Origin of the sequence: Microseira sp. BLCC-F43, from assembly GCF_041929235.1 — a bacterium.
Lineage (GTDB): Bacteria > Cyanobacteriota > Cyanobacteriia > Cyanobacteriales > Aerosakkonemataceae > Microseira.
In genome coordinates this window covers 1-54,467 of record NZ_JBHFNP010000234.1, presented here as the reverse complement: position 1 = coordinate 54,467, position 54,467 = coordinate 1, and the positions used below count along the sequence as shown (strand labels likewise).

Here is a 54,467-nt window from a genome sequence, read left to right as displayed (position 1 = left end):
GCCGCGCCGAAAATATCAAGCGTTGTCTTGATGCCGAGTTTTACTTCTACTCCCGCCTGTTTGGGTTTGAACCAGCAGAAGCGATCGCCCCAGTAGCAATTGCCAATCTCACCTGATAGCGGTGGGGAAACCTAACCCCCCTACCCCCCTTCTCTACCAGGGAAGGGGAGACCAATGATACCCCTCTCCTTGCAGGAGAGGGGCAAGGGGGAGAGGTCAACCCCTTGTTAAATAACGATTATGCAGAAATTAGTAATTTTATCGAGATTTATAAAATTTCAGTAAAATTTATTTTAATTTTGTGCGTATTTTCACTGAAACGAGAGTAAACCAGAGACAATAGTTTTCATTAAACTGCATCTACCGCCAAGGAGCAAATCGATGGCTAGCATACGAAGGCGAGTACTCGCCACAGGATTTTTTGTCTTATCAGTTCTGTTTCCGGTTAAAACTTTTGCAGCCACCTTCAGCGGCATCTACGTCTTTGGAGACAGTTTATCCGATCCGGGGAACGTCTACAATGTCAGCAAAAAACTTAATAGTGTCGATCCGGCAAGTCCCATCGTTCCCCCAAGTCCACCTTACTTTAACGGACGTTTGTCCAATGGCCCAAACTGGGTGGACTATCTCTCGGAGGATTTGGGATTAAACCCTACTGCATTCACCAGTTTATCAAGCGGCGGCAACCAGGCTCAAGGTATTAATTTTGCCTTTGGGGGTGCGACAACGGGAACGGCTAACACGATAGATCCTCGCTTATTGGGTTTACAGAAGCAAGTAGAGGAATTTACATCGCTTCTGGCAATGACTACTAAGAAGGCTGACCCGAACGCACTTTATATTGTATGGGCTGGCGCCAACGATTACTTACCTACTACGAGTCATTTTCAGCCTTATGACAAGCCAGATATACCACTGGCTAATATATCGGCAGCGGTGACAACCCTTGCCGGAGTCGGGGCTAAAAATATCATGGTGGTAAATTTAGGAAATATGGGCCAAATTCCCCTGACCCTGAAAACGCCATTTTCTCAACCTCTCAACGCTTTGACTCAAGCGCATAACGCGGGTTTGTCTCAAACTCTCAATCTTTTGGGCCAAAATTTGGGTTCTGGCGTTAACCTGATTCCCCTCGATGTTAATACTCTAGGCGATCAAATCAGAGCTAATCCCGCCCAATTCGGTTTGACAAACGTTACTGACGCTTGTCTGCCAGATATTTTTGCGACGACTCCTTGTCCTAACCCGGACGAGTATTTATTCTGGGATACCTTCCATCTGACTACTGGCCCTAATAGGTTAGTGGCAAATTTAGCATTTTCCGCACTAACGTCCAAACCATCAGAAACAGTTCCCGAACCAAGTTCGGCGGTGGCGATATTCGCCTTCGGGGTTTTGGGAACGGTTTCGCTGTTAAAGCACAAACGCCAAAAAGCTAACTTGGTTACCCGGTCAGCATAACCCGATAGTTTGGGCGATCGCATCTGACCAAAGAGGACGGGGAGACGGGGAGACGCGGCGACGCGGGGAATCTGTTCCACGAATTCTCCGCGTCAGAGAGTCTCCCATTCGACCGGACTGACGCAAAAAAACAAAGGTGATGCGACAAATCTTGGGTTTAGACGCGCGAGATTGACGCATCACCTTTGTTTTTGGCGCCGCGTGCGTAAGTCCTGAAGGACTTGCTCGCTTTCCTTGCTACCTTGGAAGCAGATCGAAATCACTCACCCAGAGGCACACACATGAGCAGCGAGGATGGATCTGCGATCGCCCGCGAATTGAAAACCCACGTCACCATCTTAGGTAGCATTATCGCCGTGATGTGGTTGGTGGAAATTGTCGATACTTCTCTTAGAGGAGCGCTCAATATTTATGGCATTATCCCCCACGAGGAGATCGGACTGCGCGGCATTTTGTTTGCACCTTTTCTGCACGGCGACTTTGTTCACCTAGCCGCAAATACTATCCCTTTTCTCACCCTTGGCTGGTTAATTATGCTACGAGAAACCAGCGATTTTTTTGTCGTCAGCGCCATAACAATGCTCGTCAGCGGTGCAGGTGTCTGGCTGACTGGCGAACCTGGTTCGATCCATATCGGTGCCAGTGGTGTTATTTTCGGTTATCTGGGTTTTCTACTGTTTCGCGGCTATTTTGAACGCAGTACAGTTTCGCTATTTGTATCGTTATTTGTCGGCTTTGCTTACGGCAGCATGATCTGGGGCATCTTGCCGACGCTGCCGGGGGTATCTTGGCAGGGACACTTGTTTGGTTTTATTGGGGGTGCGATCGCTGCACGCTTTTTGGCACAACAAAAACATAGGGGCTAGGGACTAGGAGCGCTAAAGCGCCAAAAACAGCGCTAAAGCGCTTACTACAAACCCAATGACTCAAAGCGAAACGCTGCTCAGCGGATTCTTTCAGAAATTCAGGAAAGATGGAATAACCGTATTGTGAAAAACTCTTGGCATTTGATGGGGGTTGCAGGAGCAGTTGAGTATCTGGAAAACTATGGTCGTGGGATTGGTGTTAGCAAAGTTGTCAGCTTGGCGATATGTGCTGAATCTGAAGGATATCCTGAAATAGCGCTAGGGTTTTGGCAGAAGGCATTTGAATTAGAGACAGGGGAAAAAACGCCAACAAAACCAGTCAAACAATCGTCAGCAAAAAGCGTTTCCCCAAAAACTGCAACTGCTTCTTTGACCGCATCTGCAACAAACCTGAAAGCACCAACTCTTGTGGCTGATTTACCACCCCATTTGCACCCAGGAAGCATGGTCACAATGCAGCCAGTCGATGCATCAATGGATCGTTCTTATTATATTGACTCACTTGACTATTGGGGACAGCCAAAACGGGATGGTAGTAGAAGAGTTATGGTTGCGACAAAAGAGAAAATTTACTATCAATCGCCTTCAACAAAACCGAAGGGAAAACCGACGACAGAAATTAACCAGGCGTTACTCCAAGCAGCAAATCAACTAGGAACGTTTGTTTTAGATGGCGAAGTCTATTACCGTTCCGTCACGGGTAGCGAACATCGTACAGCACCCCAAGCAGCAACTGCGAATGCGGTTGCGGGAGCAGAAAATACTCCGGTTGTAACAGTTTACGCCATTTTCAAAGCTTTATATTATTCAGGGCGCGATCTGACTACTGCAACAGAAGCTGAAAGGATAGAAGCTGGGGAACAGATTGGTCAATATTTACCCCATGAGTTGTTTGAGGTTTTGCCGACTGCAAGGACTAGAGAGGAAAAACTAGCATTAGCTACAAAACAGCAATCTGAAGACAGAGAAGGGGAAATTTGGCTGTTACACAATTGTACTTATATCGGTGATAAGGATATCCGCAAGCAGACCATTGTCAGGACAAAATATGCCTTGGAATTAGACTTGTTCATTGTAGGTTTATCTTTCACCAAAACGGATGGCAGACCCTTTGGCGCGATCGCAGTAGCGCCAGAGATTAACGGTAAATTAGTCACAATCGGAGCAGTGGGAAGCGGATTTTCGCAAGCAGATATGGCAGAAATTACCCGTCGCCATCAGATGAATCCCGGCGGGGTGAAAATTACAGTTCGCTGCCAAGGATTAACAGAAACTGGTAAGTTGTGGCATGGTCGATTTGTTGGTTTGTGCGGTGAAAGTTAACAGTTACAGCGGTTTCTGCTGTTATGAGGTACAGTAGCAGCCATTAGCGAACCAATGTCTTATGATATTTCATCGTTGATTGATTGTACCGCATAGGAGCGGGAACCGCTGTATATCATGTTCGGTTGCATCGGAATTATTCAAAGCGCTCAGGGCAATTACCAATTACCTATTACCAATTACCAAGAAAGCTAATAATTACGATGCAACCGGATTCGATATTAGAATGTCTCAAGGACTTTTTGTTTCTACATTAACTGTTGGAGGTGTTTTTATAGAAGGGTCAAGAACACCTTGTGGTCTTAATAGCCAAAATATCAGAGCAATTACTGGAAGCGCTATCAATAAAGTCCATGAGAGAGCTTTAATCTCGTAAAACTTCGGTGAATAGTTTTTTGTTTCTTTAGGCGTATCAACAATTTCAACAACGAGCTTAGTAGGTATGGTTACCTCATCGGCAGTTGGATTTATACTTTGATTTACCGATGGAAAACGATCGTACACATCCTCGCACCAGTAGCACTTGCCGTAGGTATTACTGTAAAAATGATTTGGTTCCTTGTCGCAAGTTTTCAAATCGGCGATCGCCTTTTCCAAAGCAAAAAACCAATCCCTTGCCGTCGGACGCAAACTAGGTTCTTTATATCCATCATCAAAACATCTATAAAAACAATCCTGAACTGCTGGGTGGACAACTTCTATGGGAATTATATCTTTTGGATGTCTTAGCTTGTTATTATTTCTCCCATGTAACCAATACCCTTTACTGATATATTCTTCCACCGAACTGACTTCATCATCATCGAAAGGCCACCCACCATGAAATGGATTATAACCAAATAACAATCTATGAATTATTACTGCCAGGGAAAAGCGATCGTGTATTTCAGTTTTATTTATTGATGCGGTATCTTCAAGATTTTGCAATTCAGGTGGCATATATTCTAGCGTGCCTAAAACTAAACTTGGATAGATTTTTTTGGCATCGCCATCAACAATCTGAAACGAATCTGTATCTATTATAGAAATATAAGCATTGGTAGGATTTACCAGCAAATTTTTATCGCTTATATCGCACAGAACGTGACCTTTGCTATGAATTGCCCAAACAATCGATGCTAAATTTTGGGCTGTCCCGTGCAAGCACCGCCAGTTAAATCCAGGATAATTGTTTTGTCTATATCTAAGATTATAAATTCTCGGAATAGTAACGCTTGGCTTGATATATGGCATCAAAAAGCCTACAGTATTACCCTCGTCGTCTTCAAGCAGTCGTTTAGGCCAAGCAATTGAAACGTGATTCTCTTCATTTGTTGGGTCATCGGGTGGATTTCTCACCATCGCTTTTAGCTTCTCACATTGATAGCTAGAGGGTAATTCATGGTAAAGTTTTGCCACATAATCTCTATTTGGGCTTATTTCCCAAATCGCTCCCTCAAAACCGCGTTCAATCTGTTTGACTAAGCGAACAGCCCCACCTGTTTCGCTACAAGTTAATACTTGGTGTTCGTTAAACATTTGATTCTTCATCATAAAAGCATAAAAGTAATGTTTTATCGTCATTAGTACGGCGGTTTACTTGTTCTGAATTAAGGAAATCTTCGATATCAGTTTCTTGTTCTGGGTCGGGAATAATTTCCATATATTCCTCAAAAGGTTGAAAAAATGGTTTGTAAGGTTGAAAATCTCGAAAGCGGATTGAAACAAGCTCTAGTCCATCTGTGGAAACACAAATAAACTTGTGCTTTCCAGGAAAAGTCTGCACTTTCATCTCAGCTTTAACATTATCTGAAGTTACGAAAACTGCTACTTCATTAATAAATTCCCCTTTTTGAGGTTGAAAAAGAAGCTGATAATTATTATTAGGTTGTCGCACAACAATAAATCCATCTCCTATCTGCATGGCAGCTATCCAGTCAGGGGTGGCAATGAAAGCTAACAAAGTACAAGCAAATTCATCAATCGAACACTGTCGCTTGACTGCTTGCTGTTGTAATGATAACCTCACTTGCTCTAAAGCTAAGTTAAAAATTTCTCTAGTTTTAGAGTCGCTAATTTCTCCTAGAGATCGAACTTTCTTGGGATTTTTGAATCCAAATAGGGAAAAAAACCAACGACACAGTTTACTGACAAAAAGCAAGGGTTGATGACGGTATCGAACTAGACTTCTGGCATCAACTAAAACGGGATTTAGTTGCTCGAACGATCGCTTTATACTGGAAATTGCTGTTTTGACAGCTATTTCTGCACCTTGTGCAGCGTATTTTGCACAGCCAGCACCGTCAGAAACTACACCAGCGATCGCATAATCTTTCAAAAGCTCCCAAGCTGCATAATCTTGACACTCAATATTGCGCTTTTGGTGCTTAGTTCCCGTACAAAAGCGTGCTATTGCTTTCCATGCCATAAAATACAAATGCAATCTAGCTGTTTGAACTTAAAGCAGATGTGGGAGTAAATCTTGCCTGTGTCCCCAGACGAGCTGCTTGTCCAACCGACTCAGCGATCCATTGAAACAGTTCGGTAAAATTTAAACCGTTTAACTTTTGTACCCTATCCATTATTTCACCCGGACGTTTGGCAGGCGTAATCTGTCTTAAAATAGACATATTTGCCCCCTGAACTGCAATTGAGAAAAAGGTAAGTTTAGGTTTACTGCCTCTGCCATTGTCCAAGCTCTTCAATCGTTGCGAAACTAAAAGTGCTTTCTCCAAAGCAGCATCTTGACCACCTTCAGTATATCCATAACCAGGTTGACCGTCTGTAATCATGAATATCAAAGGCTGATAGTAGGGTATTAATTGTTCGCGATAGAATGCTTTTTGCTTTTCTGCCAAGTCTATAGCGAACTCAATCGCTTCTCCCATAGGACTCACATCGCTTGCTTGAAGCTGTGGCGGCGTGAACCGATCAATTGTGACAAAGTTTTGGCATAATTCCACCGGGCCGAATGTAACAATTGCAACGTCAACCCGCATTGCCAGAATGTCATCCGCTTGTACTGCCTTTTTAAAGACAGCTAGCCCTTTATTTAACTCTTCTATTGGTACTTTACCCGTTCGAGTTGCCCATGCCATAGATGCGGATCTGTCTAGCAGCAATATTACCGGGCAACGCTGCTCTTGATCGAGCAAGCCAACCTGTTTTAACCCCATCGGACGCTCCCGATCTGAAAAAACATCCTTGTTATATAGTTTACAAAAAATAACGGCTTACTGAAATCCCCCCTTTTTTGCTTCCTGCTAGTATTAAACCGAGGGTTGTTGTTAATAAGTTTATATACCTAACACAAAGCCGGATCATCGTTTCGTGACAGCTTGCGGTATTTTACAGTCTGCGTTCAATCAGCCAGTTTTGAAAGTGGAAAACCTGGTTAAAATCAACAGTAATTAAGCAAAAAACCCGGTTTATATGGAAATTCCTGCGTTTAACAACTAAATATATTTGAATAAACCGGGTTTCTACCCCCGTGCTGCGTAAGTCCTAATCCACCAACAAAAGTTATACCAAGGTCTGGGAAAATTTAGTATAATTTAATACATGTTAATGCTAGAGATTCTCTGCCCCTAGGGATCTACAAAATTAATTTTGATGGGTTTTATCTGCCAAGAAACCCGGTTTTTTAGAGAATACCTTCGCCAAATTTGAGGTTAGCACGCACCCAGGGTTTGCCCCTTCCACGCCACCTGACGCGAAAACCCCTCAAATTTCGGTTCTGATCTTTCTTGGCGATTGGGGACGGCAGGGAGTTCCCCAGCAAACCTGTCCTGCGGGTAAACTGCGGAAAACGCTGCTGCGCGCGCCTATAACAGTATTAGCGCCAATTTGCACGCCGGGGCCAATAAAACAATCGGTTGCTACCCAAGCGCCGTTACCGATGGCGATGGGAGCGACTTTCAAGGCAAAAGCTGGGTCAGAGGCGTCGTGACTGCCGGTACAGAGGTAGCTTTTTTGGGAAATCACGCAGTGCTTGCCAATCTGAATGCGATCGAGGCTATAAAAAACCACGTCATCGCCGATCCAACTGTAATCGCCGATTTCGACTTTCCAGGGATAGGTAAAACGGGCGGTGGGACGAATGACGACGCCCTTGCCAATTTTTGCTCCAAATAGGCGCAGCAAAGCGCAGCGGGGGGCGTGTAATTGGTGGGGAGTGAGGGGGAAAGCGATCGCTTGCACGAACCACCAGAGCAAAACATACCATCCTGAACGCCCGCGATCGTAGCCCGATTGGTCGTACTTTCGCAGATCGATCCAAGGTTCGGCATCCAAAACGGGTGCTTGCTCTGGTGGATGAACAAAAGATTTAATCGCATCAGCTGGTTCTGGAGCTGACGGAGTCATAGGCAGTAGAATCCTTTGCAGAGGAAGAATCGGAAGACGGCGATGCCTTAGCGGGGGTAACCGATGGGGTGGAAACGTTTAAATGACCGCCAAAACGCTGTAACTCGTAGAGTTTCACGCCGATTTGATATTCGTATTGACTCAGCAGTCGGGCGTAGATGTATCCCGGTTTTCCATCCAAAAAGCCGAGTTGAAAAATATAACTGATAATAAACCGCAGAGTGGGTTTAAAAGGCATTCGCACCCACATTTTTTTCAGAAAGCGCTTGCGCTGGACTGCATCTCCCAAGAGGTTAGCACCAATTGTGCCCGAGTCACCCTTTCCGGTAAGGATATTCTGGTAAACGCGAGCTTCCCAGTTAGAATAGCGATTGTGGCGCGCCAGCCATTCAAAGATATCCCGAAAATCGATATGGAGCATATCCTCTTTGAGATATCCCACCTTGCCGTTTAAAACAACGTGTTCGTGGACTTCGTTGTCGCCGGTATTGCGAATTTCTTCTGTCCCCAAGTTTTCGTAGCGACCTTTTTGGTGTTTTAACAGGCGTAGGTTCCAATCGGGATATCTACCCCCGTGACGAATCCACTTACCGAGGAAGAACACGCGACGGTTGAGGTAGTAGCCATCGTACTCTGGATTTTGAATTGCCGCGGCGATTTCGTCCCACAGTTCGGGGGTAATGCGTTCGTCGCAATCGACGATCAAAACCCATTCGTTGCGGAAAGGCAGGTTTTCCAAAGACCAGTTTTTCTTCTTGGGCCAACGACCGTTAAAGTAAAACTGGACAACGTTAGCGCCGTACTTTTCGCATATTTCCACCGAGCGATCGCTGCTTTGGGAATCGACCACAAATACTTCATCTGCCCTTGCTACACTTTCTAAGCACGCAGGCAAATTAGCTTCTTCGTTTTTGGCGGGGATGAGGACGGACACTGGAATTTTAGCGGGTGTGGAAGTCATTTTGGCGGTGAGAAGAAGGGTTTAAATCGAGATTAGCAAGGGTTAAAGACACCTTGGTGAGGGACACGCACCCATTAAAGCTTAACGTAGTCGGGCCCAATTCCCCACCCTACGGGAGCGGTGGGGATGGATAGCCGGGGCAACTACGAGGTACACCCCTTGCGGGTGTCCGAGTAGTTGCCATCTTTGCCAGACGGTAGTCGATCGATCCAGTCTTCAATCAGATGAGTCATTGTTTTCTCTTTGTGAGCTGCGTACAGCTTTAGCTTGTTATAGCGATTTTCTGACAACCTAAATCGCAATGATTTTTCTTTCATTTTGGTGTACACAATGTCCTGGCACTATGCTACCGTAAAGATGGTTGATCGCCCGCCCGACTGTATGGAACAGACAGGTTGATTCCGAAGTAGAGTTATGACTCTTACCGCAGCAACATCAGAGATCGGGGAAGATGCTTGCCCTTGCTGGTCGGCTACTGCCATAAATCTAAGGTGAGCATGTCGTAAAGATATAACCTTGCGGAAGGCGAGGTTCTGCCTGTGGACGCCGTGTAAGACCATCATCGGATTGGGTTCCGAATATCCCTGTGATATTCCCAACGTGGCAACGACGGATGAAGCGGGAAACTCCTTTCGACGAATAAGACCGTCCCTGAGTTCAACGATGTTGGAAGCCCCAACCGAGCGCGAAGCAGGTTGGGGTACTTCACCTACATCTTCAAAGCCATTGCGACGGAGGCAGGAATCTTGTAAGCATTTGTACGTGCTGCCAACTCAGGATTGGTCGCTGTTGGCTATCCGGCAATATTCACAGCAGATGCACCCAAAAGTCTGGAAAATGATAACTGGGACCCGTTCATAGCTTTTGCAAATGCCCTTGTACTAAGATCAGCATTTCAGCTAGTTCGTTCAACCGATGTTCCAACTCCTGCTTGCGAGTCAAAAATTGTTTTAGTTTTTGATATCGGGCGATCCCTAAACTCACCTCTGGTAGCTGCTGGGGTGTAATTGAACGCGACCAAAGCTTGCCATCCCCATCCACCCCGCAGAGGCGATAACCCCGGAAGAATGGGTTGGGAGAAGCATTCACCCCTGCTTCAGATTGGGGTTTTCCTTCTTCTGCGGACTCGACCCAGCCTTCGATCACCGGGCCTTCCTGATAAACCGCTTGAATTTGTTGCAAAATTTGCTTTAGTTCTGCCTGCCAACCTGCTAGTGTTGCTTCGATTTCTTTGAGCAAAGTCATCGGCAGGTTTGGGTTAATCCCGTGGCGGTGACTGCTAAACGAAGGCTGTTTGAGCTTGGGAAGCGCTGGCGACTTGGTTTGGGCGGGTACAACCGCTGACTGGGATCCCAGCTTTAATTCCGATAGGGGGTCGCGCAGTACCTTTTTTGCCGCCTGGGCATCGCTCTTGCCCGTTGCGGCACTTGACAGATGCTCTTTTGTCTGCTCTTTTTGCGACGCGGATGGCTGTTCTCCAGTGGCAGCGTTTTGCGCGGCTATTTGTTGTAGCGTCGCTTCAATTTGTTTTAATTCCAGTCTCATAAAGATACCCTCTTGCGCCTGGAATCATAACCTGTTCCAGTTATTATTTCTATGCGTCAACTTCTCTCGTGGGACAATGAACCCAATAGCCGCAGCCAAAAGTCGATTAATCTTAGTTACCGGCCCAGCCAGATCCGGTAAAAGCGAATGGGCAGAAACCCTAGCTAAGCAAACCTGCAAGTCGGTCATCTACGTAGCAACCGCTACAGTTGACCCGACGGATCGAGAGTGGGTTGAACGCATTGAACAACACCGACGCAGGCGTCCGGCTGATTGGACGACTGTGCAACAGCCAATCGATCTGGCTGCTACTATTTTGGCATCTCCTCCATCCTCCTGCCTGTTGGTTGATTCCTTGGGAACTTGGGTCGCCAACTTGTTGGAGCAAGAAGATGTCTCTTGGGAGAAAACCCTGGGACGGTTACTTGACAGTTTAGCCGTTGCGAAGTCCGATACAATTTTAGTCGCCGAGGAGACGGGTTGGGGAGTGGTTCCGGCTTATCCTGCTGGTCGGACGTTCCGCGATCGCTTGGGTACTCTTGTCCGCCTTCTTGGTGCGAAGTCCGATGCGGTTTATCTGGTTACCGGCGGCTACGTACTTAACCTTACCGAGATCGGTTTTCCCCTACCGCCCAACAGTTTGTAATCGTCGGTTCAAATTTCCAACCAAGGGTTAGCATATATCTTAGCGGTTCAAACTTGAGCAATTAGCAGTATTTGGGGTAATTCTTAATTCATTGCCTATCTGAAAGCTATTTTTTCAGAATTTTAACTGTTTTCTTCACCCAGATTGACGTTGATGAATTATTATATCCAATTCCCCAAAAGTACATTTTTGGGATAAATTCTAAACTAGAATATTATAACTTCTGTCTTGTTTTGTAGCCAAAGACTATAGTCAGAAAGAAATAGAGCCAAATTTATTGCCAAAATACGATGCATTTCCCCCATAGAGCAATGGGATCGGTTTCCCTCATTCTCTTCCCTCTCCCTCTCCCCCATGACCGATGACTTATCCTTAATCGATCGCAAGGATTGAAGAAAGAGATTCACTCACTCCAACTTAAACCTCAAAATCATTGGAAAAGATGGCATCTCAACAGCAGGTTAGACAATATCTTGCCTATTGGTTTCAGTTGGGCAAGAAAGTTTTGATTAAGAGCGGTCAAGTGGCGTTGCTACCACAACCAGTTATTTCTGGCGATCGCTATAGCGAGGAATTTGAAGCGGTATGGCAGCAAATTCTCTCCCACGACTCTGGCGACTGTTACCTAGAAGCAACCAACGAAACAATTGCCCAATTGCTAACACCTGCATGGGAATTGAATCCTTGCGCCCGTTGTTCTATGCCCGTACCAATGCGGAGTGCCGGGATGCCGCCTCTGGTTTGTCCCTGCAATGACTTATCGGATTGGCCCAACACCAGCGTACCGTTACCGCGCGCGCCCGTTGACTCCCAAACTCATCTCAAAGATATCCGCGACCGACTGAGCAAATTAAAGATGAGTTAGCCGAAACTATCCAAAGAAACCGGGTTGCTCCGAAAAATCGTCGCTTTGGAACTATATAGCGGCTTGCAAGCGAGTGAGGTACACCTTCGTTTGTCAAGCGCGCAGCCATTTTTGCTGCGCGCTTGACAAACGAAGCGAAAACGCTGTACCTCATACGGCTGCAATCCGCTGTATCTCTGCAAATAAACCCGGTTTCTGGCCTCCTCGTGCGTCAGTCCTGTAAAACTATCATTCCTCATTCATCCTGCGGCGCGGCACTTCATGGGAGAAGAAGTCATAAGCCATCTGAGTATGGGGGAAAATAGCGCGGGCTTCTTTGAGCAAATCATCAAGCTGGAGGTCGTTTCCAGGGGCGTAGCGCGGGCTAAAATGGGTCATGATTAACTGCTTGACACCCGCAGCCAAAGCCACCTGTGCCGCCATTGTCGAAGTCGAGTGCAACCTCTCGAAGGCAAGATCGGCATCTTGGTGGGCAAAGGTGGCTTCGTGAATCAATACATCCGCATCTTGCGCCAGATCTACAGCACCATCGCAATAGATCGTGTCGGTACAATAGGCAATTTTGCGACCGATTTCCGTTGCGCCGCATAGATCGGCGCCGTTAATTGTACGACCATCGGGTAAAGTGGCTTTTTCCCCGCGTTTGAGTTGACCGTAAATTGGGCCGGGAGGAATTCCCATCTGGGCGGCTTTTTCCACATTAAACCGTCCGGGTCGGTCTTTTTCTACGATGCGATACCCGAAGGCGGTGACGCGGTGTTTTAGGTTACCGCAGATGACCGTATATTCCTCATCTTCGTAAACTACCCCAGGTCGAACCGTATACACCTTAAGCGGGTAGGAAAGATGGGTATAGGAATAGCGCTGACAAGCTTGCAGGTATTCGTTTAGACCTGGTGGCCCGTAAATATCGATACGGTTGGGATTGCCAGCTAAACCATAGCTTGCCAACAGTCCCATCAAACCAAAAATATGGTCGCCATGCAGGTGAGTGATAAAAATGCGACGTAGCTGGCTAATTTTGAGGTCGCTGCGGAGGATTTGATGCTGAGTGCCTTCGCCGCAATCAAACAGCCAAAATTCTGCCCGCTGGGGTAGGCGCAAACCGACAGCGGAAACATTCCGCGATCGCGTCGGTACACCGGAGCTTGTGCCTAAAAACGTTATCTGCACTGCGCTAGCTCAACCTCAATCTCTCTATTGACATTTTGACATACTGGTGTTCCATTTGTTAGCAATAGTTCATCGATTGCGAATTTAGCAGCGATCGCGCAGCTCTCCCCAAATTTCGATCGGGATTTAAACCTAGTTCATCGAGTTGATATTTTTTTCGGAATGCAGAAAGGGATTCTCCAAAACTAAGCTCTGAGTTTTTCATCTGTTTGCGATGCTGAATGTATTCACGCAATGCAATATCAACTAAAGTTTCTAGTGCCGTTTCACCTGTTAGTTCGAGTGCCTCTTGCAGTAGTGCCGTATCCACATTCAGGCTAGTTACCATTGGCTTTTTTCTCCTAACTGCTTTGCTATTATAATTTTCCAGCTTGAAATGTTGTTGGTGACGAAAAGGCTCAAGCGAGCGCCAGTTCTGTGAAAGGATTAATTAACTCGTGCTCTAAGACTAGAAAATCTTCTATTTTTAAGATTGCCATTGCATATTCACAACCTTCAGAGTCAGAAAACTCAATCAAATAGGAGAGTTGATCCTCTGATGAATATACTTCTACAATCGTTCCAACTAGACCAATCGGTAAAGCATCAAATTTAACGAATTCAGCTTCAATTAACTTCAGTTGCTCGGTGGGAATGGGTTTAAGAAGGGCGATTTGATCGAATAGTTTGGCTGGATTCATATGCGTTTGATAAATGCGATCGCGAGACTCTGATTTTTTCCATCGTAGTATACGCGATCGCTCCCCTACACCAATTCCCAAAATATTTGTCACAATAAACACATCACCACCGAGTTAAAAAAAGCATGACCATTATTAACGTTCAGAGTACTCCTGGAGTATGTGGAGGAAATGCGCGGATTCGCAACACCCGCATACCTGTGTGGACGTTGGTTTCTTTTCGCCAACAAGGGGCTGATGAGGCTGAGTTACTGAGAAATTTTCCAGGTTTGTCTCGTGAAGATCTAGAGAATGCTTGGAGTTATTACGATCGCTATCGCCAAGAGATAGATCGGGTTATCGCTTCTCATCAAACCGATGAAGATTGAAACTGTGAGGCTGTATTCTAACTAAAATTTCTCCCTCGCAATGGTTGAGAGATTGCGGGATCTAGGTTGTGATGTTTTAACTTCCTATGATGCTGGTCAAGCAAATAAAGGAATTCCCGATCGGGAAGTTCTGCGTTTTGCAACTGAACAAAACCGGGCGGTAATTACTTTCAATCGCGATGATTTTGTGGCGCTGCATCGTGGCGGTCACTACCACGCAGGAATTATTGTCTGTAAAGACGATCGAGATTACCTGGGACAAGTTGCCTTTCTTCATGCCTATTTGCAGGAGGTTGATTCCCTCCTCAATCGCTTAATTCGGATCAAAAAGCAGAATCAGCCTGGATTAAGTCATCCGGTTTTTGTGGTTCAAGAGTACAAACGATAATTATTTTCCCATCACCCGTTTTCCTCTGTCACAATAGACACAACACCACCGAGATACAAAGAGCATGACGCGAGAGGAGTTGCTGCGGTTAATCGACCAGGCGGCGGATGAAGGCTGGACAGAACTGGATTTGGCAGGATTGGGTTTGGAAGAGTTGCCAGGAGAAATTGGCAAGTGTACGCAGCTTGAGACGCTGGTTTTGGGGAAGTTGGATCGAAAGACATACAAATGGGTGGGGAATCAGCTAACTGAGTTTCCTGATGCAGTGCTTCAATTAACAAACTTAAAAATACTTTCCCTTGCTAGCAATCAGATAACAGAAATACCGGAAGCGATCGCCAAATTATCCAATTTGACAGGACTTGACCTCAGTCGCAATCAGATAACAGAAATACCGGAGGCGATCGCCAAATTATCCAATTTGACAGGACTTGACCTCAGTCGCAATCAGATAATAGAAATACCGGATGGGATTCGCAGCATGGAAAAGCTGGAAAAACTAGACTTGCGGGGTAATCCGATTCCAATTCCTCCCGAAATTCTGGGTGAAAAGGAATTCTATAAAGATCCGGGCGATTTGCGTACCATTCTCGACTTCTACTTCCAAACCCGCGACCCCAACGCTACCGAAGAACTCAACGAAGCCAAACTTTTGATTGTCGGCGAAGGCGAAGCGGGAAAAACCACCCTAGCAAACAAACTCCTCAACCCCGACTACGAACTAAAACAACAAGAACCCGCCACCGAAGGCATCGATGTGATGCGCTGGGAATTCCTACAACCCAACGGCAAACCTTTCCGCGTCCACCTCTGGGACTTTGGCGGACAAGAAATCTACCATGCCACACACTAATTCTTCCTCACCGAACGTTCCCTTTATATCCTCCTGGTCGATAACCGCCGCGAAAACCCCAACCTCTGCTACTGGCTAAATATAATCGAACTCCTCAGCAACGCCAGTCCCGTCTTCCTGATCCAGAACGAAAAACAAGACCGTCGCTGCGAAATCAACCTTTCCCAACTGCGCGGTGACTTTGCCAACCTAGAAAAATCCCTCCCCACCAACCTCGCCACCAATCGCGGACTAGAACCACTCCAACGCGCCCTGCAAAACCGCATCACCACCCTCGACCACGTTGGTACGCCCATCCCCAAACGCTGGGCAAACGTCCGCCACGTCTTAGAAAACTACTCCCAACGCAAAACCCGCATCGAAGTCTCGGAATTCTACAACATCTGCGCTGCCCAAGGTTTCAACAAGTCAGACAAACCCGCCATGCTGAGTTTGAGCAAATATCTGCACGACTTGGGCATTATCCTCCACTTCCAAAAAGACCCCATCCTCAAACACCTGGTCATCCTGCGTCCCGAATGGGCAACCAACGCCGTCTACAAAGTCACCGATAACAAACAAGTCATTACCAACTGTGGATACTTCACCCAAGAAAACCTCAGCGAAATCTGGCGCGACCGAGAATACAACGACTTGCACGACGAGTTACTCCAGTTGATGAAAAACTTCAAACTCTGTTACGAAATCCCCTGCCAACCCGGACAATACATCGCCCCGCAACGCCTCCCCCTAGAACCGCCCAAATATGACTGGGACGACAACAATAACCTGATTGTGCGCTACGAATACGAATTTATGCCCAAAGGCATCATCACCCGCCTAATCGTAGAAATGCACCCATTAATTTACCGCCCGGATGACGATCCCCCTAAATCCCCCTTGCCAAGGGGGACTTTTGAAGATGCCTCTCAATCCCTCTTGCCCAGTGAGACTGTGGACGATCCCCCTAAATCCCCCTTGCCAAGGGGGACTTTTGAAGATGCCTCTCCATCTCTCTTGCCAAGGGAGACTTTGGACGATCCCCCTAAATCCCCCTTGCCAAGGGGGACTTTTGAAGATGCCTCTCCATCTCTCTTGCCAAGGGGGACTGTGGACGATCCCCCTAAATCCCCCTTGCCAAGGGGGACTTTTGAATCTGAAACTCCGGTCCCCCCCTTATTAAGGGGGGCTAGGGGGGATCTAGTCTGGCGCGATGAAGTCATCGCCTCTCAATCTCTTTTGCCAAGGGGGACTTTTGAATCGGAAACTCCAGTCCCCCCCTTAATAAGGGGGGCTAGGGGGGATCTAGTCTGGCGCGAAGGAGTCATCTTCACCGACAACTACGCCAAAGCCGAAGTCATCGAGAATTACCACCAAAGAGAAATCCGCATTCGAGTTTCCGGCAATCAGAAAAAATCCCTTTTAGACCGCATCCGCCACGAAGCTTGGAAAATTCATGCCGCTTACGACAATCGCCTAAAATACAAAGAATTCATCCCCTGCAATTGTCCCCAATGTAAAGGTAGCCAAGACCCTCACCTCTATGATTTTGATGCGCTGCGTCGCCGTTTAGACAACCGCCGCTACGAAGTCGAATGCGAAAAAACTTATCAAATGGTCAACGTGCGGGGCTTAATGGACGATTTCCCCGACTATTCCCGCCAAGCGGAAAATCCACGAATTTCTGGAATAGATAAACCTAATTATGTAGATCCTCCCAATCCTCACCAAATTATTTACCACGTCAACCTCGGTGCTAACAAAATGACTCAAGACTCTTCCCAAACCAACAACTTCCAAGGTGCAAATCTTTCTGGCAATGGCTTTATCGTCAGTCAACTTAAAGATAATTCCCAAATTAGCAATAACTCATTTATCCAAAACAATAACGCCAACACAGCCGAACTTTTATAACTAATCTCATCAATGCGTCAAACCGCCGCCCAGTTTCCCCCAGACGTGCGCGATGAAATAATTGTCGATATTGAAGATGTAGAAGCCGAAATCCAAAAACCGGAAAGCGATCGCAACAAAACCCGCTTAAAGAAACGCTTATCCGCAATTTTGGCAATCGCTACTGCAACCGGAATTGCGATCGCAGGCATGACCGATTTTGCCAACAATGCGATCGATCTGGGCAACAAACTGGGCATCGAAGTCTCGCTACCATCAGGACGGTAAAATATTCAAGATTCTGGTAGGGGCACGGCATCAATCAGCTTTGTTGCTAACGAGAAGGTTTTCTGCTGCCGTGCCCCTACAACCAGTTGCGATCGTTTATCTGCAACCGGAAACGATATAAAATTACCTTTGGAGTTATAGCGATCGCTTGCTCCATAACACACCATAACCTATTTGTCAACCGTTTAAACTAGGAAAAGTAAGGTTGCAGAACAACTTCAACATCATTCCAGAGGTTTGGTAAAAGATGGTAGCCGCACGTTTGTTATTCTCGCTTTTATCCACAAGAAGGCAGCAATCGATGCCGGGAACAGGAGGAAAGCTAGCGATTGCTTTCCTGTTCTGGATGGCATTGATCGCCCCCGCAAAGGCAGAGTTGGAATTGCGCGTCGCGATTAAAGAGGGCGTCAACCAAGTCCAAGTCGGCAGTTCCACCAAAGCCATCATCCGCGATGGGGTGGGTAGACCCTTGGGAGAAATTGCGGGAATGAATTCGTTCAACGCCTCGTACAACGGTGGTGGCGTTGCTATCGATAGATGGCGTTCGGGGGCGGTTTGGATCGAACCGACGAATAGCGGCTATGTTTGGATAGGCGATAAATGGTATCGAGGCCGCACCCTGGTAGTCCCCACCAGTAATGGCTTAACCGCCGTCAACTATGTGAATTTAGAACAATACCTCTACAGCGTGTTGGGCGGAGAAGTATACCACAGTTGGCCTGCTGAAACCCTCAAAGCTCAAGCCGTTGCTGCCCGTACCTACGCCCTGTACCAGCGCCAAACCAGGGGCAACACGATTTACGATTTGGGCAATACGATCGCTTGGCAAGTTTACAAGGGCATCGAAGATGAAGCCCCAACGCTGTACGCCCCCGTAAATGCAACGGCGGGTCAAGTAATGGCGCACAACGGCAGGTTAATTCTGGCAGCTTTCCACGCTTCCTCTGGCGGACATACAGAAAATGTGGAAAACGTCTGGTCAGAACCTCGACCCTACCTGCGGGCGGTGCCCGACTTCGACCAAGGAACGCCGAATTTTCAGTGGGTAGAAAGATTTTCGCCTCAAGAAATGGGTCGCCGCATCGCCGGGGTGGGTAATGTGGTATCAGTGCTACCAGAGCGCATCTCCCCGTTTGGGCGCGTATTGAGTATGAAAGTAGTCGGCACAAGCGGCAGTCGGGTGGTGACTGGGGCAGCTTTACGCCAAACTCTGGGACTCAAAAGCACTTGGTTCAGCATCGCCCCCGAAGGGTCAACCTCGACACCCACAGCATTTCGCATCGACGGGCGCGGTTTTGGTCACGGACTCGGTTTGAGTCAGTGGGGCGCTTACAATATGGGGCGTTCTGGCGCTAACTACCAGCAAATTTTGCAGCACTATTACCAGGGGGCGAATTTAGCCAAGATCAAAGTCCGGTAAAAATAGCTTCGTTGCAAACTTCGTAGCGGGTAGTGGGTATTGTGTATTTAGAAACAAAGACCCACGAATACCTGCGACCTGCCCTATGAGCGAAACTACAACTGCCCTTGCGATCGCCCTGCCAAAGTGGGAGTACTGCTTTGTGCGGTTAAACGACTTTGCGGGTGATTTCCGTCCCCAAAGTATCAACGGCGAAGAGTTGCGAGATAAACCCCTACCTAATTTGCACGAGTTCACCAATCAATTAGGAGATCAAGGCTGGGAATTGGTAGGTGTAAACTATACCCCCGGTTACGGATATGGCTTCTTGATTTTTAAGCGCCCTAAAGTTATTCTCGAAAACTAAGTGGGTCATCGGTGAGGATGACCCATGACCTATGACCCAGACTGATTCAGACGTCGCTGCCATTCCGCATCAATTTGCTTAGATTGCTCCAGTTCCTGCTCTATTAAGTCAGTTTCGGTCGTATAAGCTAGATCTTCGCGGTTGATGACCGTTTCCGCAGCAAATTGGCGGGCGTAGGCGATTTTCTTTTGCAAGTCGGCGTCGGCTTGATTGAGCAACATCGCTCGTTGCTGGCGTTGGTCGTTGCGTTTGGCAATTTTGCTATTGCGCCACCCAATCCAGAAATAGCGAATTAAAGGTACAGCTAAGAAAGCCGTGCCGTAGCCGAGTAAAAGCCAGTAAATTGATTGCACGAAGGCAACGAAGCCACCCAATTGTGCCGCGACGATGCCATCTGCTAATAGATTACCCAAAACTAAAGCACCGACAAAGTTAAGCACGCCCAAGCCGACTGAAAGCATAATTTGTCCTGAAGTCGCTTGAGAGAAGCGCCAGGGCAATTCTTTGAGGTAAGATTGCACTGGCTGGGGTTTTTGCGTCCGCGCCGTTACCTGCAATTCTGGGAAGCGATAGACGATCTGCCCTTCAAGACTGACTTCGGGATAGCCGTTGAATCTACTCAAGACCGGCAGCATGTAATCAGAGTACTCTTTAGCATAGCCAGAGCCGAGATTGTCTAAATAGGGTGCAATTTGTTCGGCGACGACAGCGCCCCCGTTGTTGCGAATCACCGTAGCAATTTCTTGCCAGCGGCGTGCTTCTAGGTTGGCATTGGGGTTACCATCGCCAAATAGGAACGAGAAAACCGCCAAGAGGAAATTCAACTGGGGTTTTTCGCGACGGCGGTCGTCATACCTGGGGCTATCGTAGTCGGGATAGAAAATCCAAAACCAATCTGGACCAAACCAGAAGTTAGGCAGAAAGACAATGCCGCCGCCAGAGTCGCCAGAGTCGTCGCTGTCTCGAGTCGAGTTGACGGCAATTAGGATGAGAGCGATCGCTACAAAAATCAGGACAATAGAAACCAGTAAAGCGATCCCGAAGCATATGCGGATCAGGTAGAACAAGACCCGCCAAATCTTCTCCCACCACTGTTGCAACTGCAACCGCAAAAACTTGCTGCGGAGGATTCCCCGGAAATTCCGCGGAAATTGGTAGGCAATTTCTCCCGCCTGGGAGACTTGTAAATGTCCCCCCGCATCGGATGCCAACACCAATAATCCTTGCTGCGCCGAATTGAGGTCTAATCCAGTTTGTGCCGCAATGTCAGCGACGGTAACGCGGTAGCCCAGATGTTCCACCGCTTTCATAATGGAGGGATTAAAAGCCATTTGCTGCGCCCTCACTTAGAGTTGCCCTGCTACTCCCAGTATAGATTTATCTCAATTCCGCCTTCAGATAGATTCGAGACGCCCGATGACCCATGCCCATTTTTAATGATTTTTCGATGGAATTTCGCTACAATAATAATAGGTATATACCCGAGGCATAGATTGTTAAAATCTTGCCGGGGAAACAGCTGCTAATGGAGTTCAACCGAGGTAATTGACCGTAACGAGCGGTGTGAGTAAAGTTTTTAATGTAGGCGATAATTCATGCAAGGTAATCCATTAGCCCTAAACAAGAAGCTTGCTAACGAAGGTTAATTAAAGTATACAGGTATGGAAGCTGTGCGGATTATTCAGTCTGTCCACCTGAAAGCTAGGGGGTCTTGGGAGTGATAGCTATTTCACCGCGTCCAACTGGGCGCACTTGGAACACAATTAGCTTTGCCTCTACCCTCTACCTTTGCCCAATTCTCGATCTGCTGGTGGCGGAAATTCCCGACGCCTTGAGGGCAGAAATTAGATTGGGATTACAGGAAGCTCTAGTCAATGCTGCCAGACACGGCAATAACTTAGATCCCAGTAAAACAGTAGTCGTTCGCTTCTGGGCTGTCGCAGATCGCTACTGGTGGGTGATCTCAGACCAAGGATCTGGCTTCTCACCCGCCTGTTGTTGCAATGTCGATCCCGATCAACACCTGCCAGAGGAAGAGTCAGAATGCGGTAGAGGGTTGTATATTCTCTACAAAGTCTTCGATCGGGTTCATTGGAACCCCCAAGGGACCGAGTTGAGCCTATGCAAGCAAGTCAAACGCCGCCTGACTTTACCCAGGTTCGCTGTTAACCACAATTGTCCGTCACCGCAGCTTGGTTGACGTTTGGGGGCGGGTTTAGTTCAATTGTCGGCTCCGGACTGGCGATAGGTGAAACCCGCCCCTACAGAACCTGCTGACGTTTGGGGGCGGGTTTAGTTCAATTGTCGGCGGCGGACATTGGCGATAGGTGATATCACTTCCGTTTAGGTAGTCATATTATTAAAGATTGTGCAAACAATCTGGCAAAAGCTGCTCACCTGCCCACCTGCCCACCTGCGGTTTTAGTGTGAGTATGTAAACGGAAGCGATATGAAACCCGCCCCTACAGATCTCGCCTACTCGCCTGCTGACTTATGACCGTGAGTGGGGCAAGGGGGAGCGGAAATCGACCGATCTAGCCAGCCTGTGGCTTGCTGGAACCGCGGAAGTGCTTCTTCTGGTTGATCTTTGAGCAAAAAGACGAGTGCGGCGGCGGCTTGCTCGCTGGCACGGGCTTTGCGGTTAGATTTTAATCGGTGCCAGTCGTTGGGAGTAATTTTGAGCCGATCCATTAGCACTTGCGCGAGTTCTAAAGTGCTGAGTTCACTCAGGGTATCGGTTTTGGGAAGCTGTGTGGTTTCAGGCATACTGAAAGGCTAAGTTCGCATATATCCTTACTCTACTGCAACGACAATGAAGTCACCTGAAGAACCATCCCAGTCAAATCGATCCCCATCGGATCCGGGCACCCGCAAGACGCAAGAGGAAGAACAAGAGTTTGGGCGCAGTCTGGAAGAAGTCGATCGATCCCTGCAAGCTTTAAAAGAACGCTACGCACAAGTACAGCGGGATCGCCAGCGTCAGAAAGAACTGCAACATCGCTACGAAGAAGTGCGCCAAGATTTGCGTAGAGAACGATCTCAGCAACTGATCGCCGAGTTGCAGCTTCTCAAACAACAGCTGGAAATGCTAGAAGTCAGCCTGGAAAGCAGTTTGTTCAGTTTCAGCAGTTTGAGGGAGCCATTTTGGCAAGCAGTCAGATTTGCCGGGATGGGGATCGCTATTGGTTGGTTGCTCAAGTCTTGTGCAGGCTAGGATCGAGTCTGGGGATCGCTACTTGCTCTGAGCAAGTTGCAATCGGGATCGATCCCAGGCAGCGATCCCCGTCTGTGCGTAAGATGGGATCGCCCTCAGCTTGCGTTTTTCGATAATACTGAATGAATCATTGCTTTTAACTGCCTCATGACAACTCAACGTATTGCCGATATCCTCCGCACTGGTCAACCCGATGAATCTGTTAAAGTTCAAGGTTGGGTACGCACCAAACGAGAATTAAAAGATTTTGCCTTTGTCGAGGTAAACGATGGTTCCTCGATGGCGAACTTGCAAGTGGTGCTGAATGCCGATTTGCCCAATTATGCCGAAATTCTCAAGCAGGTGAATACGGGTGCTTCCATAGAAATTGAAGGCGTTTTGGTGGCGTCCCCTGCGAAGGGACAGCGGATCGAATTGAAGGCGACAGCAATGCAGTTATACGGCGATGCCGATCCGGAAACTTATCCTTTACAGAAGAAACGGCACTCGTTTGAATTTTTGCGAAATATTGGACACTTGCGATCGCGCACCAACACTTTCGGCGCTGTCTTCCGCGTCCGCAACGCCTGCGCCAGGGCGATCCACCAATTCTTCCAAGAACGCGGTTTTTTGTGGATTCACACCCCGATTATCAGCGCCAGCGACTGCGAAGGGGCGGGAGAAATGTTCACCGTCACCAGCTTTAATTTAAATAACATCCCCCTTACGGAAGATAAAAAACAAATCGATTACAGCCAAGACTTTTTCGGCAAACAAGCTTATCTTACCGTCAGCGGACAATTGGAAGCTGAAGTGATGGCGATGGCGTTTAGTAATGTCTACACTTTTGGCCCTACTTTCCGCGCGGAAAATTCTAACACCTCCCGTCACTTGGCAGAATTTTGGATGATCGAACCAGAAATGGCTTTCTGCGACTTGATAGGGGATATGGATTTAGCAGAAGAATTCCTCAAATATATCTTCAAGCATGTAATGGAAACTTGCCCGGAAGATATGGAATTTTTCAACCAGCGGATTGATAATTCGGTTTTGGCGACGGCAGATAATATCATCAACAACGAGTTTGAACGGGTGACTTATACCGATGCGATCGCTCTGGTAGAAAAATCCAACAAACAATTTGAATATCCCGTCAAGTGGGGTTTAGATTTGCAGTCGGAACACGAACGATATTTGGCAGAAGAATTATTCAAAAAGCCAACGATTGTCACCGACTATCCAGTAGAAATTAAAGCCTTCTACATGCGTCTAAACGACGATGAAAAAACCGTAGCCGCCATGGATATTTTAGCACCCAAAATCGGCGAAATTATCGGCGGTTCCCAGAGGGAAGAACGTTTAGATATCTTGGAAAGGCGGATTAACGATCAAGGCTTAAATCCGGCTGATTATTGGTGGTATTTAGATTTGCGTCGCTTCGGCACAGTTCCTCACGCTGGATTTGGTTTGGGTTTTGAAAGGTTGGTGCAATTTATGACAGGAATGGCAAATATTCGCGATGTGATTCCCTTCCCGCGCGCGCCGCAAACTGTGGAATTTTAAAATATGGTAAAAACTCTTGCGATTGGGGACAATATCACCACGCTGGCTCAAGTTGAGGAAAAGTTTAACCTCACAGAAGCCAGCGATGACCAGTTTTTTACTGAATGGTTCGAGAATTTACCTGAAATTTATGAACCAGAACAAGAAATATTGGCTCGGATAAAAGACAGATACCTTTACCACAGGAAAACAGGGCCTTTAGCTGAAGGTGCTGTTCAGTTGTTGGTGTTGTCCCGGTTGCTGGAAATCGCAGGTTTTTACGATTCACCCTTTAAAATTCGTTCCGAAATAACGGTACAAATTGCCGTCGATGATCGAGACGAAATTTATCGGGGACGCATTGATGTTTTGGCGTTTAAAGATGAATTTTGGCTGCTGGTGGTTGAGTCGAAGCAGACAAGTTTCAATATGGATATTGCGATACCCCAAGCTTTGACTTACATGATGACTAATCCCCAGTCTGACAAACCTACTTTTGGCATGGTCACAAATGGCAGCGATTTTATGTTCATCAAGTTAGTCAAACAAGGCGAATCCCAGTATGCATTTTCAGATAAATTTACGCTTTATCGGCGGCGGAATGAGTTGTACGATGTGTTGCGGGTATTGAAGCGGATTGGTGGTGCGATCGCTCAAATCTAAAAAACTTTGACGAGTGTTTTTCAGGAGCGATCGCGCAGCTTATACCGTATTTCCCATGAATGCGCCACACAAGGGGAGGGGCGGGTTTATAGAAATTGTTTTTTTTCCCAAGATGATTGGTAAAACCCGCCCCTACCTAGCTTTTGATCTGTAGCAAAATCAAGGGAAATTGGTATTATTTCTCCTCACTCAACCCTTACTGCCCGACTATTTCGCAAATGCCCGGAAGGTATCATAATACATATTAATGCGGAACATTTCACCCGCCCGGAACTTGGTCGCACGCCATTGCAGAATACCATCTGCATCGGTTCGTTCGGTTGGCGTTACCAAAAGATCTGGGTTATCCCGGAAAGCATATTGTTGCGATCCGAGTCGCCCGACAAATGTTCCATCCAAGGGCAAATCGCTAGGCATTGCTACCATATTGACAACGTGGGCGCGTTTTCCTCTCGGCGCATCTCCGTCTAAATTGTAAGTAAAAACAGAATCCCGATTCTTATCCCAGCGTGCCAGAAAACCTGCCCATCCGGCGCTACCGCCAGTATCTACATCGATGTCCGCATATCGCTTGACGAGGAAGTCATCGAGATCGACTTTTCTCGAACAGTTCATCAGTTCCATGCGAATCGTGACGCGGGTTTCATTTTTGGAAACAATGAAGGTTTGACGAATCATCATCAAACCATCATCGGTTTCGCTTTCTGTCATTTTGACGAATTCGTTGTCATCATCTCGACAAATGCGACTGCTGATACATTTGATACCATTGATAGACCCGTATACGTCGTATTTAACGTTATCGGTATCGCCAATTTTGTATGCCAGGGTATAACCTTCTTCCAGAACACCAATAGCTAGATGTTCGTAAATACCTTCAGGTTCAACAGAACTGAGTCCTGCTTCTGTTGGTTGACCCATGAGTTGCCCACAATCGCTGATGCCAAAATAAGCTCTGATACCTTTGATTACGGTTGTTGGACTTGCCATTTTATTCTCCCTTAAAATTTAGAAAAACCGATTTCTAATGCCCCCTGGAGTATGGCAAAGTTGTTAAGCTTCTATTGCCAGTTTAGATAGGTAAAAATATTTGCTCTTTTTGCCTATCTGCTTAATTAAATCAAAGCCTTATTAAAATAGTGTTACCAGTCGCTTTTTTTAGTGAAACTTAGTTTGGGTAACTTATTTAAGGGACAATTTATAGCATCTCTGAAAATGACAGCAAATCTTGTTTGTAGTAAGGACTTTAGCCCTTTAAGCTGTACGCCTGAGGACTAAAGTCCTTACTACGAACAAAGGATTTGGGTTATGCGATCGCCACATCACCCAGCGTATCAATCGCACCCATGCGCGAAGCTTCCGCAAGTTTAGCAATCCCAAATACCCTCGGCAATCGTTTTGTATCAACCAGGACTTTTCTCACATCTAAATTCGATACATCTGCCAAATTTTTATTACCCAAAATCGCAATAATTGCCGCAATTCCCAAACCTTGAGCTACTCCAGCATTAAATTCCACAATTCTACCAGCAGACGCTGCCAAACCTACAAACCCAGAAGCTGGACTAACGACGGCAAGATTAGGAATAGTTCTCACAATTGCGTGCTGGATACCTATATTAAAAATAGGCGGAGTAAAACTAAGATTTGTAATCCCTTTTTCATAAGCGATCTTGTCAAAATCTTTGATTCCTCCCCGCACGTCAAATTGATAAGCAAACGTTCCCAACGCCTCTCTAGCAGGGACGCCACCCATCAGCATATCGGCACCAGTTAAAGGTTGTACAACATCCTTAATGTTCCCAGCATGTCTGATATAAAGTTCAGAGGGAACCGTAACGGTAGCACCAATACTGTTAAACCACTTTTCGATGTAACCCATTTCTACTAGCATGTTAGGAGTTGGTTTAGCACCTTTTCTAGCTAATTCTTCCGCTTCCGAACCTGTAACGGTAAATAAAAGTGCATTCCAAGAAAGTCTACCGCCAGGAAGAATTGCGATATTCGCTTTGTCTAGCATTACACCCGTTTCCAATAAAGATAATTTAATTCCTCTAAACGAGTGGTAAGCTACAGATAAAGCTGGAGAACGGACATCTATATAGTCACTTCCTGCATACATGGTTTTGATATTACCAGCAGTATCGACCATATCGCGCCGCAGTTTTTCGGCTAACTCTTCGTCATTTCCTGTAGCAGCAAGCAGGAAACTTTGCGCCTCTGTATCGTTCAAGTTTGTGAAGCGTTTGAGATAGGTAGATTCAATTTGCTTGAGCTTTTGAATGCTCAATCCTTGGGTTTCAAATACTACGCTAACAGCCAGTTCTGATTCGGGAAGACCAAAGGTTTCAAATCCTTTTAACTTTCTCGCGCCAGCCACTTGGGCTAATTCGGCATTTACCGTCGCATCGATAAATTGCTTGCCAGAATATCTTCCCTTTGATGTCATTAAACTGACGATATTTTGCTGGCCTTTGACAACCGATTCAATCTCAACATAGCTGAGGATATCTACTCCAGCTTCTTGCAGCATTTGTCGCAAAACTGTACTCGCTTTGCTCCGGTCAAGACCAACAACAAGCACACCGATTCTTTGCAAAAATTCTTTATAGATTGCTGCTGGATCGCCAAAGGTAGGTAAACCCAGATCGTCTCGAATCGATTTCTCAATTTGGCTGCGGTCTAAATACGCCAGTCCTCCCCTGACTAAATGACCGCCAATTCCTGCCTGTAAATTACCTTTAGATAGGAGCAGAACTCGCGGATACTGTTTTGTTCTGCGACGGTATTCCCTCGCAGCAGAAACGGCTGCGAAGACGCCAGGAACTTCATCCCCGTATACGATAACATCGTAATATCTTGGATCTCTAGTCATATTTAATCGCCTTTCCTGTGGTTGTAATTAATATCTACAGCGTCTCTTTATTTTATTCGGGAAAGTTTGTACTTGATAAGCAGTAAGTTCCAGAAACCCGGTTTTTCCGAAAAACCGGGTTTCTTTCGCACTTAATCAATTATTTACAACCCAATATCGCGTCAAAATGCTCATTACTTCACCTGGATGATTGGGTGCGGGTAATAAACGACTCCACTGGCTCACATCCGCAAAACCGAGGTTGTGCAAGGTATAAATTGTGGTGTTGACGGCTGCGGGAATACTGATGACAAGTATTCGTCCTGGGGAAACCAACCCTGGTATCTTGACCAGGCTGGGAACCGTGGATGGTGGCGCGTTTAGGGCTATAAAGCTTGTATTCATTGGGTTTTACCTGTTTTCTGATTCAGGCTTACGCCTCTTATAAGGTACATTCATCATCTTACACTTAATGTCCTATAAAAGAAGCATTTACTTTGTTATGAGGCTTTGACAAAATCCAGGCATGGGAAGAGCAGGAAAAGCCCTCAGACAGGTACTGGAGCGCTATAGAATTACCCAAAATCGGTTGGCAGTGGCGATGGGAACTCGACGCTCGAATGTTAACCGTTGGGTTTATGAGAATGCCGATCCGGTAGCGGAGGCGGTGTTGGAAATTAGGGATGGACTAAGAGCAATTAACCCTGATGCGGCGGAGGAGTTTATCCAGTTGTATTTGAATGCGCCACCGGGAGAAGAGGAAAAGTCGTGAGAAAATCTCTGCATGGGAAGAGCAAGCAAAGCCCTCAGACAGGTACTGGAGCGCTATAGGATTACCTAAAATAGGTTGGCGGTGGCGATGGGAACTCCACGATCGAATGTGAACCGTTGGGTTTATGAGAATGCCGATCCGGTGGCGGAGGCGGTGTGGCAAATTCGAGATGGACTTAAGGCAATTAACCCTGATGCGGCAAAGGAGTTTATCCAGTTGTATTTGAATGCGCCACCGGCAGATCGGGAACAGCCATGACATAATCTCACCATGGGAAGAGCAGGCAAAGCCCTAAAACAGGTGCTAGAAAAATATGGAATTACTCAAAATCGCCTCGCAGTGGCGATGGGAACTCGACGGTCGAATATTAACCGTTGGGTGAATGAGACCAGAGATCCAGTATCAGAGGCAGTGTTGCAAATTCGGAATGGACTTAAGGCAATTAACCCTGATGCGGCGGCGGAATTTACCCAGTTGTATTGGAACGATCCATCTGAAGATGGGGAACAGTCGTGAGAAAATCTCAGCATGGGAAGAGCAGGCAAAGCCCTAAAACAGGTGCTGGAGAAATATGGAATTACTCAAAATCGGTTGGCGGTGACGATGGGAGTGGGACGCTCAAATGTTCACCGTTGGGTTTATGAGATTACAGATCCAGTAGCAGAGGCGGTGTTGCAAATTCGGGATGGACTTAAGGCAATTAACCCTGATGCGGCGGCGGAGTTCATCCAGTTGTATTTGAATGCTCCCTCTCCAGATGGGGAACAGTCGTGAGAAAATCTCTGCATGAGCTAGGTCGCAACCCGGTTGCTGTCCCGTCCTGCGTAAGTCCTGTAACTGTTACAGATGAGAGTTTTCTAATTAATTGTTCATGTGCTTTTAATTGACTTACTGTAGATTATCTATTGTGTGAGTCAGGTGCCACGCTGATAGCCATAAGTGAGAGATACACAACTAAATACCTACAGGTAGGTCGTCCCTACCTAATTTGGTAATGCCCGATCAAACAAGCAATTTAACATCAGTTTGTTTGGTTTCTCTCGTTGCTCATCCATCTGAATTTCTCTAAGGTGCTATAACATGAATCCTAAGATCCTTCTTGGCTTATTCCTGAGTGCAAGTGCTGCATTTTTGAGTCAATCCGCTACAGCTGCTGTGCTTTCAGAACAAGCTGTCTCAGGACGGCAATCTTCGATTGAAGTTGACGTGGTTGATTTAAATCGTCGTGGAGCTTCTGAACTAATTCTGGCGGAAAATAGCAGCAGCAATAGCAGCAGCAATGAAAGCAGCAATAGCAGCAGCAATGAAAGCAGCAATGAAAGCAGCGATAGCAGCAGCAATAGCAGCAGCAATAGCAGCTCTAATCAGTCGGATGATGATTAGTGGTGGTAGTTTGAGAGTTCAACCTAGATAGTTCACTTACAGGGGGGCTGGGTGGAATCGATCGTTCAAGACAGGACTTTGGCTGTCAAAAGTCTATCATATGGCTCGAGTATTTCTCGCCCCCCTGCTTCGTTTATCGACAGTTCAACGTGATTAACCGAGGGAAGATTTTTTCCTGTCATCAGATTAGAGATCAACGTGTCATGAAGACTTGGCAACAGCTGCTTGCACCATATCCAATAGACCAATTTTTGGCAGAGTACTGGACGCAAAAGGCGATTCACATTTGTGCCGATCGTCCTGAGAAACTTCAGACATTCTTCTCATGGAAAGATCTTAACCATTTGCTGAACTATCACAAACTCGCAGAACCAGATATACGCTTCTCAATTGAGGGCAAATCCTTGCCAAAGACGAGTAATTCACAAGACTGGAGTGCGAGGTTGCGTGAGGGAGCTACACTAATCGTCAACAAAGTTCATCATCGCATTCCAACCGTGACTCAACTGGCAGCAAATCTGCGCTATGACATTGGTTATGAAACCCACGTCAATTTGTATTGTTCACCAGCTAAACAACAGGGATTTGATTGTCACTACGATACTCACGATGTACTGATCTTGCAGATTGACGGTGAAAAGAAGTGGTTTGTTTACCGAGAAACGGTACTCTATCCCACCCCAGACATGCACTCGGCAAACCAGCCTAAACCAGAGGAACCACCCTATCTAGAGTGCGTACTCAAGCCTGGAGATGTGCTGTACATCCCGCGAGGACACTGGCACTATGCTGTCGCTTGCGAACAACCATCGCTACATCTGACTGTTGGAATTGAATGCCAGACAGGACTTAGTTGGCTCAGCTGGCTGAGCAATGAGCTAAAAAATAATACCGACTGGCGACAAAGATTTCCTGTTGTCGTAAATGGCAATACAGATGCTATAGAAAAGCAGCTAACAGCACTACGGCAACATCTAATTGAGACTTTACATCAGCCAGACATTCTACATAAGTATATTGATTCTCTAAATTATCGGTCTGTGCCGCCACTGCCAATCAACTTACCTGCTCAGATGGGAACTGATATTTTTCACAATGGATTCATGACTCGGTTTGCTTGGTCGCCACTGCACCGCATTCGCATCAAGCAAATAGGCGAGGAACACTATCAAGTGCAGGTTGGATCAAAACAAATTGACCTCAAGGGAGTCCCGGCAAAACTTGTGGAAAATTTATTCAATCAAGATGAGTTTAGTTTAATTGATATTGCTGATTGGGCACCCGCTCTGAGCTTCGATGGTGATATTGCACCGCTCATAACACGCCTCGTCACAGAAGGCATATTGCATGTTCATTAGCAATATTTTGGCTTTTAATATACATGAGTAACTCAAGTTGCTAGTTATCAGCTTTGGCAAAGAAACCCGGTTTCTCTGAAAAATCGTGGGTTTCTTGCGAGAGATCGACACATCACCTTTGTTTCTGACCTCTGGGTTTCTGATGCTCGGTAATTGGTAATTGGATTCATTGGCAGCCTACTCTTGACAATTACCTATTACCCATTACCCATTACCACTCTGTTTGTATTTAACTAGCAACTTGAGTTAGTACAGTTTTGACGAACGATCCCGCTATTCCCTAACGGTGAACCATGATGCGAGCGCATCACGAGCAAATCAGGACTTACGCAAACACCAAAGTTTCTCTGAAAAATCCTTGGGAAAGGGAACCAGAGATCGTAGCAATAAACTAAGGTGATAGGAGCGTGGTGCGTAAGTCCTGAAATATCTTGTGGCGCGGGTTCAAGAAACCCGGTTTTTTGGAAAAACCGGGTTTTTTGAACCCAAATTTGAGGCCGAAAGCTCGGTGGAGGCTTTTGACGGTGGGTCTTGTATAAATTTCATATCATGCCAAATTATTAGCTTTCAGCAGTTTTTCTCACTCTGCGCCTACGAGGCCGCTTTGCCGAATTTTTTAGTAACATTTCGTGTAGTTTCCTTGACTTTTGTGCCGCACCTTTAGCCAGTTCAAGAATTTCTAACAGTTCTACTTCAGTTGGTAGTCGTTTCATAATAATTCCTCTAATCGAGAAAGCAGTCGTTGCACCTGCATTTTTATTTCCAGTGTCATTCCCAGCGATGCTGCCAAATCTTCTCCTACTTGCTGAATTTCTAAATTTGTCACATCAGATCCGGAAATACTTTCAATATCGCTAGCGATCGCATTTCTGGAGTCGTTTACAAACTGCCTCATCTCATTGAGATAGTCAAGGGTTTGTATTAGCATAGCATTTTCCGGTAGGCGAGACAGTGCCTTTCTAACTAGATTCTGTGCTGCTATTGCTTGCCGTTCAATTTCATCTAATTCTTGGTTGAGTCGATTAATAACAGCGATAATTTCAGACAAAATCGACATTGCTGAAAGTTTTTACTCAACCTAGCCAACATATCACCGTCGATTACCCGATGAAGTTTTTAGAAGTAGGCGAGCGCATTTCTGAATTTACACTATTCCCTAACGGTGATGTATGATGCGATCGCATGTTTTAATTTTGGTGCGATTCAAGGAGCGATAGCTAAGCGCATCCGCGCCGCTGCGCGTGAAGCGAAGCTATCGCGTAAGCGATACGCTGCACGCGCCGTGTTTTTTCCCTGAGTGGTGGCGGTGCCGTACTCTCGTCTAACGCACCCTAAATTTCTACATTTCTTACTATTAGCAATTAGGCATTAGCCATTAGCCATTACCTCTTCCGCGCCACAATATGAAAAATATGCCAATGCTTCGGTGACTGCAATGCTGTTTTTCCGTCTTCTTCTTCCACTCTAAACATTTCAATTTCAAATTGTTCTAATAACTTTTCTGCTTGTTCTTGGGTATGATGGGTGTGGGTGGGAATACTTGCCCAATCGTCTCTATCCCCAAATAATTGACCGCAAAAACGACCTCCAGGTGGAAGGCTTTGGACGATTTTATCCCACAATTCGGGGAAATATTCGGGGGGACAAAAGGGCAGGGTAAAGCTAGCATTAATTAAATCGGTTTGGGGCCAAGTCGCTGCTTGAAATTTTGCGACTTTTGTGGTTAAATTATCGGTATTTTGCAAGTCTTCTCGCCCTAGCATCCGGTCAAATGCTTCTCGATTGCCATCAATGGCTAAAACTCGCCAACCTCGTCTGAGTAGTTCCACGGTATCGCGACCTTCGCCGCATCCCAAGTCTACCGCGAACCCTGGTGTCTCGAAGCGTTCCAATGCGGCTAAAAGGGTAGGACGGGGGGGTCTACCTAAGACAGCTTGGTAGTATTTAGGCCATTTGTGTTCAAAATCCTGGGATTGGGGCTGTTCTAGCATGACGAGAACTGGAATGTGTTTCGCCACCTGAGTGTAACAAAGGCTGCGGGGGACTAAAGTCTGAGGGGATACAAACCCGCAGCTAGGGAAGGGGTTGAGGGGGTGCGATCGATCTATTAAAATCGTCTTAAACCAAGCTGGTAACAGGATTTGAACCTGCGACCCACGCATTACAAGTGCGTTGCTCTACCAACTGAGCTATACCAGCAACTCAATACACTATAGCAAAGTTTGGTACCCGGCGATCGCTATGACGCCAAATTTTACCTACTCAAGCTTGGACACATACAACTCCCGCCGCCAATCTCTGCCTTTTCCCTTATTTCGTGCTTTGTACGTGGGTGTCAGCGAGTGACAATTAGGACATAAGAGGCGGAGATTATCTGGCGAGTTGTTCAGCCAGTCTCCATCGATATGATCGACTTCTACCGGAACTTTACCCGTATAGGGATTTACTTCACACCAGCCGCACAAAGAACATTTTTCACCATAGTTCTCAATTAAAAACCTTCTCACATGATTAGATACCGTACCGAATTTTTTCCGCCCGCTCTCCCCGCCTACTAACCATGATGCTATATAAAGTTTGTATCTATGGTCGTTATGGCATTTGTTATCGCAGTACTTATCTACCGCTCTTTTGGTTTCTCTACCGCAGTTGAGGCATTGCAGTCTGGGTTTCTTCGGCATTGGCATCGGTACACCTCGATATTATGGAACGTCTTGCCCAATGTTTGAGAAATCCTTTCGGGTCAAGGGACTCAGCTAAATTTTTGATAACATCGAAGATCCCAAGGCTAAAAGACCCGTTGAAGTAAGTATGAGCAAAGGCACTCTGTTTGACAAAGTTTGGCATCTACACGCAGTTGGAACGCTTCCTTCAGGACAGACGCAACTGTTTATTGGACTGCATCTAATTCACGAAGTTACCAGTCCCCAAGCTTTTGCGATGTTACGGGAACGGGGTCTAAAGGTACTGTATCCAGAACGGACGATCGCTACGGTAGACCATATCGTCCCTACAGATAATCAGGCGCGTCCGTTTGTGGATGACCTGGCAGAGGAAATGATGCAGGCTCTGGAACAGAGTTGTCAAGCAAATGGCATTACTTTTTACAATATTGGTTCTGGGAATCAGGGGATTGTTCATGTCATAGCACCAGAGTTGGGACTGACTCAACCGGGGATGACTATTGCTTGTGGAGATAGTCATACTTCTACTCATGGTGCATTTGGTGCGATCGCTTTTGGTATCGGTACCAGTCAAGTGCGCGATGTTCTCGCTTCCCAAACTCTCGCCCTCTCTAAATTAAAAGTCCGCAAAATTGAAGTCAACGGTACTCTAAGACCGGGTGTCTACGCCAAAGATGTTATCCTCCACATCATCCGCACTCTGGGAGTGAAAGGCGGCGTCGGATATGCCTACGAATTTGCAGGCACTACTTTCGAGCAAATGAGCATGGAAGAACGGATGACCGTTTGCAATATGGCAATCGAAGGTGGTGCGAGATGCGGTTACGTTAATCCGGATAGCGTTACTTACGAATATCTCAAAGGTAGGGATTTTGCACCCAAAGGCGAAGAGTGGGATAAAGCTGTTGCTTGGTGGGAGTCGATTAAGAGCGATCGCGATGCCCAGTACGATGATGTGGTAGTTTTCGACGCCGCCGACATTCCCCCGACCGTTACTTGGGGAATTACACCCGGTCAAGGTATTGGCGTCAATCAAGTCGTACCAACTCCCGAAGAACTGCCAGAAGAAGATAGATTCATCGCTCAAGAAGCTTACCAATACATGGATTTGGCTCCCGGTCAACCTATCTGTGGTACTAAAGTCGATGTTTGCTTTATCGGCAGTTGCACCAACGGACGGATTAGCGATTTGCGAGAAGCTGCCAAAATTGCTCAAGGTCGTCACGTCGCCGCAGGAATCAAAGCCTTTGTCGTTCCAGGTTCGGAACGGGTGAAGCAGCAAGCAGAAGCGGAAGGATTGGACAAAATCTTCCAAGCAGCAGGTTTTGAATGGCGAGAACCGGGATGTTCCATGTGTCTGGCGATGAATCCCGATAAACTTCAAGGCAGGCAAATTAGTGCTTCTTCTTCTAACCGCAACTTTAAAGGACGGCAAGGTTCCGCTTCTGGTCGTACCTTATTGATGAGTCCGGCGATGGTGGCAGCAGCAGCAGTCAAAGGCGCAGTCTCTGATGTCCGCGAGTTGTTGAATTAGGCATTTCTTGTTACCAGGCAAGAGCCTGGTAACACAACTAAAGAGGCTCCGCCTCGTTTTTTCTTGTTTTCTTGTTACCAGGCTGAGCCTGGTAACACAGGTAAGAGGCTCCGCCTCATTTTTCAACTGAGGTAGCAGCCCAATCAAAATCGTTTTCAAAGGAGGCAGAGCCTCAACCATTGCGTTCCCAGGCTGAAGCCTGGGAACGAGAAAACCGGCAACTATCGAGTAACTAGCGACCAATTCAGCCGAAACTCACCGGATTGACAACGTTGATTTAACTAATCGGCGTAAGTCCGCAGGTGAACCTGTACTCAGGTCAGTGGCGGGATATAAGCCGGACGATGACGAGGGGATCTCCGACCTATGTTAACCGTAGGTTGACGCGGGAGGGGATGTCCGAGGAATCGTTAATTTTTCCGGATTAGCTTTATCGTTAACTGTATATTGTGATAGAATAGACAAACACGCTTTGGTGATATTGAGTGTTACACAAAGTCGTACAAGTTCGTTTATACCCATCTGAACAACAGCAGATACTGTTGGCTCAAACGTTTGGTTCTGCCCGTTGGTGGTGGAATTATGCTCTGAATAAATCAATTGAGGCATACAAAGAAACAGGTAAAGGACTTGGACGTTCAGCACTCAATGCACTTCTTCCTGACCTCAAAAAAGCAGAAGATACAGCATGGTTGGCTGATTGCTATAGTCAGGTTTTGCAGGCTACAACACTCAATCTGACCACTGGGTACAAAAACTTTTTTGAGGGTAGAGCAGGCTTTCCTCGGTTCAAGTCTAAACATGGCAAGCAGTCTATTCAATACCCTCAAAATGTCAAAGTTCTTGATGGTATTGTCAAGCTTCCGGGAAACGTTGGTGAGGTGAAAGCTAAAATTCATCGACCAATTGAAGGGAAGATAAAGACTGTCACTGTTAGCAAAACTCCATCAGGTAAATATTTGGCATCTATTCTCACTGAAGTAGAAGGTGACAATCCATCTACAACTGAAGGCAAGATTTATGGAATTGATTTGGGTTTGAAGCACTTCGCTGTCGTAACCGATGGTGAAAAGGTTTCTAAATACGACAATCCTCAACATCTCGCCAAGCATGAGAAGAACCTGAAACGCAAGCAACAAAAACTAGCACGTAAACAGAAAGGAAGTAAATCAAGAAATAAATATCGCAAGGTTGTTGCCAAAGTGTACGAACGGGTGAGTAACTCAAGGCAAGATTTTTTGCATAAACTTAGTTACAAGTTAGTCAGCTAAGCCTTAGCTGTCATAGTAGAAAATCTTCATGTCAAGGGCATGGTTCGTAACCAGAATTTGGCCAAAGCAATATCTGATGTTGGATGGGGAACGTTCACTAACTTTTTAGCCTATAAATTAGAACGCCAAGGTGGAAAGTTGGTTGAGATTGATAGATGGTTCCCCAGTTCCAAACTCTGCTCTAATTGTTTCTATCAAATGAGTGAGATGCCATTGGATGTAAGAAAATGGACTTGCCCACACTGTGGCACTCACCATGACCGTGATGGAAACGCAGCTATCAATATCAGAGCAGAGGGAATCAGAATGCTAAAGGCGGATGGTTCAGCCGTCTCTGCCGTAGGAGGGGAGGTAAGACCAAAAATGGGACGAAAGTCTCATTTGAGGCACTCGCCTATGAGTACGGAAGCCAACACTGTACCCGGTACTCCGGGTCAGTGTAGGTAGTTCACATAGCGGATACATATACCTGATAATTTCCTCGCTGGCAGGGTTTTTCAGACGTGTAGTTGCCCGCAAAATAGTTTCCTCTAGCGGTAGGCGAATCACAACGTAATTCACCGGACAGGTTAACGACTGAAATTCCTCCGCCAGTATCGGCAGAAACCAAAAGCCAAAAATGCCATCCAGCACTACGTCATAGTCACCCGTGACATAAGCAGCTGTGGCACGAGCGATCGCTAGCATCACCGTTGTATTCTGTTGATGTGCTTCTGGCAAAATTGGCGAAATCTTTTGAGCGATGTAATCATAAAAATCATCTGCATGTAAGTGAACCCCCTTGGGTAATCCCTGCGCCAGTCGATTCGATAACGTTGTTTTTCCACTGCCAGGACACCCGGTAATAATCGTGATAGATGCCATAAGCGAACCTGTTCAATATTCCTGAGTATTGAAACATTAAACGATTAACTGATTCCGAATCCACAATTCTTTTTCGAGGAGAACAAACAATGGTCAGCGAAGTTAAAACTGTTTCCGGACGCGGTATTCCCTTGGTGGGCGATGATATTGATACCGATCGGATTATTCCGGCTCGATTTTTGCGTTGCGTTACTTTTGATGGTTTGGGGGCACATGCTTTTGAAGATGACCGCAAGGCACTCAACGGAGAACATCCGTTTGACCGATCGCAGTTTCAAGGTGCGAAAATTTTGGTGGCGAATCGTAACTTTGGCTGCGGTTCGTCGCGGGAACATGCACCCCAAGCGCTCGCCAAATGGGGCATTCAAGCTTTAATCGGTGAAAGTTTCGCCGAAATCTTTTTCGGCAATTGCGTCGCTATCGGTATTCCCTGCGTCACTGCCGATGCTGCAACTGTCAAGCAATTGCAAGAAATTTTAACATCCAATCCCCAAACACCGATGACGGTAAATTTGGAAACCATGCAAGTGCAATGCGGCGACTTTTCTGCCCCAATTGCCATGGGGGAAGGTGCTAAAAATATGTTCGTTTCTGGCACTTGGGATGCTTGCGGTCAGTTGTGCGATCGCGCCGACCAAATTCGCGCCACCGCTGCGAATCTGCCCTATATGAACTGGAGCAAATTAGCTGCCTCTTAGGATAATTGGTCACAGTCTCTTACCTAAATTTTCCTTGGCGCCAAGTCAGTGGTAAAAGTATTTCCTGCTACCTCGTACAGGTGCGATCCGTAAAATTTCCTCGCAAAGAAACCGGGTTTCTAGGAAAGAAACCCGGTTGCTAATTTTATTTTTTCTTTAGATTTGACAAGAAAAAAGGAAGGTGATAAAGTCAAGCCAAAATTAATAACAAACCTTCGATTTGGTAGGTTTTTAATCATGAACAAAAACACAAAAATACTGGTCGCTGAAGCGATCGGTACTTTCGTATTGGTGTTCGGCGGATGCGGAAGTGCAGTTTTAGCGGGCAAACAAATAGGCTTTTTGGGAGTATCGTTTGCCTTTGGTTTATCTTTGCTGATCATGGCTTACACCATCGGGGAAATTTCCGGGTGTCATATTAATCCAGCGGTAACAATTGGGTTAGTCGTTGCCAAAAAAGTAGAGCCGCGTTTTGTGCCTTTTTACATAATTGGGCAGATTGTAGGCGGAATTATAGCGGGTGGCGTGTTGTATTTAGTTGCTTCGCAAACGACCGGCTTTGATATTACTAAAGGATTTGCTACCAATGGATTTGGGGAGCATTCTCCTGGAGGTTACGGTCTAGTAGCAGCAGCAATTACCGAGATTGTATTAACCGCATTCTTGCTGTTTACGATTATGGGAACAACCCATCCAAAATTCCCAGCAGGTTTTGCAGGTCTTTCTATCGGTTTGATGCTGGTGTTAATCCATTTGGTGGGTATTCCCGTAACCAACACATCAGTTAATCCTGCCAGAAGCATCGGTGTGGCAGTATATCAAGGTGGATGGGCTATAGGACAATTGTGGTTGTTTATTGTTGCTCCGATTGTCGGTGCTGTTTTAGGAGTGTACGCTTACAAATTAATTAAGCCCGACGAAAGAGCTAGGAGTTATCAGGAAGAAGTGCCAGTCTAGGTATGGAAATTCGCGACAATAAGTGTAGGGTGGGGGTTACCCACCCTATTAATGGGTTACCACTTTTTGTAGGGTAAGAATTTTCCAGACATGATGACTTTAACCCTGTCGCCCTTTGGATCTTCTTCCTTTTCCACATCCAAGGTAAAGTCGATCGCGCTCATAATTCCGTCGCCAAACTTGTCGTGAATCACTGCCTTCAGCGGCATTCCATAAACTTGCATAATTTCGTAAAAACGATAAATTAACGGGTCAGTTGGGACAACTGGTCCCAATCCTTTGAGCGGACATTCGGTTAATTCTTTGGCATAAATGGGAGGAAGATCTAACGCTTCGATCAGTTTATTGGCTTCGTCTTCCGAAGCACTCGCTTGACGGTAGATAACCGCTGCGATCCAAACTTCGTCGCGTCCTAAGATTTTTTCCAAGTCGGAAAAGGAAATGTTCTTTTCTTTTTTTGCGGCTAACAGTTGCTGGGTAACTTCTGGAAGCATAAAAAACTCCGAAAATTGGGAATTGGGAATTGGGAATTGGGGATTTCAGATTTGAGATGGCAGATTTCAGATTAATCTCAATCTAAAATCTCAAATTTAAAATCTAAAATATTAAGGGGATTTCAGATTTGAGATGGCAGATTTCAGATTAATCTCAATCTCAAATCTCAAATCTAAAATCTAAAATAAAATTAATGCGATCGCAAGAACTCTTCCACTTCGTCTGCGGTAGGTTGGGCGGCGATCGCACCTGGTTTCATGGCTATCATCGCCCCGACGGCACTCGCATAAGCCACCATATGCCTAGCGGTTTGGGGATCGCTTAAGGCTTTGATTCCTTTGAGGCAAATTTGGTGGATAATACCAGCGACAAAGCCATCCCCGGCGCCTGTGGTATCCTCAGCTTTGACGGGGAAAGCAGGTAATCTGCCTTCATTTTCGTGAGCAAAGCAGAACGAACAACCCTTTTCGCCATCGGTGATTAGAACTCCTTCCAGGGAGTCGAACCGATCGGCGATCGCTTTCGCATCGCAGGTACCAAATAGCCATTCAGCTTCTTCGAGGGAAAGCTTGACAAAATCAACATGTTGAATTAAGTCCAGGATCGGCGCGGTGGCGGCATTGGGCTCGGGCCAAAACATGGGACGCCAGTTTACATCCACCAAGATTTTAAGATGATACTGCTCTGCTAATTGAATAGCCCTAGTAATAGCTTGTCGCGTTTGGGGATAAGCGAGTTCGAGGGTACCGAGTACCAAAAATTCTGCGCGTTCAAATAGTTCTACCGGAAGTTGGTCAGCTTGCAGGAAGGCGTCGGCAAATTCTGTTGTATCGCGAGATCCGAATCCGGCGAAACTGCGATCGCCTGCAAGACTTCGCAAAACGTAAACTTGGCGCGTCGGGGCTTTTGGATGACGCCCAATGCCAGTGCTATCTACTCCTATTTTCTCTAGCAACTGTACAAGCGAGTTCCCCGCTTCATCCTGACCGACACAACCGATAAAGCCAGACGAGGTTCCCAACTTTACTAAAGCACAAGCTACATTCGCGGGCGCACCTCCCGGATAGTGAGTCCAAGACTCGACAGCTTCGAGGGGGCGACCTGGTTGATCTGCCAGACAGTCGAATAAAACTTCACCAAGGCAGAGAACACGGGCATTTGACACGGGTACGTTCCTTTTGTTGGATGTTAGGCAAACAGGGTTAACTACCCCACCTTATAGGGTTTCTGTACTCATAGGCGAGGTCCCAGCTTTGGTCTTACCTCGCCGACTACAGCAAAAGACGGCTCAACCTTCCGCCTCTAGAATTCTGATACTATAAGGTCTAATATTTATCGCTGCGTTTCCATCTCGAGCGTGGTGAGTGCCACGACAAGAGGACAAGTCCACTGCCTCACCTCCAACGGCATTTCATCAACTTGATAGAAACAATTAGAGCAAATTTTGGAACTGGGGAACCATCTATCAATTTCAACCAACTTTCCACCCTTGCGTTCTAACTTATAGGCTAAAAAGTTGGTAAATATTCCCCAGCTAGTAACTCAAGTTGCTAGTTATACAACCCTCCTTTTGTATGAGGTACCTAGTTGCGCTGTCTTCGCTCTTATAGCAATTTGAACAGCGAAGACAGCGCAACTACGTACTCACAATATAAGTAACTAGCAACTTGCGTTACTATAAGATATTGCTTTAGCCAAACTCTGATTGCGTACCATGGGAAACGAGCGTGAAGTTTCTCTAGTATGACAGCAAGGCTTAGCTGCCCAACTTATAACTAAGTTTATTTAGAAAATCTTGCCGTGAATAGCTAACCCGTTCGTAGACTTTGGCGACAACTTTTCGAGATTTTTTGCTTGAATTACCCCCCTTCTGTTTACCTGCTAGTTTCTTGGTGCTGGCGCTTGATGTTTTTCTCGTGTTTTGCTAGCTGCTTAGGATTTACAAGACGTTTAACTTTTCCCGAGCGTAGTGGATTTTTACCTGGTTGAGAAAACACTTTTGACCGAAACTGCCAGGGTTTCTTTATGAAAAAGCCAAAGTCACGCTCCCACATTGAAGTAAAAGCTTGTTCAAGTCTTTTAAGTGTTTGTTGCAGCACTTGAGCAGCTACCCGTTTTAAGGAGGAGTATTTCTCTTTCGCAACAGTCAAAGACTTACACTGACTAGCAAAAGTAGGACATGGTGTATCTGCTGGGATTATGTATTCAGACCCCAATCAACCAGCACAGGACTTACGCAAGGGCGTTGCCAGAAACAAAGGTGAAGAGTTGATATATCGTTTACAAACCAACGATTTTGCAGATCGCCCTTAGTTTCTTTGCTTAAGTCCTGAAGCATTAACTTGACATGAGCTTGACTTGTACCAATCTTGACATTCAGCAACAGCATAATTGTAGACTTTGCGATTAATTTCTCACCAGTCTTGAAAAATCTCTACCTGCTGTTTGGTTGGTTGTAGTCAGAATTCATCCGTCAAAGAAAACACTTGCGATCGCTTCCTTTGGTTCAGCATACCATACCTTTCATAGTATCGTTAGGTATAGGCAGTTAAAACGGCTAGTGTCGCTTTTCCACCCGGCAATCAATTGAAGGGGCTACCCTTGCTCCCGCGCTATTTTAGGTATATATCACCGGCAAGACAGAGGAGAAAAGCCATCTCGTACATTATTCTAAGGTTAGACTAAGTACATATACAGGTATAGGAATCGATATATGGCTGGTAACGCTTCAGAATCCCCTGCATCCCTTTCAGAAAGGGAACTGCAAATCATCGATCTAGTCGCGGCGGGCTTGACTAACCACGATATAGCCGAACAGCTGGAAATTAGCAAGCGCACCGTTGACAATCACATTAGCAACATTCTGACCAAGACCGGGACAGACAACCGGGTGGCGCTGGTGCGGTGGGCGTTGCAGTGGGGCAAAGTTTGTATTGATGAAGTCAACTGCTGTACCCTGCCAACAACTCCGGTCACAAATCTCAAGAAGGATCAAGTCATGTCCTGATCGAATCCGGAACGGGAAAAGGCGATCGCTTGCAACAAGCAAGCACTAAGTTTAACAGGAGAGAGCGGCTGACACCTTTGGGTCAGCCCTCAATTTTATCAACAAAAATTTGCAGCTACTTCAGAGCATCCAGCGATACAGTTGAGAAAACGTATCGTGCGATCGCCTGCCTTAAGATAAGTTGTGATATGACTACCTCTGCTTCTACTCAAACTCCTTTTGACTCGTTCGCCTGGGATTGGACGGCGCCTTACCCCACACAGGATGCCGATTTACTCAAACAACTTAACTTTATTCCGGGTTTAAAAGAAATTCTGATGTTACGGCAGGTTCATGCCCTCGAACACGCCACAGTTTGGGTGTTGAGCAACTCTGGCGCTGCTGAGTACAGCGCTGCTACGACTCGCGATAACGAGTTATTGGGGGGGATGTCTACCGAGCATGGATTCTACCTCTACGGACAGGTAAACGCAACCGATCTGTGGCGTGCTGTCCGGATGGCGTTGCAACGCATTACCAGCGGTGAATGGGATTTAGCCGTCCATCCCCGCTGCGGGACAAATTTATCCGTCTCCATGATGCTGACGTTTGGACTCGCATTGGGGATGCATCTGCTTTTGCCGCGCGGCCCAGTTGAGCAGATAATTGCTTTGGGCGTGGCGGCGATGGCAGCATCCCAAATCGCGCCCAATGCGGGTGCGATCGCCCAAAAATACCTGACGACCGCGATTCCGTTTAATCTAGTCATCGCAGACATTACTTTTACTCGCGATGTCTGGGGGCGTCCAGCCCATTTCGTCCGCCTGCGGTGGGTAGAATAGCAACAAAACTTAAAACTTAAACCGCTCAGTACGTACCTGTGCGATAGTACGCTGTATAGCAATTCCGCAATCATTTGCAGATACATCTCGAAAGGGAAAACACACATGGCTATTCAACGTGGTTCTAAAGTGCGAGTTCTCCGCAAAGATTCCTACTGGTATCAAGATGTCGGCACGGTGGCTTCCATCGACACTAGCGGCATCAAGTACAACGTGATCGTTCGCTTTGAGAAAGTCAATTACAGCGGTTTTAGCGGCAGCGCGAGTGGCGTCAACAGCAATAACTTTGCCGTGAGCGAACTCGAAGAAGTTGAAGCACCCGCTCCAGCTAAGGCTAAGAAGTAGGCAGTAGGGGCACGGCATGACAAATTTTGAGGTCGTAACCGCAGATTTTGGCACGCGGTGCCCACGGCATGAGAAATTTTGAGGTCGTAACCGCAGATTTTGGCACGCCGTGCCCTTACTAATGCCTCTGATTGCAGATGAAATGCCGAAACATGAAAACAAAAATATACCTTTAGTGTGACCGCTGGGTTAGTTCTAAATGCTGAATCAGAAAAAAAATCAGCCTTCGGCGTGATCCAGGTGTCAGCCCTACGGTAGTATGTTGGGAAAGCCTTGAGTTAGTAACCTATAAATCGATTACCTAATCGGTTAAAAATTCATCATAAAAGGGACGGATCTCATGGCTATTCAACGTGGTTCTAAAGTACGAGTTCTGCGGAAAGAATCCTACTGGTTTCAAGATATAGGAACGGTGGCTTCTGTTGACCAGAGCGGCATCAAATATCCGGTTATCGTTCGCTTTGAAAAGCTTAACTACGCAGGCGTTAATACTAATAACTTTGGTATGAACGAACTAGAAGAAGTGGCAGGAGCGCAAAAAAGCACGCCCGCAGCTTCCGGCGGTTACCAAACCAAACTCGACGCAGGTCGCCGCAAGACAGGTGTTGATATGCCAACCGACGGCAAACCAACTGCTGCACCAGAGTCTGGAGAAGGCAGTGCTGTAGTAGCAGGATCTCCAAATCAAGGAACTGAATCTCGTTAAAAAGTGCCGGAATTACCCGAAGTAGAAACAGTTAAACGCGGTCTGAATCAAGTAACCTTGAACCAGCAAATCCAGGGTGGAGATGTTTTGCTCTCCCGCACCATCGCCCACCCGTTTTCTGCTGTCGAGTTTTTGGTTGGGGTTAAAGATACTGCAATTGTGCAGTGGCATCGCCGGGGTAAGTATTTGCTGGCAGAATTGGCAGTAAAAGAGGAACAGACGGGGGGACGCTCTGATGCGGGGACGCGGGGAGAGGAAGAAGATGGTTCAATGCAAAATTCTGCGGGGTGGTTGGGGGTTCATTTGCGGATGACGGGACAATTGCTTTGGTTGCATCGCGATGCGCCTTTGCAGAAACATACGCGGGTAAGATTGTTTTTTGGGTCAGATTGGGAGTTGCGGTTTGTAGATCAGCGCACGTTTGGGCAGATGTGGTGGGTTCCACCAACAGAAGCACCCGAAAAAGCGATCGCCGGATTAAAAAAATTGGGTCCAGATCCGTTTTCAGATGGGTTTACTGTGGATTATTTGGTGGAAAAATGGCGCTCGCGTCGTCGTCCGATTAAAAACGCGCTTCTTGATCAGGAGTTAGTCGCCGGAATCGGTAATATCTATGCCGATGAAGCGCTGTTTCTCGCTGGCGTTCGACCAACTACCCTGTGTACGGAATTAAATAGGGAACAAATCGAACGTATAAGAAATGTAATTATCGAGGTTTTGCAAGCAAGTATTGAGGCGGGAGGAACAACTTTCAGTAATTTCATAAACGTACAAGGTATGAATGGAAACTATGGAGGCGTGGCTTGGGTTTATAACCGCGATCGCCAACCCTGTCGCGTCTGCGGCAGCACGATTGAGAAATTGAAGTTAGCAGGACGATCGGCGCATTTTTGTCCCCAGTGTCAGTGTTGACCAAGAAGACGCAAAGACGCCCAGACACCGGAGATGCTCTCTTGCACCGTTCTCAAGTGAGAAGCACCCGGTCTGATGACAAACCATTTTAAAATGCAAGCAGGTATAGATAAAGAAGTGTTGAAAGAGTGAGCTATGGCAGTCAAAAAGGGCGATTTGGTGCGTGCGGTGCGGGAAAAGTTGGAAAACAGCATAGAAGCGAAGGCTAGCGATACGCGCTTCCCGCCTTATATTTTTGATAGCAAGGGGGAAGTGGTAGACTTACGGGGTGACTATGCCCTGGTCAAGTTTGGGAAAGTTCCCACCCCAAATATTTGGTTGCGTGCAGATCAATTGGAAGCTTTTAAATGATAGTGCATTCCTCTGTTTGGCCTTCACATCGTCCGGCACGGGTTTCGATTATCGGTGCTGGAAAAGTTGGTAGCACCTTGGCACAGCGAATTGTGGAGAAAAATATTGCTGATGTGGTGTTGCTGGATGTGGTGCCTGGTTTGGCAGAGGGAATGGCGCTGGATCTGATGCAGGCGCGGGGGATTGAGAGATGCGATCGCTTCGTTTTCGGTACGAATAATTACGCAGATACGGCAGATTCTAATGTAGTAGTTATTGCTGCCGGAAGTCCGCGCAAACCGGGAATGAGTCGCGACGATTTGTTGCAGGTTAATGCAAAAATAGTGGTCGAGGCAGCTAAGAATGCGATCGCACATTCCCCCGATGCAATTTTGCTCGTGGTTACCAATCCGCTAGATGTCATGACTTACCTGGCATGGCAAGCTAGCGGATTGCCATCTCAGCGCATCGTTGGCATGGCAGGCGGTTTAGATTCAGCTAGATTTCAAGCATTTATTGCCATGGAATTAGGCGTGCCGACTGTGGATGTCAGCGCAATGGTACTGGGAAGTCACGGCGATTTAATGGTACCTTTACCCCGATATTGCACAGTCAGCGGCATTCCGATTACCGAATTAATGGAAAATGCAACCATCGAGCGTTTAGTAGAAAGGACTCGTAACGCCGGTGCAGAGATTGTGCATTTGTTGCAGACGGGGGGTGCTTATTTCACTCCTGCTGCTACTACTTGTTTGATGGTGGAATCGATTTTATTTAACCAGTCGCGCTTCATGCCAGCTTCCGCTTATTTGCAAGGGGAATACGGTTTAAAAGATATTTTTATTGGCGTTCCCTGTCGCTTGGGAAGCATAGGCGTTGAAAGCGTATTGGAATTAAATTTAACCGAAACCGAACGCGCCGCGCTCCATGTTTCGGCTCAGTCTGTGCTAAAAAATATCCACCGTGCGAATGAAATGTTAGGTGTTAAATTGGGCAACAATTAATGTAGGGTGCGTTAGGCGAAAGCCGTAACGCACCATTGGGTGGCAACTGGGTGCGGGTTTAAATAAACAGTCGATGATTGCATAGATAGTTGCTAAAACCCGCCCCTACATATCTGACCAATTACCAATTACCAATTAGCAATTAGCAATTAGCAATTACCAATGACCATCAAAAAAATTATTTCGATTGGATTGTTAGTTTTCATCCCCATTTCGATTGCAGCGGAATATTTAGAATGGGGTGCGCTGACAGTTTTTATCACAGCGGCGCTAGCAATTGTACCGCTGGCAATTTGGTTAAGTACGGCAACGGAAGAAGTAGCTATTGCAGTGGGTCCTTCGATTGGTGCTTTGTTAAATGCCGTGTTTGGTAATGCGACTGAGTTGATTATTGCTTTAGTAGCTTTAAAGTCGGGATTGGTTGATATTGTTAAAGCGAGTATTACGGGAACAATTATCAGCAACCTGCTGTTAGTGATGGGACTTTCGATGCTGTTTGGGGGAGTAAGATATAAAGAACAGGAATTTCAACCGATAGTGGCGCGAGTGAATGGGTCATCGATGACATTGGCGGCGATCGCCATCGTTTTACCGACGACGGTAATCTACACCTCGAATGGCGTTGAAGATGCAGCAATTCGCAATCTTTCCTTAATTGCGGCAATTGTATTAATCGCGGTTTATGCGCTAACGCTGCTGTTTTCTTTGAAGACTCATAGCTACCTATACGAAGTTGGATTGGTCGAATTAGAAACAGAAGATGGCGAAAATACAGAAGCAGAGAAGCCAAATTTAAAACTTTGGTTAGCTGTGTTGGTAATATCAACAATTGCCGTAGCGTTTGAATCGGAAATATTTGTTGGCGCGGTGGAAGAAGCGACCAAAGGATTGGGGTTAACGCCGCTGTTTACGGGGGTGATTCTTTTGCCATTAGTTGGCGGTGCGGCAGAATATGTTACCGCAGTCAGCGTGGCGATTAAAAATAATATGGAACTATCGGTTTCGGTGGCGATGGGGTCGAGTTTGTTAGTCGCTTTGTTGGTAGCTCCGGTTTTAGTTCTGGTAGGATTTGTTATTGGTCAACCGATGGATTTGAATTTTAATCCATTTGAAGTAGTGGCGGTGGCGATCGCCGTCCTTATTGCCAATTTAATTAGTTTAGACGGAAGATCGAACTGGTTGGAAGGAACGCTACTTTTGGCAACTTATATCGTTTTAGGAACGGCTTTTTATTTTCATCCGGTTTAGGATTTGGCTAATGGCTAATTGCTAATTGCTAATTGCTAATAGGTAATTGAATTTTAACTATTAGCCATTAGCCTACGCCAATCACCGTTTCTCTGAAAAATCGTCGCTTGTCAACTAAAGAATGCAGCAAGAAACCCGGTTTCTATTAACCATTAGCCATTAGCATATTGCGCTAAATTGTATCTGGAACGATATTCAATTCTCGCAACTTTGCTGCTAATCTTTCTGATTTTTGAGCTAACTGTTGTACCTCTTCTTCCGGCGATAAAACCAACTGTCCTTCTGAGGTGAAATAGCGCAATTTTCCGGAGTGAATTCCCAGATACAATTGTAACTGGTGACTCCACAACAAACCTTGTGAGTTTGGTTCTATTGGTTGATACTGACCATCGACTAAATGGAATCCAGCAAATTCTAATCTATCGGGGTCGAACCAAAAATAATCGGGGGTGCGAAATATTTCTTGGTAAATTTGTTTTTTTAATCCTCTGTCAGTGGCGGCTGTTGAATCAGAAAGGATTTCTATAATTAAGTTAGGATACTTGCCATTTTCTTCCCAAACAACCCAACTTTTGCGGGGTTTTGGATCGGTTCCTAGCACCACAAAAAAATCGGGACCTCGGAAGTCTTCAGATTTTCGCTGATCAGGACTGTAGTATATGGTAAGGTTACCAGTAGCAAAATAGTCTTGACGATCTCTCCACCACCAGTTAAGGCAGTTCAGAAGCAGCAAAATTTGGAGTAAATGCAGGTGAGTTTCCCAGGGAGGTTCGTTGCTATATAAATCGCTAGGTGGAAAGATAACATCTTTTGGCAAATCTGCCGTAGTTTCTAAATCTTTAGCGAGGGACATAACTTGAGGAGAGGAGTGAGTATGAGTCTAGTTTAGTGGAGTGGGATTTAGACGATCGCTTAATCGGGAAGAATCCAGTGGGATACCTGCTACGGACACCCACTCGCGCTTCCCACATGGGAGAGCGATACGTGCTACCCACAAGCTACCCTTCGGGAACTGCTTCGCAGAACGCGATCCCACTTGCTTGCCAGACCCTATCGCTATTAGTATAAAAAGGATGCTCAAACTAAACTTTCGCGCATCTCTAAATTTAGATAGCAATCTGATACAGAGTGCTAGATAATGCTAGGATAGTCAGTGTAATTCCTGATAAGGATCTAGTCCCGTGGTAAGAAAGTAAATAACGAATATGTTAGACAAATCAGAAATAAAAACAATTAACAACTCGCCTGCTTCTAGCATTGTGGGAGTTAGGAGAGCATAAAAGTGATGAGGTGAAAAGGGTAGATTTGACGGAAAAAATTAAACGAACCGGAGAAAAAGCTTCAGATTATCAGATCATATTTGACAAATTGGAACAAGAGGGAGCGGACGCATTTGAGATCAAAAATCGCAACAGAGCGATCTACCTGACAGAAAAAGGCGTGCAGATGTTAAGGGAGTCGCTTAATAGTGACGAATTTTTTGAGAGTTCTGCTATGAATTTAGTTTAGCCGACTGGGTTTGGGGCGATCGCTTAAACTGACTCCACTACTGGGGAAAAATCTAGTGGGATACCTGCTATAGACGCCCACTCGCAATTTTCCTGCCGTTAGGCATACAGGATACTTGCGCTTCCCACATGGGAGAGCAATACCTGCTAGGCACATGCTGCGCGTGAAGCGTATCGCTTACGCGATAGCTTCGCTTCACGCGCAGCGGCGCGGATGCGCTTAGCTTTTGCCTTAGGGATACGCACTTGCTTGCCAGATGCAATCTCTATTAGTATAAAAAAGGGACTAAAACAAACCTTTCGTGCATCTCTAAATTTAGATACCCATCTGATTGGGAATGCTAGATAATGCTAGCATTTTTAGTGTAATAGCTGAGAATGCTAAATTCCCGTGCCAACAAAGTAAATAACGAATATGTCAGACACACCAGAAACAAAAACAGGTCTACGCAGCAGTGAAAGTCAATCAACAACTCGCCTGCTTCTAGCATTGTGGGAGTTAGGAGCGCATAAAAGTGATGAGGTGAAAAGGGTAGATTTGACGGAAAAAATTAAACGAACCGGAGAAAAAGCTTCAGATTATCAGAGCATATTTGATAAATTGGAGCAAGAGGGAGCGATCGCATTTGAGATCAAAAACCGCAACAGAGTCATCTTCCTGACAGAAAAAGGCGTGCAATTGCTAGGCGAATCGCTCAATAATCCCGAATTTGAGTTTGATAGTCAAATTGGCGCCAGAACGGCAAATGCTCTCTTGCGGTGGATGCGGGAAATGGCAAGTTATGGTAATGGAGCGAGTGCAACGGTAAAAGAAGAGAAGGTAGAAGGAGCGATCGCATCCTACGACGAGTTTAAGTCTGTGGCGTTGGAAGTATACGACAAGCTTAACAGCGACTACAACTTAGACAATCTAGTCCCGATTTATCAACTCAGGCGAGAAATTGGCGATCGCGTCAGCCGTTCTCAATTTAACGAGTGGCTGTTGGAAATGCAAACTAATGACATTTTCCAACTAATCGGCGGTGAAATGCCCGGTATTACCCCAGAGCAAGTGGAAGATTCTATCAAGACCAAAATTGGCGGAGTGCGTTACTACGCCAAACGCCTATAGTTCTCAAAACCGATCTATTTTGGTTACAGTTTACTACCTCACACACAAACCACAAACCATGACCAACCTCCAAGAAATTAATGCTGCTCTAGAGCGACAAAACCCCTTTGCCAAGCCCCCTTTTCTTAATGCACAAGATATTTGGGGGAAAGAATTCTTCGATTTTGAACCTTTAAACGCTCATGCTTCGGATGCTGTATTTAAAGCACTTGAGCAAATTCGTGCGGGTCAATATCCAACTACTTCAATCGCCATCACCGCTCAAAACGGCACAGGTAAAACCCACATTATCAGCCGCATCCGTCATCGTCTACAGTCTCAAGGCGGTGCATTGTTTATTTATGCGAACAAGTATGGGAATCCTCAGCAAATTAAACAAGGGTTCCAAACCATTTTAGCTGATAGTCTGGCAAATATTGGTAGCCAAGAAGTTCGGCAATGGCAAGAACTAGCGACGGCTATGGCTAATGAGGCATTAAGAGCCGCTAACCCGAACAACAATAATTATTTTCCCAAAGATCTAATCCAGAAAATAGAGAAATTTGAAGAAGCTAAACCTGAAGAATTTCAGACTTGGCTCAAAAAGCTTACTAAAACCTTTGGCAAAATAAAAGATGTTAACAATCCTGATATTGTCAGAGCAATTTTCTGGACACTTTCAGACGAACAAAACCTTTATGCAATCAAATGGTTAGGCGGTCAAGAACTAGCCCAATATAAAGCCAACGAACTGGGATTACCTACACAAAACCAATCTTTCGATGCAGTTATACAAATTCTGGCTCTGATTAGTGAATACAACGAAATCGTTATTTGTTTTGATGAACTAGACAGTCCAGAAATTGACCCTGAAACATCTTTAACCAGAGCGCAAGTTGTCGCCGGGTTAATCAAAGAACTGTTTGAAAATCTCAAGCGTGGGGTTATTCTCAGCGTCATGATGCCAGGTGTTTGGAGCAACAAAATCAAAACACTACCAGGGGGAGTGTCTGGCAAGATTTCTGCTCAAGGAAACCCTTTAGAACTCCAATATATGGATGGTAACTCTATCATCCAGTTAGTGAGTTTGTGGCTAGCAGAATACTACAAAGCCAAAAACTTAGTTCCTCCTAATCGAATTTACCCATTTACAGAAAGTCAACTCAGAAGTCTTGCAAGCGAAAAACCAACTGTTAGAGAAGTTTTGCAATGGTGCAGAGATAACTGCAACCCCGGCGTAGAACCACCAAACCCAGTTGAAGTTGCTTTTGCTAAAGAACTGGAAGAAGACCTTGGAAGTGCTTTAGATGATAATTACCTGATTGCTAATGCGCTTCTGTTTAGTTTCCAGAGGTTGATTGGTCAAACAGCTGAACGGGTAACAATTGAGGATGTGACAGATAAAGTCAGAAACAGAAGGAAAGATAATCACATCAATTTCAAGATAATTGGTAAGGATAGTGGACACAATGTAAGTATTGGAGTTGGCGTTCTTCAGCAGGCTAGCGGCAAATCTCTTGGCCCAGGATTAAAAAAATTAAATGATTACCAAAGCTTTGGTTTAACGAGGGGTTGTTTGGTTCGTTCCAAGAGTAAAAAAATTACTCCACATGTGGAAAAAACGTATATCATGCCCCTAGTTAAACAGAAAGGTGGGGAAGTTGTGCCGTTGAAAGAGGAGGAAGTCAAACCTTTAATAGCGATTCACGCCGTTTATCAAAAACGCGACGTTGACTATAAGGTGAGTGACTTACAGATTTTTAATTTTATCGCCGAGAAAGGGGCTGAAAAAATGCTAGGAGCGAGTAATCCTCTGCTTCAAGAGATTCTCAGCGATCCATCTTATGAAGTTCCTAGCGAGATGATTGAAGAAGAACCCGTAGTTTCAGAGGAAGCTGAAGCGGCTGATGGATCTGATTCGGATAATATAGAGGAGGGAATTGATAATTTACTCAGTCAGATAAATCAAGGCTGAATTTAACACTGGATTGTCTGATTTTTGGCATAAACCGCCCGTGTTAAAGCCCGCCCGTGTTAAATCAAAGCCCGCCAGGGGTTCAAACCCAAGGGCTTTTAGCGAAAGTCAGTTAAAACGGACTGAAAACCCAAATCTTCCCAGTCGGTTTTAACCGACTTAAGCTAAAAGCCCTTGGATTTAAATCCCTGGCGGGCTGGCGGAATAGCAGATAGTAACAAAACCTTATGACGCGACTCTATCTTGATACTGCAATTAGACTACCTGCGCCAGATGTTGAAGCATTAATCCAAGGGCGAGCGATCGCTGCTATACCTCAACAATTTCTCGATCCAGGGCGGATATTTGCCCTATATCCTGCTGATGCGGCTAACTCTGCATCCATAAATTCTCAAACAGTCCAGATTAAAGCTTGGGCTAGATGCGAACTTTGCCAAATCTTGGATAAGTCTGAACCTTTAGAATCTTTGTCTCGATTAACTATTTGGACAACGGCAGCTTTAGAAAATATCCTATCCCAACGTTCTTATATTTTTCTGGCCTATTTCCGCGTTTATTTACTAGCAGAACCATTAGAAATACCTGCAAATCCTCAAGGCCAATTTGTGGCGTTACCTCGCTCTTTGAGCGTTACAGATAATTCACCAGTGTTAAGCGATCGCACCTTCTCCCAACGCCGCCATCAGCTAGAAAACCGCCTCCCACCCCCCCATCCAGAATTAGAACAATTACAAGCAGATATTGCTCAATTAAACACCCCCGCCGCGAAACAATTAGACGAGCAAATCCAAATATTTTTAGGGTGGAAAAACCCAGAAAATAATCAAAAAAATCATCCCGATTTACCTTGGATTAAAACCATTAAAAGTTTAGGAGAACGCAGCCAAGAACTCGATGATAAAAAAAGCAATTACCAAGCTGGTACAGACTTTGAAAATATCGTCCGCAAAAGTTTAGAATATTTAGGTTTTACCGTCGATGAAGCCTACAAAGGCGGTGCAGGTGGCTTAGATTTATTCTGCTCAAAACCCTATCCTCTAGTTGGGGAATGCAAAGCCGGAAAAGCCATTCCCAGCCGTACCGCTGAAGAACTAATTAAACTGGGTGGAATGCGTCTGGATGACTCACAATTTCAAAATGCAGCTAAATTAATTATCGGCCCCGGTAAGCCTTCTAAAGATGTTTTAACAGCCGCACATAAATTCAAAATTAGCATCATTAATCCTATGAGCCTGCAAAAATTAACCGAATTACAAGCACAATATCCTGGTTCTGTCAACTTATTTGAGTTGAAGAAATATTTAGAACCGGGACAAATCGATAACAAAATTGACGAGTATGTTGAGAAAGTACTGAAAGAGGTTAAGCTACGATCCCACCTCGTTAGTCTAGTCAAAAAATACCTGGAAAATACAGGACTAGAGAATGTTGGGGTTGACGCTTTACACGGTATATATTTTGGCTCAAATCCAACTCAGCCATTAAAAACAGAGGAAATGTACGAAATTCTGCTCGAACTTTCCTCGCCGTTGACGGGATATTTGGGACGGAATAAAGGGAGCGATTGGAGGAGCGATCGCTTCTACTTCCTGCGAGAATTGAAGCTAGACTGAAACCATCATATAAAACGCTTGATTACTCTGACAACTTCGCATAATTCGTTGCTATTTTGCTTGATGAGCGTGAACTTATCTGACAAAGCATACTGACGCGCTCGCTTGTCTAACTTGACAAAAATATAGTCTTCCCCATTCATTATAGCGGTTTGCAACTTGGTAGAATACACTTTATTTTGCATAAGTTAAGTCCGCTACGTCGGGCTTCGTTTGTGTAGCGGCCCCCAGAATGGTGCCG

65 protein-coding genes, 1 tRNA gene and 2 pseudogenes (1 of these 68 running past the window's edge) are annotated in these 54,467 nt (G+C 45.9%); 39 read left to right on the top strand and 29 right to left on the bottom strand.

From position 1 onward, the window contains the following. Both ACE1CM_RS31425 and ACE1CM_RS31420 read left to right on the top strand, forming a co-directional pair. A protein-coding gene (locus ACE1CM_RS31425; RefSeq protein WP_374882798.1) for a prolyl oligopeptidase family serine peptidase crosses the window boundary here: on the top strand, positions 1–116 show its final stretch. It extends 1,843 nt beyond the left edge of the window; 116 of the gene's 1,959 nt are visible here — the last part of the coding sequence; its start codon lies off the left edge, out of view; the stop codon is at positions 114–116. A gap of 265 nt (positions 117–381) precedes the next feature. Then, the gene (locus tag ACE1CM_RS31420) at positions 382–1,461 is read left to right on the top strand and encodes an SGNH/GDSL hydrolase family protein (protein ID WP_374882797.1); all 1,080 of its coding nucleotides are present in this window, start codon (positions 382–384) and stop codon (positions 1,459–1,461) included. Here the strand turns inward: ACE1CM_RS31420 and ACE1CM_RS31415 are convergent. Further along, positions 1,453–1,641: a hypothetical protein gene (locus ACE1CM_RS31415; RefSeq protein WP_374882796.1), complete on the bottom strand. Its 189-nt coding sequence runs from the start codon at positions 1,639–1,641 to the stop codon at positions 1,453–1,455. The genes ACE1CM_RS31420 and ACE1CM_RS31415 overlap by 9 nt on opposite strands. A gap of 101 nt (positions 1,642–1,742) precedes the next feature. Between ACE1CM_RS31415 and ACE1CM_RS31410 the strand changes: the two genes are divergently transcribed. Continuing rightward, a complete protein-coding gene (locus ACE1CM_RS31410) occupies positions 1,743–2,327 on the top strand; it encodes a rhomboid family intramembrane serine protease (protein ID WP_374882795.1) in 585 nt (194 codons plus the stop codon). A 123-nt stretch (positions 2,328–2,450) separates the two neighbouring features. Next, positions 2,451–3,650 carry an ATP-dependent DNA ligase gene (locus ACE1CM_RS31405; protein ID WP_374882794.1) on the top strand — a complete coding sequence of 400 codons (1,200 nt, stop codon included), beginning with the start codon at positions 2,451–2,453 and terminating at the stop codon, positions 3,648–3,650. A 231-nt stretch (positions 3,651–3,881) separates the two neighbouring features. Here the strand turns inward: ACE1CM_RS31405 and ACE1CM_RS31400 are convergent, their stop codons facing one another. The 6 genes from ACE1CM_RS31400 to ACE1CM_RS31375 form a co-directional block, all read right to left on the bottom strand. Next, entirely contained in the window at positions 3,882–5,213 is a 1,332-nt protein-coding gene (locus ACE1CM_RS31400; protein ID WP_374882793.1) for a helix-hairpin-helix domain-containing protein, read from the bottom strand. Then, a complete protein-coding gene (locus ACE1CM_RS31395; protein WP_374882792.1) occupies positions 5,161–6,057 on the bottom strand; it encodes a PP2C family serine/threonine-protein phosphatase in 897 nt (298 codons plus the stop codon). The genes ACE1CM_RS31400 and ACE1CM_RS31395 overlap by 53 nt, the downstream gene beginning before the upstream one ends. A 16-nt stretch (positions 6,058–6,073) precedes the next feature. Beyond that, on the bottom strand, positions 6,074–6,805 hold the full coding sequence (locus ACE1CM_RS31390; RefSeq protein ID WP_374882791.1) for a hypothetical protein: 732 nt from the start codon (positions 6,803–6,805) through the stop codon (positions 6,074–6,076). Between the two features lie 547 nt (positions 6,806–7,352). Beyond that, a complete protein-coding gene (gene hpsU / locus ACE1CM_RS31385; RefSeq protein WP_374882790.1) occupies positions 7,353–7,994 on the bottom strand; it encodes a hormogonium polysaccharide biosynthesis acetyltransferase HpsU in 642 nt (213 codons plus the stop codon). Then, positions 7,966–8,955: a glycosyltransferase family 2 protein gene (locus ACE1CM_RS31380; protein WP_374882789.1), complete on the bottom strand. Its 990-nt coding sequence runs from the start codon at positions 8,953–8,955 to the stop codon at positions 7,966–7,968. The genes hpsU and ACE1CM_RS31380 overlap by 29 nt, the downstream gene beginning before the upstream one ends. 855 nt (positions 8,956–9,810) lie before the next feature. Further along, a complete protein-coding gene (locus ACE1CM_RS31375; RefSeq protein ID WP_374882788.1) occupies positions 9,811–10,500 on the bottom strand; it encodes a hypothetical protein in 690 nt (229 codons plus the stop codon). 76 nt (positions 10,501–10,576) lie between these two features. Here ACE1CM_RS31375 and cobU point away from each other — a divergent pair, with 76 nt between their 5' ends. Together cobU and ACE1CM_RS31365 are read left to right on the top strand one after the other, a co-directional pair. After that, entirely contained in the window at positions 10,577–11,146 is a 570-nt protein-coding gene (gene cobU, locus ACE1CM_RS31370) for a bifunctional adenosylcobinamide kinase/adenosylcobinamide-phosphate guanylyltransferase (RefSeq protein WP_374882786.1), read from the top strand. Between the two features lie 442 nt (positions 11,147–11,588). Further along, positions 11,589–12,011, top strand: a complete 423-nt coding sequence (locus tag ACE1CM_RS31365; protein WP_374882785.1) for a hypothetical protein — start codon at positions 11,589–11,591, stop codon at positions 12,009–12,011. A 228-nt stretch (positions 12,012–12,239) separates the two neighbouring features. On the opposite strand, the gene ACE1CM_RS31360 is transcribed toward ACE1CM_RS31365, so the two are convergent. The 3 genes from ACE1CM_RS31360 to ACE1CM_RS31350 form a co-directional block, all read right to left on the bottom strand. Further along, positions 12,240–13,184, bottom strand: coding sequence for a ribonuclease Z (locus tag ACE1CM_RS31360; protein ID WP_374882784.1), 945 nt, complete (start codon positions 13,182–13,184; stop codon positions 12,240–12,242). 58 nt (positions 13,185–13,242) lie between these two features. Continuing rightward, positions 13,243–13,512, bottom strand: a complete 270-nt coding sequence (locus ACE1CM_RS31355; RefSeq protein WP_374882783.1) for a type II toxin-antitoxin system VapB family antitoxin — start codon at positions 13,510–13,512, stop codon at positions 13,243–13,245. Positions 13,513–13,582: 70 nt separating this feature from the next. Next, positions 13,583–13,957, bottom strand: coding sequence for a DUF4926 domain-containing protein (locus ACE1CM_RS31350; protein WP_374882782.1), 375 nt, complete (start codon positions 13,955–13,957; stop codon positions 13,583–13,585). A gap of 32 nt (positions 13,958–13,989) precedes the next feature. Between ACE1CM_RS31350 and ACE1CM_RS31345 the strand changes: the two genes are divergently transcribed. The 5 genes and pseudogenes from ACE1CM_RS31345 to ACE1CM_RS31325 all read left to right on the top strand — a co-directional run bounded on the left by ACE1CM_RS31345 (position 13,990) and on the right by ACE1CM_RS31325 (position 17,633). Next, positions 13,990–14,232, top strand: a complete 243-nt coding sequence (locus tag ACE1CM_RS31345; protein ID WP_374882781.1) for a DUF433 domain-containing protein — start codon at positions 13,990–13,992, stop codon at positions 14,230–14,232. A gap of 37 nt (positions 14,233–14,269) precedes the next feature. After that, positions 14,270–14,620: pseudogene (locus tag ACE1CM_RS31340) on the top strand (DUF5615 family PIN-like protein); the annotation flags it as partial. Positions 14,621–14,684: 64 nt separating this feature from the next. Next, entirely contained in the window at positions 14,685–15,473 is a 789-nt protein-coding gene (locus ACE1CM_RS31335) for a leucine-rich repeat domain-containing protein (protein WP_374882780.1), read from the top strand. 27 nt (positions 15,474–15,500) lie between these two features. Continuing rightward, positions 15,501–17,366, top strand: coding sequence for a COR domain-containing protein (locus ACE1CM_RS31330; RefSeq protein ID WP_374882863.1), 1,866 nt, complete (start codon positions 15,501–15,503; stop codon positions 17,364–17,366). 12 nt (positions 17,367–17,378) lie between these two features. Continuing rightward, positions 17,379–17,633, top strand: coding sequence for a hypothetical protein (locus ACE1CM_RS31325; protein WP_374882779.1), 255 nt, complete (start codon positions 17,379–17,381; stop codon positions 17,631–17,633). Positions 17,634–17,638: 5 nt separating this feature from the next. Here ACE1CM_RS31325 and ACE1CM_RS31320 read toward each other — a convergent pair whose 3' ends face one another. After that, entirely contained in the window at positions 17,639–17,800 is a 162-nt protein-coding gene (locus ACE1CM_RS31320) for a hypothetical protein (RefSeq protein ID WP_374882778.1), read from the bottom strand. An 80-nt stretch (positions 17,801–17,880) separates the two neighbouring features. On the opposite strand from ACE1CM_RS31320, the gene ACE1CM_RS31315 reads away from it, so the two are divergent. Beyond that, on the top strand, positions 17,881–19,053 hold the full coding sequence (locus ACE1CM_RS31315) for a SpoIID/LytB domain-containing protein (protein ID WP_374882777.1): 1,173 nt from the start codon (positions 17,881–17,883) through the stop codon (positions 19,051–19,053). Between the two features lie 85 nt (positions 19,054–19,138). Then, positions 19,139–19,399 (top strand): DUF4177 domain-containing protein, encoded by a 261-nt coding sequence (locus ACE1CM_RS31310; RefSeq protein WP_226593663.1) that lies wholly within the window; start codon positions 19,139–19,141, stop codon positions 19,397–19,399. Positions 19,400–19,428: 29 nt separating this feature from the next. On the opposite strand, the gene ACE1CM_RS31305 is transcribed toward ACE1CM_RS31310, so the two are convergent. Beyond that, positions 19,429–20,730, bottom strand: a complete 1,302-nt coding sequence (locus ACE1CM_RS31305) for a hypothetical protein (RefSeq protein WP_374882776.1) — start codon at positions 20,728–20,730, stop codon at positions 19,429–19,431. A gap of 386 nt (positions 20,731–21,116) precedes the next feature. Between ACE1CM_RS31305 and ACE1CM_RS31300 the strand changes: the two genes are divergently transcribed. Next, the gene (locus ACE1CM_RS31300; protein ID WP_374882775.1) at positions 21,117–21,599 is read left to right on the top strand and encodes an ATP-binding protein; all 483 of its coding nucleotides are present in this window, start codon (positions 21,117–21,119) and stop codon (positions 21,597–21,599) included. Positions 21,600–21,874: 275 nt separating this feature from the next. Here ACE1CM_RS31300 and ACE1CM_RS31295 read toward each other — a convergent pair whose 3' ends face one another. Beyond that, positions 21,875–22,165, bottom strand: coding sequence for a DUF6439 family protein (locus ACE1CM_RS31295; protein WP_374882774.1), 291 nt, complete (start codon positions 22,163–22,165; stop codon positions 21,875–21,877). Positions 22,166–22,211: 46 nt separating this feature from the next. Here ACE1CM_RS31295 and ACE1CM_RS31290 point away from each other — a divergent pair, with 46 nt between their 5' ends. The 3 genes from ACE1CM_RS31290 to ACE1CM_RS31280 all read left to right on the top strand — a co-directional run bounded on the left by ACE1CM_RS31290 (position 22,212) and on the right by ACE1CM_RS31280 (position 24,797). Beyond that, a complete protein-coding gene (locus ACE1CM_RS31290) occupies positions 22,212–22,613 on the top strand; it encodes a DUF2203 domain-containing protein (RefSeq protein ID WP_374882773.1) in 402 nt (133 codons plus the stop codon). A 147-nt stretch (positions 22,614–22,760) separates the two neighbouring features. Continuing rightward, entirely contained in the window at positions 22,761–24,155 is a 1,395-nt protein-coding gene (gene asnS, locus ACE1CM_RS31285; RefSeq protein ID WP_374882772.1) for an asparagine--tRNA ligase, read from the top strand. 3 nt (positions 24,156–24,158) lie between these two features. Then, positions 24,159–24,797 (top strand): type I restriction endonuclease, encoded by a 639-nt coding sequence (locus ACE1CM_RS31280; RefSeq protein ID WP_374882771.1) that lies wholly within the window; start codon positions 24,159–24,161, stop codon positions 24,795–24,797. Between the two features lie 207 nt (positions 24,798–25,004). Here the strand turns inward: ACE1CM_RS31280 and ACE1CM_RS31275 are convergent, their stop codons facing one another. From ACE1CM_RS31275 to ACE1CM_RS31265, 3 genes are all read right to left on the bottom strand, one after another. Beyond that, a complete protein-coding gene (locus ACE1CM_RS31275; RefSeq protein ID WP_374882770.1) occupies positions 25,005–25,787 on the bottom strand; it encodes a hypothetical protein in 783 nt (260 codons plus the stop codon). A gap of 316 nt (positions 25,788–26,103) precedes the next feature. Further along, complete coding sequence (locus ACE1CM_RS31270) at positions 26,104–27,672, bottom strand: FAD-dependent oxidoreductase (protein ID WP_374882769.1); 1,569 nt, start codon at positions 27,670–27,672, stop codon at positions 26,104–26,106. Positions 27,673–27,807: 135 nt separating this feature from the next. Beyond that, positions 27,808–28,056, bottom strand: coding sequence for a hypothetical protein (locus ACE1CM_RS31265; protein ID WP_374882768.1), 249 nt, complete (start codon positions 28,054–28,056; stop codon positions 27,808–27,810). A 121-nt stretch (positions 28,057–28,177) separates the two neighbouring features. On the opposite strand from ACE1CM_RS31265, the gene ACE1CM_RS31260 reads away from it, so the two are divergent. The 6 genes from ACE1CM_RS31260 (at position 28,178) to ACE1CM_RS31235 (ending at position 31,164) form a co-directional block, all read left to right on the top strand. Beyond that, on the top strand, positions 28,178–28,423 hold the full coding sequence (locus ACE1CM_RS31260) for a helix-turn-helix domain-containing protein (RefSeq protein ID WP_374882767.1): 246 nt from the start codon (positions 28,178–28,180) through the stop codon (positions 28,421–28,423). 87 nt (positions 28,424–28,510) lie between these two features. After that, complete coding sequence (locus ACE1CM_RS31255) at positions 28,511–28,681, top strand: hypothetical protein (RefSeq protein WP_374882766.1); 171 nt, start codon at positions 28,511–28,513, stop codon at positions 28,679–28,681. A 12-nt stretch (positions 28,682–28,693) separates the two neighbouring features. Then, entirely contained in the window at positions 28,694–28,939 is a 246-nt protein-coding gene (locus tag ACE1CM_RS31250; protein ID WP_374882765.1) for a helix-turn-helix domain-containing protein, read from the top strand. A gap of 12 nt (positions 28,940–28,951) precedes the next feature. Further along, positions 28,952–29,197, top strand: a complete 246-nt coding sequence (locus ACE1CM_RS31245) for a helix-turn-helix domain-containing protein (RefSeq protein ID WP_374882764.1) — start codon at positions 28,952–28,954, stop codon at positions 29,195–29,197. A gap of 306 nt (positions 29,198–29,503) precedes the next feature. After that, positions 29,504–29,806 (top strand): hypothetical protein, encoded by a 303-nt coding sequence (locus ACE1CM_RS31240; RefSeq protein WP_374882762.1) that lies wholly within the window; start codon positions 29,504–29,506, stop codon positions 29,804–29,806. 203 nt (positions 29,807–30,009) lie between these two features. Further along, entirely contained in the window at positions 30,010–31,164 is a 1,155-nt protein-coding gene (locus ACE1CM_RS31235; RefSeq protein ID WP_374882761.1) for a cupin domain-containing protein, read from the top strand. Between the two features lie 560 nt (positions 31,165–31,724). Here ACE1CM_RS31235 and ACE1CM_RS31230 read toward each other — a convergent pair. From ACE1CM_RS31230 to ACE1CM_RS31210, 5 genes are all read right to left on the bottom strand, one after another. Next, the gene (locus tag ACE1CM_RS31230; RefSeq protein ID WP_374882760.1) at positions 31,725–31,877 is read right to left on the bottom strand and encodes a hypothetical protein; all 153 of its coding nucleotides are present in this window, start codon (positions 31,875–31,877) and stop codon (positions 31,725–31,727) included. Further along, positions 31,874–32,221 (bottom strand): hypothetical protein, encoded by a 348-nt coding sequence (locus ACE1CM_RS31225; RefSeq protein WP_374882758.1) that lies wholly within the window; start codon positions 32,219–32,221, stop codon positions 31,874–31,876. Before ACE1CM_RS31225 ends, ACE1CM_RS31230 begins: the two co-directional genes overlap by 4 nt. A 325-nt stretch (positions 32,222–32,546) precedes the next feature. Continuing rightward, positions 32,547–33,326, bottom strand: coding sequence for a class I SAM-dependent methyltransferase (locus ACE1CM_RS31220; protein ID WP_374882756.1), 780 nt, complete (start codon positions 33,324–33,326; stop codon positions 32,547–32,549). After that, positions 33,291–33,363: transfer RNA gene (locus ACE1CM_RS31215), tRNA-Thr, on the bottom strand. Before ACE1CM_RS31215 ends, ACE1CM_RS31220 begins: the two co-directional genes overlap by 36 nt. A 59-nt stretch (positions 33,364–33,422) precedes the next feature. Then, positions 33,423–33,851 carry an HNH endonuclease gene (locus ACE1CM_RS31210; protein ID WP_374882754.1) on the bottom strand — a complete coding sequence of 143 codons (429 nt, stop codon included), beginning with the start codon at positions 33,849–33,851 and terminating at the stop codon, positions 33,423–33,425. Positions 33,852–33,975: 124 nt separating this feature from the next. Between ACE1CM_RS31210 and leuC the strand changes: the two genes are divergently transcribed. Continuing rightward, entirely contained in the window at positions 33,976–35,382 is a 1,407-nt protein-coding gene (gene leuC, locus ACE1CM_RS31205; RefSeq protein WP_374882753.1) for a 3-isopropylmalate dehydratase large subunit, read from the top strand. 485 nt (positions 35,383–35,867) lie between these two features. Then, positions 35,868–37,076 (top strand): annotated as a pseudogene (locus ACE1CM_RS31200) (RNA-guided endonuclease InsQ/TnpB family protein); the annotation flags it as partial. On the opposite strand, the gene ACE1CM_RS31195 reads toward ACE1CM_RS31200, so the two are convergent. Continuing rightward, positions 36,978–37,517 carry an AAA family ATPase gene (locus ACE1CM_RS31195; RefSeq protein ID WP_374882751.1) on the bottom strand — a complete coding sequence of 180 codons (540 nt, stop codon included), beginning with the start codon at positions 37,515–37,517 and terminating at the stop codon, positions 36,978–36,980. The pseudogene ACE1CM_RS31200 and the gene ACE1CM_RS31195 overlap by 99 nt on opposite strands. 89 nt (positions 37,518–37,606) lie before the next feature. Here ACE1CM_RS31195 and leuD point away from each other — a divergent pair, with 89 nt between their 5' ends. Then, a complete protein-coding gene (gene leuD, locus ACE1CM_RS31190; RefSeq protein ID WP_374882750.1) occupies positions 37,607–38,215 on the top strand; it encodes a 3-isopropylmalate dehydratase small subunit in 609 nt (202 codons plus the stop codon). Positions 38,216–38,452: 237 nt separating this feature from the next. Next, positions 38,453–39,172 carry an aquaporin Z gene (gene aqpZ / locus ACE1CM_RS31185; RefSeq protein ID WP_374882748.1) on the top strand — a complete coding sequence of 240 codons (720 nt, stop codon included), beginning with the start codon at positions 38,453–38,455 and terminating at the stop codon, positions 39,170–39,172. A 56-nt stretch (positions 39,173–39,228) separates the two neighbouring features. On the opposite strand, the gene cynS is transcribed toward aqpZ, so the two are convergent. The 5 genes from cynS to ACE1CM_RS31160 all read right to left on the bottom strand — a co-directional run bounded on the left by cynS (position 39,229) and on the right by ACE1CM_RS31160 (position 42,078). Next, on the bottom strand, positions 39,229–39,666 hold the full coding sequence (gene cynS / locus ACE1CM_RS31180) for a cyanase (RefSeq protein ID WP_374882747.1): 438 nt from the start codon (positions 39,664–39,666) through the stop codon (positions 39,229–39,231). Between the two features lie 191 nt (positions 39,667–39,857). Further along, the gene (locus tag ACE1CM_RS31175; RefSeq protein ID WP_374882746.1) at positions 39,858–40,832 is read right to left on the bottom strand and encodes a carbohydrate kinase; all 975 of its coding nucleotides are present in this window, start codon (positions 40,830–40,832) and stop codon (positions 39,858–39,860) included. A 167-nt stretch (positions 40,833–40,999) separates the two neighbouring features. Continuing rightward, the gene (locus ACE1CM_RS31170) at positions 41,000–41,146 is read right to left on the bottom strand and encodes a hypothetical protein (RefSeq protein WP_374882745.1); all 147 of its coding nucleotides are present in this window, start codon (positions 41,144–41,146) and stop codon (positions 41,000–41,002) included. A 395-nt stretch (positions 41,147–41,541) separates the two neighbouring features. Then, positions 41,542–41,817: a hypothetical protein gene (locus tag ACE1CM_RS31165; RefSeq protein WP_374882744.1), complete on the bottom strand. Its 276-nt coding sequence runs from the start codon at positions 41,815–41,817 to the stop codon at positions 41,542–41,544. 159 nt (positions 41,818–41,976) lie between these two features. After that, the gene (locus ACE1CM_RS31160) at positions 41,977–42,078 is read right to left on the bottom strand and encodes a helix-turn-helix domain-containing protein (RefSeq protein ID WP_374882862.1); all 102 of its coding nucleotides are present in this window, start codon (positions 42,076–42,078) and stop codon (positions 41,977–41,979) included. Positions 42,079–42,380: 302 nt separating this feature from the next. On the opposite strand from ACE1CM_RS31160, the gene ACE1CM_RS31155 reads away from it, so the two are divergent. The 8 genes from ACE1CM_RS31155 to cax all read left to right on the top strand — a co-directional run bounded on the left by ACE1CM_RS31155 (position 42,381) and on the right by cax (position 48,040). Beyond that, a complete protein-coding gene (locus tag ACE1CM_RS31155; protein WP_374882743.1) occupies positions 42,381–42,674 on the top strand; it encodes a LuxR C-terminal-related transcriptional regulator in 294 nt (97 codons plus the stop codon). A 188-nt stretch (positions 42,675–42,862) separates the two neighbouring features. Then, complete coding sequence (locus ACE1CM_RS31150) at positions 42,863–43,495, top strand: DUF6391 domain-containing protein (RefSeq protein ID WP_374882742.1); 633 nt, start codon at positions 42,863–42,865, stop codon at positions 43,493–43,495. Between the two features lie 105 nt (positions 43,496–43,600). After that, positions 43,601–43,840 carry a photosystem I reaction center subunit IV gene (locus ACE1CM_RS31145; RefSeq protein WP_374882741.1) on the top strand — a complete coding sequence of 80 codons (240 nt, stop codon included), beginning with the start codon at positions 43,601–43,603 and terminating at the stop codon, positions 43,838–43,840. 340 nt (positions 43,841–44,180) lie between these two features. After that, positions 44,181–44,546, top strand: a complete 366-nt coding sequence (locus ACE1CM_RS31140; protein WP_374882740.1) for a photosystem I reaction center subunit IV — start codon at positions 44,181–44,183, stop codon at positions 44,544–44,546. Between the two features lie 3 nt (positions 44,547–44,549). Continuing rightward, positions 44,550–45,458, top strand: a complete 909-nt coding sequence (locus ACE1CM_RS31135; RefSeq protein ID WP_374882739.1) for a DNA-formamidopyrimidine glycosylase — start codon at positions 44,550–44,552, stop codon at positions 45,456–45,458. Positions 45,459–45,593: 135 nt separating this feature from the next. Next, positions 45,594–45,809 carry an NAD(P)H-quinone oxidoreductase subunit O gene (locus ACE1CM_RS31130; protein ID WP_374882738.1) on the top strand — a complete coding sequence of 72 codons (216 nt, stop codon included), beginning with the start codon at positions 45,594–45,596 and terminating at the stop codon, positions 45,807–45,809. Then, on the top strand, positions 45,806–46,792 hold the full coding sequence (gene mdh / locus ACE1CM_RS31125) for a malate dehydrogenase (protein WP_374882737.1): 987 nt from the start codon (positions 45,806–45,808) through the stop codon (positions 46,790–46,792). The genes ACE1CM_RS31130 and mdh overlap by 4 nt, the downstream gene beginning before the upstream one ends. Before the next feature lie 162 nt (positions 46,793–46,954). After that, positions 46,955–48,040, top strand: a complete 1,086-nt coding sequence (cax, locus tag ACE1CM_RS31120; RefSeq protein ID WP_374882736.1) for a calcium/proton exchanger — start codon at positions 46,955–46,957, stop codon at positions 48,038–48,040. Between the two features lie 172 nt (positions 48,041–48,212). Here cax and ACE1CM_RS31115 read toward each other — a convergent pair whose 3' ends face one another. Further along, a complete protein-coding gene (locus ACE1CM_RS31115; protein WP_374882735.1) occupies positions 48,213–48,893 on the bottom strand; it encodes a Uma2 family endonuclease in 681 nt (226 codons plus the stop codon). Between the two features lie 404 nt (positions 48,894–49,297). On the opposite strand from ACE1CM_RS31115, the gene ACE1CM_RS31110 reads away from it, so the two are divergent. The 4 genes from ACE1CM_RS31110 (at position 49,298) to ACE1CM_RS31095 (ending at position 54,226) form a co-directional block, all read left to right on the top strand. After that, a complete protein-coding gene (locus ACE1CM_RS31110) occupies positions 49,298–49,549 on the top strand; it encodes a hypothetical protein (protein ID WP_374882734.1) in 252 nt (83 codons plus the stop codon). 414 nt (positions 49,550–49,963) lie between these two features. After that, positions 49,964–50,659 carry a hypothetical protein gene (locus ACE1CM_RS31105; protein WP_374882733.1) on the top strand — a complete coding sequence of 232 codons (696 nt, stop codon included), beginning with the start codon at positions 49,964–49,966 and terminating at the stop codon, positions 50,657–50,659. Positions 50,660–50,717: 58 nt separating this feature from the next. Then, the gene (locus ACE1CM_RS31100; protein WP_374882732.1) at positions 50,718–52,613 is read left to right on the top strand and encodes a P-loop NTPase fold protein; all 1,896 of its coding nucleotides are present in this window, start codon (positions 50,718–50,720) and stop codon (positions 52,611–52,613) included. Positions 52,614–52,840: 227 nt separating this feature from the next. Beyond that, positions 52,841–54,226, top strand: coding sequence for a DUF1802 family protein (locus tag ACE1CM_RS31095; protein WP_374882731.1), 1,386 nt, complete (start codon positions 52,841–52,843; stop codon positions 54,224–54,226). A gap of 5 nt (positions 54,227–54,231) precedes the next feature. On the opposite strand, the gene ACE1CM_RS31090 is transcribed toward ACE1CM_RS31095, so the two are convergent. After that, complete coding sequence (locus ACE1CM_RS31090; protein ID WP_374882730.1) at positions 54,232–54,411, bottom strand: hypothetical protein; 180 nt, start codon at positions 54,409–54,411, stop codon at positions 54,232–54,234. Positions 54,412–54,467: the final 56 nt, after the last annotated feature.

Bases quoted from the DNA above. Each gene is read 5' to 3' on its own strand.
- leuD (WP_374882750.1), top strand. From the start codon at position 37,607: ATGGTCAGCGAAGTTAAAACTGTTTCCGGACGCGGTATTCCCTTGGTG.
- leuC (WP_374882753.1), top strand. From the start codon at position 33,976: ATGAGCAAAGGCACTCTGTTTGACAAAGTTTGGCATCTACACGCAGTT.
- ACE1CM_RS31400 (WP_374882793.1), bottom strand. From the start codon at position 5,213: ATGACGATAAAACATTACTTTTATGCTTTTATGATGAAGAATCAAATG.
- ACE1CM_RS31210 (WP_374882754.1), bottom strand. From the start codon at position 33,851: ATGCCAATGCCGAAGAAACCCAGACTGCAATGCCTCAACTGCGGTAGA.
- ACE1CM_RS31130 (WP_374882738.1), top strand. From the start codon at position 45,594: ATGGCAGTCAAAAAGGGCGATTTGGTGCGTGCGGTGCGGGAAAAGTTG.
- ACE1CM_RS31365 (WP_374882785.1), top strand. From the start codon at position 11,589: ATGGCATCTCAACAGCAGGTTAGACAATATCTTGCCTATTGGTTTCAG.
- ACE1CM_RS31280 (WP_374882771.1), top strand. From the start codon at position 24,159: ATGGTAAAAACTCTTGCGATTGGGGACAATATCACCACGCTGGCTCAA.
- ACE1CM_RS31415 (WP_374882796.1), bottom strand. From the start codon at position 1,641: ATGCGTCAATCTCGCGCGTCTAAACCCAAGATTTGTCGCATCACCTTT.
- ACE1CM_RS31380 (WP_374882789.1), bottom strand. From the start codon at position 8,955: ATGACTTCCACACCCGCTAAAATTCCAGTGTCCGTCCTCATCCCCGCC.
- ACE1CM_RS31095 (WP_374882731.1), top strand. From the start codon at position 52,841: ATGACGCGACTCTATCTTGATACTGCAATTAGACTACCTGCGCCAGAT.
- ACE1CM_RS31290 (WP_374882773.1), top strand. From the start codon at position 22,212: ATGAAGTCACCTGAAGAACCATCCCAGTCAAATCGATCCCCATCGGAT.
- ACE1CM_RS31230 (WP_374882760.1), bottom strand. From the start codon at position 31,877: ATGAAACGACTACCAACTGAAGTAGAACTGTTAGAAATTCTTGAACTG.
- ACE1CM_RS31150 (WP_374882742.1), top strand. From the start codon at position 42,863: ATGACTACCTCTGCTTCTACTCAAACTCCTTTTGACTCGTTCGCCTGG.
- ACE1CM_RS31395 (WP_374882792.1), bottom strand. From the start codon at position 6,057: ATGGCATGGAAAGCAATAGCACGCTTTTGTACGGGAACTAAGCACCAA.
- ACE1CM_RS31305 (WP_374882776.1), bottom strand. From the start codon at position 20,730: ATGGCTTTTAATCCCTCCATTATGAAAGCGGTGGAACATCTGGGCTAC.
- mdh (WP_374882737.1), top strand. From the start codon at position 45,806: ATGATAGTGCATTCCTCTGTTTGGCCTTCACATCGTCCGGCACGGGTT.
- ACE1CM_RS31225 (WP_374882758.1), bottom strand. From the start codon at position 32,221: ATGTCGATTTTGTCTGAAATTATCGCTGTTATTAATCGACTCAACCAA.
- ACE1CM_RS31320 (WP_374882778.1), bottom strand. From the start codon at position 17,800: ATGGTGTGTTATGGAGCAAGCGATCGCTATAACTCCAAAGGTAATTTT.
- ACE1CM_RS31325 (WP_374882779.1), top strand. From the start codon at position 17,379: ATGCGTCAAACCGCCGCCCAGTTTCCCCCAGACGTGCGCGATGAAATA.
- ACE1CM_RS31255 (WP_374882766.1), top strand. From the start codon at position 28,511: ATGGGAACTCCACGATCGAATGTGAACCGTTGGGTTTATGAGAATGCC.
- ACE1CM_RS31100 (WP_374882732.1), top strand. From the start codon at position 50,718: ATGACCAACCTCCAAGAAATTAATGCTGCTCTAGAGCGACAAAACCCC.
- ACE1CM_RS31410 (WP_374882795.1), top strand. From the start codon at position 1,743: ATGAGCAGCGAGGATGGATCTGCGATCGCCCGCGAATTGAAAACCCAC.
- ACE1CM_RS31390 (WP_374882791.1), bottom strand. From the start codon at position 6,805: ATGGGGTTAAAACAGGTTGGCTTGCTCGATCAAGAGCAGCGTTGCCCG.
- ACE1CM_RS31345 (WP_374882781.1), top strand. From the start codon at position 13,990: ATGACCATTATTAACGTTCAGAGTACTCCTGGAGTATGTGGAGGAAAT.
- ACE1CM_RS31335 (WP_374882780.1), top strand. From the start codon at position 14,685: ATGACGCGAGAGGAGTTGCTGCGGTTAATCGACCAGGCGGCGGATGAA.
- cynS (WP_374882747.1), bottom strand. From the start codon at position 39,666: ATGCTTCCAGAAGTTACCCAGCAACTGTTAGCCGCAAAAAAAGAAAAG.
- ACE1CM_RS31295 (WP_374882774.1), bottom strand. From the start codon at position 22,165: ATGCCTGAAACCACACAGCTTCCCAAAACCGATACCCTGAGTGAACTC.
- ACE1CM_RS31090 (WP_374882730.1), bottom strand. From the start codon at position 54,411: ATGCAAAATAAAGTGTATTCTACCAAGTTGCAAACCGCTATAATGAAT.
- ACE1CM_RS31240 (WP_374882762.1), top strand. From the start codon at position 29,504: ATGAATCCTAAGATCCTTCTTGGCTTATTCCTGAGTGCAAGTGCTGCA.
- ACE1CM_RS31260 (WP_374882767.1), top strand. From the start codon at position 28,178: ATGGGAAGAGCAGGAAAAGCCCTCAGACAGGTACTGGAGCGCTATAGA.
- ACE1CM_RS31195 (WP_374882751.1), bottom strand. From the start codon at position 37,517: ATGGCATCTATCACGATTATTACCGGGTGTCCTGGCAGTGGAAAAACA.
- ACE1CM_RS31245 (WP_374882764.1), top strand. From the start codon at position 28,952: ATGGGAAGAGCAGGCAAAGCCCTAAAACAGGTGCTGGAGAAATATGGA.
- ACE1CM_RS31155 (WP_374882743.1), top strand. From the start codon at position 42,381: ATGGCTGGTAACGCTTCAGAATCCCCTGCATCCCTTTCAGAAAGGGAA.
- ACE1CM_RS31115 (WP_374882735.1), bottom strand. From the start codon at position 48,893: ATGTCCCTCGCTAAAGATTTAGAAACTACGGCAGATTTGCCAAAAGAT.
- ACE1CM_RS31250 (WP_374882765.1), top strand. From the start codon at position 28,694: ATGGGAAGAGCAGGCAAAGCCCTAAAACAGGTGCTAGAAAAATATGGA.
- ACE1CM_RS31375 (WP_374882788.1), bottom strand. From the start codon at position 10,500: ATGAGACTGGAATTAAAACAAATTGAAGCGACGCTACAACAAATAGCC.
- hpsU (WP_374882790.1), bottom strand. From the start codon at position 7,994: ATGACTCCGTCAGCTCCAGAACCAGCTGATGCGATTAAATCTTTTGTT.
- ACE1CM_RS31140 (WP_374882740.1), top strand. From the start codon at position 44,181: ATGGCTATTCAACGTGGTTCTAAAGTACGAGTTCTGCGGAAAGAATCC.
- ACE1CM_RS31145 (WP_374882741.1), top strand. From the start codon at position 43,601: ATGGCTATTCAACGTGGTTCTAAAGTGCGAGTTCTCCGCAAAGATTCC.
- ACE1CM_RS31265 (WP_374882768.1), bottom strand. From the start codon at position 28,056: ATGAATACAAGCTTTATAGCCCTAAACGCGCCACCATCCACGGTTCCC.
- ACE1CM_RS31220 (WP_374882756.1), bottom strand. From the start codon at position 33,326: ATGCGTGGGTCGCAGGTTCAAATCCTGTTACCAGCTTGGTTTAAGACG.
- ACE1CM_RS31270 (WP_374882769.1), bottom strand. From the start codon at position 27,672: ATGACTAGAGATCCAAGATATTACGATGTTATCGTATACGGGGATGAA.
- cax (WP_374882736.1), top strand. From the start codon at position 46,955: ATGACCATCAAAAAAATTATTTCGATTGGATTGTTAGTTTTCATCCCC.
- ACE1CM_RS31275 (WP_374882770.1), bottom strand. From the start codon at position 25,787: ATGGCAAGTCCAACAACCGTAATCAAAGGTATCAGAGCTTATTTTGGC.
- ACE1CM_RS31420 (WP_374882797.1), top strand. From the start codon at position 382: ATGGCTAGCATACGAAGGCGAGTACTCGCCACAGGATTTTTTGTCTTA.
- asnS (WP_374882772.1), top strand. From the start codon at position 22,761: ATGACAACTCAACGTATTGCCGATATCCTCCGCACTGGTCAACCCGAT.
- ACE1CM_RS31310 (WP_226593663.1), top strand. From the start codon at position 19,139: ATGAGCGAAACTACAACTGCCCTTGCGATCGCCCTGCCAAAGTGGGAG.
- ACE1CM_RS31105 (WP_374882733.1), top strand. From the start codon at position 49,964: ATGTCAGACACACCAGAAACAAAAACAGGTCTACGCAGCAGTGAAAGT.
- ACE1CM_RS31315 (WP_374882777.1), top strand. From the start codon at position 17,881: ATGGTAGCCGCACGTTTGTTATTCTCGCTTTTATCCACAAGAAGGCAG.
- ACE1CM_RS31235 (WP_374882761.1), top strand. From the start codon at position 30,010: ATGAAGACTTGGCAACAGCTGCTTGCACCATATCCAATAGACCAATTT.
- aqpZ (WP_374882748.1), top strand. From the start codon at position 38,453: ATGAACAAAAACACAAAAATACTGGTCGCTGAAGCGATCGGTACTTTC.
- ACE1CM_RS31355 (WP_374882783.1), bottom strand. From the start codon at position 13,512: ATGGTAACTAGCCTGAATGTGGATACGGCACTACTGCAAGAGGCACTC.
- cobU (WP_374882786.1), top strand. From the start codon at position 10,577: ATGAACCCAATAGCCGCAGCCAAAAGTCGATTAATCTTAGTTACCGGC.